The 57,671-nt window shown below is 59.2% G+C and carries 55 protein-coding genes and 2 tRNA genes (1 of these 57 running past the window's edge); 30 read left to right on the top strand and 27 right to left on the bottom strand.

Annotation, left to right across the window (positions count from 1 at the left end):
* The 4 genes from CJF39_RS13755 to CJF39_RS13740 form a co-directional block, all read left to right on the top strand.
* On the top strand, positions 1-664 hold the 3' portion of the coding sequence (locus tag CJF39_RS13755; protein ID WP_094993929.1) for an MFS transporter. It extends 836 nt beyond the left edge of the window; the window shows 664 of its 1,500 coding nt (coding positions 837-1,500); the start codon falls outside the window, past its left edge; its stop codon occupies positions 662-664.
* A 19-nt stretch (positions 665-683) separates the two neighbouring features.
* Positions 684-1,748 carry an HlyD family secretion protein gene (locus tag CJF39_RS13750; RefSeq protein ID WP_094993902.1) on the top strand — a complete coding sequence of 355 codons (1,065 nt, stop codon included), beginning with the start codon at positions 684-686 and terminating at the stop codon, positions 1,746-1,748.
* Positions 1,745-3,193, top strand: a complete 1,449-nt coding sequence (locus CJF39_RS13745) for an efflux transporter outer membrane subunit (RefSeq protein ID WP_094993901.1) — start codon at positions 1,745-1,747, stop codon at positions 3,191-3,193. Before CJF39_RS13750 ends, CJF39_RS13745 begins: the two co-directional genes overlap by 4 nt.
* Before the next feature lie 90 nt (positions 3,194-3,283).
* On the top strand, positions 3,284-4,603 hold the full coding sequence (locus CJF39_RS13740) for an MFS transporter (RefSeq protein WP_094993900.1): 1,320 nt from the start codon (positions 3,284-3,286) through the stop codon (positions 4,601-4,603).
* Positions 4,604-4,615: 12 nt separating this feature from the next.
* Here CJF39_RS13740 and CJF39_RS13735 read toward each other — a convergent pair whose 3' ends face one another.
* Both CJF39_RS13735 and uvrB read right to left on the bottom strand, forming a co-directional pair.
* Positions 4,616-5,767 (bottom strand): MFS transporter, encoded by a 1,152-nt coding sequence (locus tag CJF39_RS13735; RefSeq protein WP_094993928.1) that lies wholly within the window; start codon positions 5,765-5,767, stop codon positions 4,616-4,618.
* A 144-nt stretch (positions 5,768-5,911) separates the two neighbouring features.
* A complete protein-coding gene (gene uvrB / locus CJF39_RS13730) occupies positions 5,912-7,927 on the bottom strand; it encodes an excinuclease ABC subunit UvrB (protein WP_094993899.1) in 2,016 nt (671 codons plus the stop codon).
* Positions 7,928-8,262: 335 nt separating this feature from the next.
* Here uvrB and CJF39_RS13725 point away from each other — a divergent pair, with 335 nt between their 5' ends.
* The 16 genes from CJF39_RS13725 (at position 8,263) to CJF39_RS13650 (ending at position 23,426) form a co-directional block, all read left to right on the top strand.
* Complete coding sequence (locus tag CJF39_RS13725; RefSeq protein ID WP_094993898.1) at positions 8,263-9,459, top strand: amino acid aminotransferase; 1,197 nt, start codon at positions 8,263-8,265, stop codon at positions 9,457-9,459.
* A gap of 65 nt (positions 9,460-9,524) precedes the next feature.
* Positions 9,525-9,600, top strand: a tRNA-Asn gene (locus CJF39_RS13720).
* Between the two features lie 151 nt (positions 9,601-9,751).
* Entirely contained in the window at positions 9,752-10,594 is an 843-nt protein-coding gene (locus tag CJF39_RS13715; protein WP_094993873.1) for an IclR family transcriptional regulator domain-containing protein, read from the top strand.
* Positions 10,595-10,802: 208 nt separating this feature from the next.
* Positions 10,803-11,774, top strand: a complete 972-nt coding sequence (locus CJF39_RS13710) for an AraC family transcriptional regulator (protein ID WP_094993874.1) — start codon at positions 10,803-10,805, stop codon at positions 11,772-11,774.
* A gap of 180 nt (positions 11,775-11,954) precedes the next feature.
* The gene (gene benA, locus CJF39_RS13705) at positions 11,955-13,316 is read left to right on the top strand and encodes a benzoate 1,2-dioxygenase large subunit (protein WP_094993875.1); all 1,362 of its coding nucleotides are present in this window, start codon (positions 11,955-11,957) and stop codon (positions 13,314-13,316) included.
* Entirely contained in the window at positions 13,317-13,805 is a 489-nt protein-coding gene (gene benB / locus CJF39_RS13700; protein WP_094993876.1) for a benzoate 1,2-dioxygenase small subunit, read from the top strand.
* Between the two features lie 133 nt (positions 13,806-13,938).
* On the top strand, positions 13,939-14,949 hold the full coding sequence (benC, locus tag CJF39_RS13695) for a benzoate 1,2-dioxygenase electron transfer component BenC (RefSeq protein ID WP_094993877.1): 1,011 nt from the start codon (positions 13,939-13,941) through the stop codon (positions 14,947-14,949).
* Positions 14,950-15,056: 107 nt separating this feature from the next.
* Positions 15,057-15,833 carry a 1,6-dihydroxycyclohexa-2,4-diene-1-carboxylate dehydrogenase gene (locus tag CJF39_RS13690; RefSeq protein WP_094993878.1) on the top strand — a complete coding sequence of 259 codons (777 nt, stop codon included), beginning with the start codon at positions 15,057-15,059 and terminating at the stop codon, positions 15,831-15,833.
* Positions 15,834-15,940: 107 nt separating this feature from the next.
* Positions 15,941-17,062 carry a muconate cycloisomerase family protein gene (locus CJF39_RS13685; RefSeq protein ID WP_094993897.1) on the top strand — a complete coding sequence of 374 codons (1,122 nt, stop codon included), beginning with the start codon at positions 15,941-15,943 and terminating at the stop codon, positions 17,060-17,062.
* A 16-nt stretch (positions 17,063-17,078) separates the two neighbouring features.
* Positions 17,079-17,369 carry a muconolactone Delta-isomerase gene (gene catC, locus CJF39_RS13680; protein ID WP_094993880.1) on the top strand — a complete coding sequence of 97 codons (291 nt, stop codon included), beginning with the start codon at positions 17,079-17,081 and terminating at the stop codon, positions 17,367-17,369.
* A 33-nt stretch (positions 17,370-17,402) separates the two neighbouring features.
* Entirely contained in the window at positions 17,403-18,344 is a 942-nt protein-coding gene (gene catA, locus CJF39_RS13675) for a catechol 1,2-dioxygenase (protein WP_094993881.1), read from the top strand.
* Positions 18,345-18,609: 265 nt separating this feature from the next.
* Positions 18,610-19,461, top strand: coding sequence for a CoA transferase subunit A (locus tag CJF39_RS13670; protein WP_094993882.1), 852 nt, complete (start codon positions 18,610-18,612; stop codon positions 19,459-19,461).
* Positions 19,461-20,243, top strand: a complete 783-nt coding sequence (locus CJF39_RS13665) for a CoA-transferase subunit beta (protein ID WP_094993883.1) — start codon at positions 19,461-19,463, stop codon at positions 20,241-20,243. Before CJF39_RS13670 ends, CJF39_RS13665 begins: the two co-directional genes overlap by 1 nt.
* Positions 20,240-21,445, top strand: a complete 1,206-nt coding sequence (gene pcaF, locus CJF39_RS13660) for a 3-oxoadipyl-CoA thiolase (protein WP_094993884.1) — start codon at positions 20,240-20,242, stop codon at positions 21,443-21,445. The genes CJF39_RS13665 and pcaF (CJF39_RS13660) overlap by 4 nt, the downstream gene beginning before the upstream one ends.
* Before the next feature lie 64 nt (positions 21,446-21,509).
* Entirely contained in the window at positions 21,510-22,298 is a 789-nt protein-coding gene (gene pcaD / locus CJF39_RS13655) for a 3-oxoadipate enol-lactonase (RefSeq protein ID WP_094993885.1), read from the top strand.
* A gap of 207 nt (positions 22,299-22,505) precedes the next feature.
* Entirely contained in the window at positions 22,506-23,426 is a 921-nt protein-coding gene (locus CJF39_RS13650; RefSeq protein WP_094993896.1) for a hypothetical protein, read from the top strand.
* A gap of 72 nt (positions 23,427-23,498) precedes the next feature.
* On the opposite strand, the gene CJF39_RS13645 is transcribed toward CJF39_RS13650, so the two are convergent.
* Positions 23,499-23,969, bottom strand: a complete 471-nt coding sequence (locus CJF39_RS13645) for an FAD/FMN-containing dehydrogenase (RefSeq protein WP_094993887.1) — start codon at positions 23,967-23,969, stop codon at positions 23,499-23,501.
* Positions 23,970-24,208: 239 nt separating this feature from the next.
* Here CJF39_RS13645 and CJF39_RS13640 point away from each other — a divergent pair, with 239 nt between their 5' ends.
* Together CJF39_RS13640 and CJF39_RS13635 are read left to right on the top strand one after the other, a co-directional pair.
* Positions 24,209-26,401, top strand: a complete 2,193-nt coding sequence (locus CJF39_RS13640; RefSeq protein WP_094993927.1) for a GAF domain-containing protein — start codon at positions 24,209-24,211, stop codon at positions 26,399-26,401.
* A 414-nt stretch (positions 26,402-26,815) separates the two neighbouring features.
* Entirely contained in the window at positions 26,816-28,195 is a 1,380-nt protein-coding gene (locus CJF39_RS13635) for an NAD(P)-binding domain-containing protein (RefSeq protein WP_094993888.1), read from the top strand.
* Positions 28,196-28,233: 38 nt separating this feature from the next.
* Here the strand turns inward: CJF39_RS13635 and CJF39_RS13630 are convergent, their stop codons facing one another.
* Positions 28,234-28,416: a DUF1289 domain-containing protein gene (locus CJF39_RS13630; protein WP_094993889.1), complete on the bottom strand. Its 183-nt coding sequence runs from the start codon at positions 28,414-28,416 to the stop codon at positions 28,234-28,236.
* Positions 28,417-28,419: 3 nt separating this feature from the next.
* On the bottom strand, positions 28,420-28,791 hold the full coding sequence (locus CJF39_RS13625; RefSeq protein WP_094993890.1) for a hypothetical protein: 372 nt from the start codon (positions 28,789-28,791) through the stop codon (positions 28,420-28,422).
* Positions 28,792-29,363: 572 nt separating this feature from the next.
* On the opposite strand from CJF39_RS13625, the gene mqo (CJF39_RS13620) reads away from it, so the two are divergent.
* Positions 29,364-31,013, top strand: coding sequence for a malate dehydrogenase (quinone) (gene mqo, locus CJF39_RS13620; protein ID WP_094993895.1), 1,650 nt, complete (start codon positions 29,364-29,366; stop codon positions 31,011-31,013).
* A gap of 97 nt (positions 31,014-31,110) precedes the next feature.
* Here the strand turns inward: mqo (CJF39_RS13620) and CJF39_RS13615 are convergent, their stop codons facing one another.
* The 4 genes from CJF39_RS13615 to CJF39_RS13600 form a co-directional block, all read right to left on the bottom strand.
* Positions 31,111-31,962 carry a CAP domain-containing protein gene (locus CJF39_RS13615; protein WP_094993892.1) on the bottom strand — a complete coding sequence of 284 codons (852 nt, stop codon included), beginning with the start codon at positions 31,960-31,962 and terminating at the stop codon, positions 31,111-31,113.
* Positions 31,963-32,028: 66 nt separating this feature from the next.
* Entirely contained in the window at positions 32,029-32,697 is a 669-nt protein-coding gene (locus tag CJF39_RS13610; protein WP_094993893.1) for a GNAT family N-acetyltransferase, read from the bottom strand.
* Positions 32,698-32,748: 51 nt separating this feature from the next.
* The gene (locus CJF39_RS13605) at positions 32,749-33,303 is read right to left on the bottom strand and encodes a UPF0149 family protein (RefSeq protein ID WP_094993894.1); all 555 of its coding nucleotides are present in this window, start codon (positions 33,301-33,303) and stop codon (positions 32,749-32,751) included.
* 98 nt (positions 33,304-33,401) lie between these two features.
* On the bottom strand, positions 33,402-33,590 hold the full coding sequence (locus tag CJF39_RS13600; RefSeq protein ID WP_230683706.1) for a hypothetical protein: 189 nt from the start codon (positions 33,588-33,590) through the stop codon (positions 33,402-33,404).
* Between the two features lie 14 nt (positions 33,591-33,604).
* On the opposite strand from CJF39_RS13600, the gene CJF39_RS13595 reads away from it, so the two are divergent.
* The 4 genes from CJF39_RS13595 (at position 33,605) to CJF39_RS13580 (ending at position 36,084) form a co-directional block, all read left to right on the top strand.
* Entirely contained in the window at positions 33,605-33,793 is a 189-nt protein-coding gene (locus tag CJF39_RS13595) for a hypothetical protein (RefSeq protein ID WP_230683706.1), read from the top strand.
* A gap of 98 nt (positions 33,794-33,891) precedes the next feature.
* On the top strand, positions 33,892-34,446 hold the full coding sequence (locus tag CJF39_RS13590) for a UPF0149 family protein (RefSeq protein WP_094993894.1): 555 nt from the start codon (positions 33,892-33,894) through the stop codon (positions 34,444-34,446).
* Between the two features lie 51 nt (positions 34,447-34,497).
* Positions 34,498-35,166: a GNAT family N-acetyltransferase gene (locus tag CJF39_RS13585; protein WP_094993893.1), complete on the top strand. Its 669-nt coding sequence runs from the start codon at positions 34,498-34,500 to the stop codon at positions 35,164-35,166.
* 66 nt (positions 35,167-35,232) lie between these two features.
* Entirely contained in the window at positions 35,233-36,084 is an 852-nt protein-coding gene (locus CJF39_RS13580) for a CAP domain-containing protein (RefSeq protein WP_094993892.1), read from the top strand.
* A 97-nt stretch (positions 36,085-36,181) separates the two neighbouring features.
* Here CJF39_RS13580 and mqo (CJF39_RS13575) read toward each other — a convergent pair whose 3' ends face one another.
* On the bottom strand, positions 36,182-37,831 hold the full coding sequence (gene mqo, locus CJF39_RS13575; RefSeq protein WP_094993891.1) for a malate dehydrogenase (quinone): 1,650 nt from the start codon (positions 37,829-37,831) through the stop codon (positions 36,182-36,184).
* 572 nt (positions 37,832-38,403) lie between these two features.
* On the opposite strand from mqo (CJF39_RS13575), the gene CJF39_RS13570 reads away from it, so the two are divergent.
* Positions 38,404-38,775 carry a hypothetical protein gene (locus CJF39_RS13570; RefSeq protein ID WP_094993890.1) on the top strand — a complete coding sequence of 124 codons (372 nt, stop codon included), beginning with the start codon at positions 38,404-38,406 and terminating at the stop codon, positions 38,773-38,775.
* A 3-nt stretch (positions 38,776-38,778) separates the two neighbouring features.
* Complete coding sequence (locus CJF39_RS13565) at positions 38,779-38,961, top strand: DUF1289 domain-containing protein (RefSeq protein ID WP_094993889.1); 183 nt, start codon at positions 38,779-38,781, stop codon at positions 38,959-38,961.
* A 38-nt stretch (positions 38,962-38,999) separates the two neighbouring features.
* Here CJF39_RS13565 and CJF39_RS13560 read toward each other — a convergent pair whose 3' ends face one another.
* On the bottom strand, positions 39,000-40,379 hold the full coding sequence (locus CJF39_RS13560) for an NAD(P)-binding domain-containing protein (RefSeq protein WP_094993888.1): 1,380 nt from the start codon (positions 40,377-40,379) through the stop codon (positions 39,000-39,002).
* Between the two features lie 414 nt (positions 40,380-40,793).
* The gene (locus CJF39_RS13555) at positions 40,794-42,986 is read right to left on the bottom strand and encodes a GAF domain-containing protein (RefSeq protein WP_094993927.1); all 2,193 of its coding nucleotides are present in this window, start codon (positions 42,984-42,986) and stop codon (positions 40,794-40,796) included.
* 239 nt (positions 42,987-43,225) lie between these two features.
* Here CJF39_RS13555 and CJF39_RS13550 point away from each other — a divergent pair, with 239 nt between their 5' ends.
* Positions 43,226-43,696: an FAD/FMN-containing dehydrogenase gene (locus CJF39_RS13550; RefSeq protein ID WP_094993887.1), complete on the top strand. Its 471-nt coding sequence runs from the start codon at positions 43,226-43,228 to the stop codon at positions 43,694-43,696.
* A 72-nt stretch (positions 43,697-43,768) separates the two neighbouring features.
* Here CJF39_RS13550 and CJF39_RS13545 read toward each other — a convergent pair whose 3' ends face one another.
* The 15 genes from CJF39_RS13545 to CJF39_RS13475 form a co-directional block, all read right to left on the bottom strand.
* Positions 43,769-44,689: a hypothetical protein gene (locus CJF39_RS13545; protein WP_094993896.1), complete on the bottom strand. Its 921-nt coding sequence runs from the start codon at positions 44,687-44,689 to the stop codon at positions 43,769-43,771.
* Between the two features lie 207 nt (positions 44,690-44,896).
* Positions 44,897-45,685, bottom strand: a complete 789-nt coding sequence (gene pcaD / locus CJF39_RS13540; RefSeq protein WP_094993885.1) for a 3-oxoadipate enol-lactonase — start codon at positions 45,683-45,685, stop codon at positions 44,897-44,899.
* A 64-nt stretch (positions 45,686-45,749) separates the two neighbouring features.
* Positions 45,750-46,955: a 3-oxoadipyl-CoA thiolase gene (gene pcaF / locus CJF39_RS13535; RefSeq protein WP_094993884.1), complete on the bottom strand. Its 1,206-nt coding sequence runs from the start codon at positions 46,953-46,955 to the stop codon at positions 45,750-45,752.
* A complete protein-coding gene (locus CJF39_RS13530) occupies positions 46,952-47,734 on the bottom strand; it encodes a CoA-transferase subunit beta (RefSeq protein WP_094993883.1) in 783 nt (260 codons plus the stop codon). Before CJF39_RS13530 ends, pcaF (CJF39_RS13535) begins: the two co-directional genes overlap by 4 nt.
* Complete coding sequence (locus tag CJF39_RS13525; RefSeq protein ID WP_094993882.1) at positions 47,734-48,585, bottom strand: CoA transferase subunit A; 852 nt, start codon at positions 48,583-48,585, stop codon at positions 47,734-47,736. Before CJF39_RS13525 ends, CJF39_RS13530 begins: the two co-directional genes overlap by 1 nt.
* Positions 48,586-48,850: 265 nt before the next feature.
* Positions 48,851-49,792 (bottom strand): catechol 1,2-dioxygenase, encoded by a 942-nt coding sequence (gene catA / locus CJF39_RS13520; RefSeq protein ID WP_094993881.1) that lies wholly within the window; start codon positions 49,790-49,792, stop codon positions 48,851-48,853.
* Positions 49,793-49,825: 33 nt separating this feature from the next.
* Entirely contained in the window at positions 49,826-50,116 is a 291-nt protein-coding gene (catC, locus tag CJF39_RS13515) for a muconolactone Delta-isomerase (protein ID WP_094993880.1), read from the bottom strand.
* Positions 50,117-50,132: 16 nt separating this feature from the next.
* Complete coding sequence (locus CJF39_RS13510) at positions 50,133-51,254, bottom strand: muconate cycloisomerase family protein (RefSeq protein ID WP_094993879.1); 1,122 nt, start codon at positions 51,252-51,254, stop codon at positions 50,133-50,135.
* A gap of 107 nt (positions 51,255-51,361) precedes the next feature.
* The gene (locus CJF39_RS13505) at positions 51,362-52,138 is read right to left on the bottom strand and encodes a 1,6-dihydroxycyclohexa-2,4-diene-1-carboxylate dehydrogenase (RefSeq protein WP_094993878.1); all 777 of its coding nucleotides are present in this window, start codon (positions 52,136-52,138) and stop codon (positions 51,362-51,364) included.
* A 107-nt stretch (positions 52,139-52,245) separates the two neighbouring features.
* Positions 52,246-53,256, bottom strand: a complete 1,011-nt coding sequence (benC, locus tag CJF39_RS13500) for a benzoate 1,2-dioxygenase electron transfer component BenC (protein ID WP_094993877.1) — start codon at positions 53,254-53,256, stop codon at positions 52,246-52,248.
* Positions 53,257-53,389: 133 nt separating this feature from the next.
* Positions 53,390-53,878: a benzoate 1,2-dioxygenase small subunit gene (benB, locus tag CJF39_RS13495; protein ID WP_094993876.1), complete on the bottom strand. Its 489-nt coding sequence runs from the start codon at positions 53,876-53,878 to the stop codon at positions 53,390-53,392.
* Positions 53,879-55,240, bottom strand: coding sequence for a benzoate 1,2-dioxygenase large subunit (benA, locus tag CJF39_RS13490; protein WP_094993875.1), 1,362 nt, complete (start codon positions 55,238-55,240; stop codon positions 53,879-53,881). It lies immediately after the preceding gene.
* Positions 55,241-55,420: 180 nt separating this feature from the next.
* A complete protein-coding gene (locus CJF39_RS13485) occupies positions 55,421-56,392 on the bottom strand; it encodes an AraC family transcriptional regulator (protein ID WP_094993874.1) in 972 nt (323 codons plus the stop codon).
* Positions 56,393-56,600: 208 nt separating this feature from the next.
* A complete protein-coding gene (locus CJF39_RS13480; RefSeq protein ID WP_094993873.1) occupies positions 56,601-57,443 on the bottom strand; it encodes an IclR family transcriptional regulator domain-containing protein in 843 nt (280 codons plus the stop codon).
* 151 nt (positions 57,444-57,594) lie between these two features.
* A tRNA-Asn gene (locus tag CJF39_RS13475) sits at positions 57,595-57,670 on the bottom strand.
* Position 57,671 lies beyond the last annotated feature (1 nt).

The following is a 57,671-nucleotide window of genomic DNA, read 5'->3' as shown; positions in this document are numbered from 1 at the left end:
GATCACCTTGGGTGGGGTGCTGTTTGTGCTACTGGCGCTGATCAAGATCCCGTCCAGTTATCTGGCACAGATTCAGGGCTACCGGCCTTTGGAAACCGCGCCGGTGATGCTGCTGGTGGCGGTGCCGCAGCTGATCGCACTGCCGTTGGTGGTCGCACTGTGCAACGTGCGTTGGGTGGATTGCCGCTGGGTGCTGGCCATCGGATTGGCCTTGTTGGCGCTGGCCTGTGTTATTGGCTCGCAAGTGACCTCAGCGTGGAACCGCGACAACTTCTACGCGCTGCAAGCGATTCAAATCATTGCCCAGCCCATGGCGGTGATTCCGCTGCTGATGCTGGCCACAGGCAGCCTGAACCCGGCCGACGGGCCGTTTGCGTCGGCCTGGTTCAACACGGTCAAAGGGTTCGCGGCCATGGCCGCGGGCAGTTTGCTGCAAGTGATCACCCTCAACCGCGAACACTTTCACTCGATGATGCTGGTGGACCGGATCGGCAATTGGCCACTCGTCAGCGACGGCGCAGATCTGGCACGCCGTGTTCACCAGCAGGCGATAGTGCTGACCTCGTCTGACCTTTATCTGTGCATGGCCGGTCTGGCCCTGCTGCTGATTGTTTTAATCCCTTTCGGCCCGACGCGGATCTATCCGCCACGGGCTGCTGGCTGAATCTGTGCGGAGTAATGACATGAACACAACACGCGGGCGCACGCCTTGGGTGGCGGCGGGGCTGGGACTGCTGGCGGTGGTGCTGTTGTATGGCCTGTGGCGGCTGGTGTTTGGCGCTAGCGCGGTGCAAAGCACCAATGACGCGTTTGTCAGTGCCGATTTCACCCTGGTGGCGCCGAAGGTAGCGGGCTTTATTGAGGCGGTGCTGGTGCAGGATAACCAGCCGGTCAAGGCGGGCCAGTTACTGGCGCGCATCGATCCGCAAGACTACGAGGCTGAGGTACAGGCGGCAAAGGCCAGTGTGGCCATGGCTCAGGCGCAACAGGCGAATGCGCTGGCAAGGATGGAACGCCAGCGTTCGTTGATCGAACAGGCCAATGCCACGGTGGACGCAGACCTGGCGCAAGTGGAGTTTGCGGCCCATGAATTGAAGCGCTACGAGCATCTGGCAGGCCAGGGCGCCGGGACGCTGCAAAATTCGCAGCAGGCAAAAAACCGCTCGCAAACCGCCCGCGCATTATTGGCTCAGCACAAGGCAGCGCTGGAAGCGGCCCGCCAGCAAACCCGCGTGCTGGTTGCCGAGCACACCGCCGCTCAAGCCTCGGTGCAACATGCGCAAGCATTGCTGGCACGCGCCGAGCTGGACCTGTCGCACACCCGCGTGGTCGCTCCCTTTGATGGCGTGATCGGGCGCCGCAGCCTGCGACTTGGGGCCTACGTAAAGCCCGGCGACACGATTATGGCCGTGGTGCCTTTGGCGCAGGCCTATGTCGTGGCCAACTTTCTGGAAAATCAATTGACCCACATGCGGCCTGGCCAGCGGGTCAGCATCAAGGTCGATACCTTCCCCGGAGAACTCTTGCTCGGCACGGTTCACAGCATTGCCCCGGCCACGGGCGTGACGTTTTCGGCCATCGCCCCGGACAACGCCACTGGCAATTTCACCAAAGTGGTGCAACGCGTGCCGGTAAAAATCACCCTGGATCAAGGTCAGCCTATGGCCAGCGAGCTGCGTCTGGGCATGTCGGTGGACGCGGCCATCGACATCGCCTCGACCCGACCCGAACGGGTGATTGCGCGATGAAACTCAACGCATTGGCCTGCGCCGTAGCCTTGAACCTGACCGGTTGCGTGATGGGCCCGGACTTTCGCACCCCGACCTCACCGTTGCCCGCACATTGGGCGCCCACGGCCAGTGAAACCGGTCATAGCCGGGCGGTCGAAGGTGAGGTCGATTGGCGTTGGTGGGACAGTTTTGGCGATGCGCAACTGGCGGACCTGGTGCGTGAGGCGCTTCTCAGTAATCTCGATCTGCAACAAGCCGCCAGCCGACTTGAGCAAAGTCGTGCCCTACGTCGCCAGATCGCGGCCGACACCTTGCCGGCGGTGAGTGGTGGGCTGGATTACAGCCGCAGCCGCAATAGTCAGCGCGGGTTGAACGACCCGTCGGGTCGCAGCGGTAAACAGGCGTTCAGCCTGTGGAATGGTGGCCTTAGGTTCAGTTGGGAAGCTGACGTGTGGGGGCGGGTCAAGCGCTCCGTGGAAGCGGCCGACGCCACGGTGCGCATGGCGGAGGAAGACCGCCACGGCGTGCAATTGCTGGTCATGCGGCAAACGGCGCAACAGTACATCCAGTTGCGCGGCACCCAGCAGGTGCTGACGGTGGTGGAGCAAAACCTGAAGATTGCACAGCGCACGCTGGAGTTGACGCGCTTGCAAGTCCAGGAGGGCGTGGCCACGGACCTGCAAGTGTCTGAAGCTGCCTCGCAAGTGGCGGAGATGCAAGCGCGACTGGCGCCGTTGCAGCAAAGCAGCGCTCAGTTGATCAATGCCTTGAGCCTGTTGCTGGGTAAGGCGCCGCGTGCGTTGCACCGGCAATTGGCGACCCTTGCCCCCGTGCCTGCGTACCGAGGGGATGTGCCCATCGGTTTGCCGAGTGAACTGGCCCAGCGCCGCCCGGACATTCGCAGCGCCGACGCGAGGTTGCACGCCGCAACGGCCGCCATCGGCGTGGCGCGAGCAGACTTCTATCCGCGCATCACGTTGTCCGGCAACCTTGAGTTTCAAGCCCTGCAGTTGTCGGATTTGGGCAGTTGGGGCTCGCGCCGCTTTGCTCTCGGGCCGGGCTTGAGCGTGCCGTTGTTTGAAGGCGCACGTTTGCAGGGCGCATTGCAATTGCAGGAAGGTCGTCAGCAGGAAGCGGGGGTCCATTATCAGCAAACCGTGCTGCGGGCCTGGCATGAGGTGGATGATGCGCTGGTGGCCTATCAGGCCAACCAGCAACGCCGGGACAGCCTGCAGCAGGCGGTGCGTCACAGCGAGCGGGCGCTCGACAGCGTGCATCAGCAGTACGCGCAGGGCACGGTGGATTTTCTCAACGTCATGACGGTGCAAAACGCGCTGCTGGCCAATCAGGCGGCGTGGGTGCAGAGCACGGCAGCGGTGTCGCTAGCGCTGGTGGACGTCTATGTCTCGCTGGGTGGGGGCTGGGAGGTGAGTCAGTGCAGGCGTGAGCCCTGCCTCAAGTAGAGGTTGAAGACCCAGGATGCAGATTTGCTATGCTCGCGCCCTTGGTCGCAGCGTCTGCTTAGGCGTGTTCCTTTCACATTGAGCGTATTTATGCCTGCTGATACTCAAGCCTCTTCGGTGCATTTTTCCCGGTCTGACTACCGAACCCTCGGCCTGGCGGCCCTGGGCGGGGCGCTGGAAATCTACGATTTCATCATTTTCGTTTTTTTCGCCTTGACCCTGAGCCAGCTGTTTTTCCCGCCGGACATGCCTGAATGGCTGCGCTTGCTGCAAAGCTTCGGCATTTTCGTGACCGGCTACCTGGCACGCCCGCTGGGCGGCATTCTGATGGCGCACTTTGCCGACCATTTGGGCCGCAAACGGGTGTTCAGCCTCAGTATTTTAATGATGGCTCTGCCGTGCCTGCTGATCGGGGTTATGCCCACTTACGCCGACATTGGTTACTTCGCCCCCTTGATTCTGCTGGCGTTGCGCATCCTGCAAGGCGCAGCGGTAGGGGGCGAGGTGCCCAGCGCCTGGGTGTTCGTGGCCGAGCACGCCCCGGCCGGGCGACGCGGGTATGCACTGGGCTTTTTGCAGGCCGGCTTGACCTTCGGCTATTTGCTGGGAGCCCTGACGGCGACGTTGCTGGCGCAGCTCCTCACCCCCGCCGAAATCCTTGATTACGCATGGCGGTTTCCGTTCCTGCTGGGCGGGGTATTCGGGGTGATCGGTGTATGGCTGCGCCGCTGGCTGAGCGAGACCCCGGTCTTTCTGGCCCTGCGCGAACGCAACGAGGGCAGGGCGCAGTTCCCGCTGCGCACCGTGTTGCGCGACCATCGCAGTGCCTTGCTGCCTGCGGCGTTACTGACCTGCGTATTGACCAGCGCGGTGGTGGTGTTTGTGGTGATAACCCCCACCGTCATGCAACAGCGCTTTGGTATGGACGCCAGCCATACCTTTGCGTTGAGCAGTCTGGGGATCGTGTGTTTAAACCTGGGCTGCGTGCTGGCCGGGTTGATGGTGGACCGCATCGGCGTATGGCGCAGCATCGTGCTTTACAGTCTGCTGCTGCCGCTGGGGATTGGCCTGCTTTACGCCAGTCTGGTCGGTCAATGGGCCATGCCGGGGCTGGCGTATGCGTTTGCCGGCCTGACCTGCGGCATCGTCGGCGTGGTGCCGTCGGTGATGGTGGGGTTGTTCCCTGCTCCGATTCGGGTATCGGGTATTTCCTTCACCTACAACATCGCGTACGCCCTGTGGGCCAGTACCACGCCCCTGTTGCTGATTGCGCTGATGCCCTGGAGCCCGTGGGTTTGCGTGGGATTCTGCGCAATGATGGGGCTGGTCGGTGTGCTCACGGCACGCGTGTTCGGTTTTGCACGGGGGGTGCAGGTGGAGCAACGGCTGTTGGCGAATGTGCCAGGGTAGGGGCAGCCAGGTTTAAACCCGCAAGATCCGCCCGCTGATGGCCACGACCAGCAGCAGGGCGGCGATCATCAGGAAGGCCACGCTCAAACTGCTGGCGTGTGCGACAAATCCGATTGCCGCAGGGCCTGCGAGAATACCGGCGTAGCCCAGCGTGGTGATGGCCGGTACGGCGATGTGTTCAGGCATCACGGTTTGCTTGCCCACGGCGGAGTACAGCACCGGCACAATGTTGGAACATCCCGCGCCTACCAGCGCGTAGCCGAGCAATGCCACTTGCCAACCCGGTGCCAGGGTAGCCAGTGCCAGGCCCAACGCCGCGAGCGCCCCTCCCAGCACGATCACCCGGGTGGGGCCCAACCGCCGGACGAGGGTGTCGCCCAGCAAGCGCCCGGCGGTCATGGTCACGGCGAAGGCGGCATAGCCCAAGCCCGCATAGGCTTCGCCGATGTGTTTTTCAGCGCTGAGGAACACGGCGCTCCAGTCAAGCATGGCCCCTTCGGCCAAAAATACGATGAAGCACAGCACACCGATGAACAGCACCACGCCGTGAGGGATGGCAAATGCCGGGCCACTGCTTTCACTGCCATACGGCAGCAGGTGCGGTGCGGCTTTGGCCAGCGCAGCCAGTAACAGCACAATCACCACGGCAATCGCCCACAGCGGTGTAAGCCCCAGCGCCAGCAAGGCGCTGACCCCCGCCGCACCGGCAATCCCGCCCACGCTGAACAGGCCGTGGAAGCCCGACATCATATTGCGGCCGCTGGCGCGTTCGACGATCACGGCTTGCAGGTTGACCGTGGAATCCACGACCCCCAAACCGGCCCCAAACACAAACAGCGTGGCAATCAGCAGTGCGACGGTGCTGGCGGTGGCCAGTAGAGGCAGTGCCAGACAAATCAATAGCGTACCGGCGATGGTGACGTTGCGGCAGCCATAACGGGTCGCCAGCATGCCCGCGATGGGCATCGCCAGAATCGAACCGGCCCCCAAACATAACAACAGCAAGCCCAAGGTGGCCTCGTCCAGCCCCGCCCGGGCTTTGGCATAGGGCACCAACGGCGCCCAGGCCGCCACGCCGAACCCGGCAATAAAGAACGCCATGCGGGTCGACATCTGCTCGAGGCGTCCCGGAACAACGGGCTTTTGCGTAACGGCGGCGGTCATGATCATCCTTGTCTATCGAGTCGGTGCGACGCGGCGAAACATCCTGACATATTCGCGGCGGGCGGTGCGAGGCTGCGCTGTGAAAACGCAGCCTGCGTGCGCCTACAGGCTTTGCATGGCCCTCTGGACCTGCTGGTGCACGGTTTACACCTGCAGCAAACGTTCGCGCAATTTGCCGATTTCGTCGCGCATCTGCGCCGCGGCTTCGAATTCCAGGTCGCGGGCCAGTGCGTACATTTTTTCTTCCAGCTGACGAATACGCTTGCTGATTTCGCTCGGTGAACGCAGTTCGTTTTCGTACTTGGCGTTTTCTTCGGCGGCTTTGGCCATGCCTTTGCGTTTTTTGCTGCGCGAGCCGGGCACGGTTGCGCCTTCCATGATGTCGGCCACGTCCTTGAACACGCCTTTGGGGGTGATGCCGTTGGCAAGGTTGAAGGCGATTTGTTTCTCCCGGCGCCGTTCCGTTTCACCGATCGCCCGCTCCATGGAGCCGGTGATACGGTCTGCGTACAGGATTGCCCGGCCGTTGAGGTTACGGGCTGCCCGGCCAATGGTCTGGATCAACGAGCGCTCGGAGCGCAGGAAGCCTTCCTTGTCAGCGTCGAGAATCGCCACCAATGACACTTCCGGCATGTCCAGGCCTTCACGCAGCAAGTTGATGCCCACCAGCACGTCAAACACGCCCAAGCGTAAGTCGCGGATGATCTCGACCCGTTCCACCGTGTCGATGTCCGAGTGCAGATAACGCACACGCACACCGTGGTCAGCCAGGTAGTCGGTCAAGTCTTCGGACATACGCTTGGTCAGCGTGGTCACCAGGACGCGCTCTTGCAGCGCCACACGCTTGGTGATTTCCGACAGCAAGTCGTCGACCTGGGTCAGTGCCGGGCGGATCTCGATTTGCGGGTCCACCAGACCGGTCGGACGCACCACCTGTTCGATCACCCGGCCCGCATGCTCGGCTTCGTAGTTGCCGGGTGTGGCCGAGACAAAAATGGTTTGCGGGCTGATGCGCTCCCACTCGTCAAAACGCATGGGCCGGTTGTCCAGCGCCGACGGCAGGCGGAAACCGTACTCAACAAGGGTTTCCTTGCGCGAGCGGTCGCCCTTATACATCGCGCCGACCTGCGGCACACTGACGTGGGATTCATCAATCACCAGCAGTGCGTCAGCCGGTAGGTAATCAAACAGCGTGGGCGGCGGAGCCCCGGATTCGCGTCCCGACAGGTAGCGTGAGTAGTTTTCGATGCCGTTGCAGTAACCCAGCTCCATGATCATTTCCAGGTCGAAGCGGGTGCGCTGTTCAAGGCGCTGGGCTTCCACCAGCTTATTGTTGGCGCGCAGGTAATCGAGGCGCTCTTTGAGCTCTTCCTTGATGCCCTCTACGGCGTCGAGCAGGGTTTCGCGCGGGGTCACGTAGTGGCTTTTCGGGTAGAAGGTGAAGCGCGGCATCTTGCGGATCACTTCACCGGTCAAGGGGTCGAATGCGCTGATGCTCTCGACCTCATCATCAAACAGCTCGATGCGGATGGCTTCGAGGTCGGATTCGGCCGGGTAGATGTCGATGACGTCGCCACGCACGCGGAACGTGGCACGCGCGAAGTCCATGTCGTTGCGGGTGTATTGCAGGTCGGCCAGGCGACGCAGCAGTTCGCGCTGATCGAGTTTGTCGCCGCGGTCGATGTGCAACACCATTTTCAAATAGGTTTCGGGGCTGCCCAAGCCGTAGATGCACGACACCGTGGTCACGATAATCGCGTCCTTGCGTTCCAGCAGCGCTTTGGTCGCTGACAGACGCATTTGTTCGATGTGGTCGTTGATCGAGGCATCTTTCTCAATGAAGGTGTCAGAGGAGGGTACGTAGGCTTCGGGCTGGTAATAGTCGTAGTACGAAACGAAGTATTCCACCGCATTGTTCGGGAAGAACGACTTGAACTCGCCATACAACTGCGCCGCCAGGGTCTTGTTGGGCGCGAGCACCAGGGTCGGGCGGTTCACGTGGGCAATCACGTTAGCGATGCTGAAGGTCTTGCCCGAACCGGTCACCCCGAGCAGGGTCTGGTGGGACAGGCCGGCTTCAATGCCTTCGATCATCTGGCGAATGGCTTCGGGTTGATCGCCTGCGGGCTCAAAGCGGGTAACGAGCTGAAAATCGGACATATCTGACCTCTGGATTCGCATCTATAAAGGCATGGACCTTTCAAATGCGCGAAAGACTGCATACGACGCATGCCGCAGGAAAAAAACAGGATACGGCTAAATATGGTGTTGGTGACTGACTGTTTCAAGGCGCGTGTCTGACAGGGCCATTCAGGCCCGGAATGCAATTAGACCAGTGGCCTGAAAATAAACTGAAATACTTGACCAAATCCGGGAATCGCCTGTTGCCCCAATCGTGTACGGGCTTATACTTGCTCCCCGTTTGTGCACCGCTCTAGTGCAATCGGCTGGAGCGTTGTCACCCCCTCCATTCCCTATTCAGAGCCGCCGTAATAATGAGCCTGTTCTCCGCTGTCGAAATGGCACCACGCGATCCTATCCTGGGCCTCAACGAAGCATTCAACGCCGATACCCGTACCAGCAAAGTGAATTTGGGGGTCGGTGTTTACTGCAACGAAGAGGGAAGAATTCCGCTCTTGCGTGCCGTTGTCGAAGCCGAGACCCAACGCGTCGCTCAACACGCGTCGCGCGGTTACTTGCCAATCGACGGTATTGCCGCCTACGACCAAGCCGTTCAAAAACTGCTGTTCGGTGCCGAGTCGCCGTTGCTGGCCGCTGGCCGTGTCATCACCACCCAGGCAGTCGGCGGGACGGGCGCTCTGAAAATCGGCGCAGACTTCCTCAAGCAGCTGCAGCCCGATGCGGTGGTCGCCATCAGCGATCCAAGCTGGGAAAACCACCGCGCACTGTTTGAAACCGCAGGTTTCCCGGTGCAGAACTACCGCTACTACGATGCCGCCACCCACGATGTGAACCGTGCCGGGATGCTGGAAGACCTGAACGCGCTGCCGTCGGGTTCCATCGTGGTGCTGCACGCCTGCTGCCATAACCCGACCGGTGTCGACCTGACCCCTGCTGACTGGCAGAACGTGCTGGACGTGGTCAAGGCCAACCAACTGATTCCGTTCCTCGACATGGCCTATCAGGGTTTTGGTGACGGCATCGCCGAAGACGCCGCAGCCGTGCGCCTGTTTGCTGACTCGGGCCTGAGCTTCTTTGTGTCCAGTTCGTTCTCCAAGTCGTTCTCGCTCTACGGCGAACGTGTTGGCGCACTGTCGATCATCACCGAATCCAGGGACGAGAGCGCGCGCGTTCTGTCTCAGGTCAAGCGTGTGATCCGCACCAACTACTCGAACCCGCCAACCCACGGCGCAAGCATTGTGGCGGCTGTGCTCAACAGCCCTGAGCTGCGGGCCATGTGGGAAGACGAGCTGGCCGAAATGCGCCTGCGCATTCGTGGCATGCGCCTGCAAATGGTCGAGTTGCTGGCCAAGAAGGCACCTGAGCACGATTTCAGCTTCGTGGCCCGCCAGCGCGGCATGTTCTCTTACTCGGGCCTGACCGTGGAGCAAGTGGCGCGCCTGCGGTCCGAGTTCGGCATTTACGCGCTCGACACGGGTCGCATCTGCGTGGCTTCTTTGAACCAGCGCAACATTGAGGTGGTTACCGACGCCATTGTTCAGGTCATCTGAATAATGCAAAGAGAAGTCTTCACGAGTGTTGACTTCTCTTTTTATATCAGTAAGATAGTCGCCATTCCGCGATAGCTCAGTTGGTAGAGCAAATGACTGTTAATCATTGGGTCCCTGGTTCGAGTCCAGGTCGTGGAGCCAGATAAAAGAAAAGCCGCTAGCGATAGCGGCTTTTTTTATGCCTGTCGATAAGGTTTCCTGCCTGTTAGCTGTGCCGCGTCCGTTTGCGATTATCAAGTGGCGGTTCGATAATCGCCCCGGCCTTTGTTGGCATCAGGACAGGAAAACAATAATGAGCGAAGAACGCCCGTTGCCACTCTCTACCGTGGCGCCGCCAATTGTGGCGTCACCCGCCAAGCGCATCGACGCCTTGACCGGCGACCCGAATTTCATGACGTCACTGGCCCGAGGCCTCGCCGTGGTGCATGCCTTCCAGGAGCGAAAACGGCAACTGACGATTGCGCAGATCAGCCATCGCACCGAAATTCCCCGTGCCGCCGTACGCCGTTGCTTGCATACCCTGATCAAACTCGGCTATGCCACCACCGATGGGCGCACGTATTCCTTGCTGCCCAAAGTGCTGACCCTGGGTCACGCTTACGTGTCTTCGACCCCCTTGGCGGTGACGGCCCAGCCCATTCTGGATCGCCTCAGCGAACACGTGCATGAGGCGTGCTCAATGGCCACGCTGGAGGGCGATGAAATCCTCTACATCGCCCGCTCGGCAATCCCTCAACGCTTGATCTCGGTTGATTTGAGTGTGGGCAGTCGTTTACCGGCCTATTGCACGTCCATGGGACGAATTCTGCTCGCCGGGCTGGATGATCTGGCGCTGGACGATTATCTGGAGCGTGCCGAACTTCACGTCAAAACCAGCCGTACGGTCCATACCGTGGACGGTTTGCGCGCAAGCATCGGACACGTCCGCGAGCAGGGGTGGGTACTTGTCGATCAAGAGTTGGAAATCGGTTTGCGTTCGATTGCCGTCCCATTGAAAGACGCGGCGGGACAAGTCCTGGCAGCCCTCAATGTGGGGACTCACGTCAGCCGCGTATCTAGCCAGGAGCTGGAGTCGCGCTACCTGCCCATACTGCTGCAAGCCAGCCGGGAACTCAGCACCCGGCTCTATAGCTGAAACAGTGTGCGTTAATCGAACGCTTGGCAGAAGGTTCAATTGAGTCCTTCTTCGTCGTGCGGCTTAATGCGACAGGCGCCATGCGCCGAGAACCGTTCCTCCGGTCAGCGTATTTATCTGTGCACACAGGCATAGAATCGGTGGCAGCTTGATCAAACACTGCGTTTAGGCAAAGCGCAGTGCATAAAAACAACGTGAGTGCCTTGCCATGAACAGTTGCCTGCTCAGTAACACCAGTAGTGTGTTCGACCGTGCGGACCCCCATGCCGTCTCCAGCTACGTGAATGAACACATGGGAATGCACGACATCCGTATGCCGCGGCTCGGTCAGCCCGCGGCTTCGTTAAACCATCGCAAGTTCGCCAGCCTTGACCTGTGTCGCATCAGCTACGGCGGCAGTGTGCAGGTGACTTCGCCTGCGCTGGAGACCATTTACCACTTGCAGGTGTTGTTGCGTGGCCATTGCCTCTGGCGCGGGGGCGGTGAGAAGCACCACTTCAGCCCCGGCGAGTTGTTGCTGATTAACCCGGATGATCCGGTCGACCTCACGTATTCCGCTGACTGCGAGAAATTCATCATCAAATTGCCTTCGTCGCTGTTGGATAAAACGTGCCGCGATCATCACTGGCAGCCCCCTGATGACGGAATTCGTTTCAAACCCAGGCACAACCTGCATCAGTTAGAGGGTTTTTACGGTCTGTTGCAGTTGGTGTGCGTGGAAGCGGAGAGCGCTCACACGTTGCAGCAAGTGCAAGAGCACTTTACGCGGATCATCTGCGCCAAATTGCTGACACTGCTGGACAACAACGTCAGCCGCTTGCCGCTCGCACAAGGCGCCGCCAGTTTTGAGCGCATTCTGCAATTTATTGAAACCAACCTGAAACACGACATCAGTGTTGAGCAATTGGCCCGTCTGGCGCACAGCAGCCCACGCTCGTTGTATGCCTTGTTTGAGCGACACACGGGCACGACGCCTAAGAGTTTTATCCGTCAGAAGAAGCTCGAACAGATCCGCTCAAGCCTTTGCGACCCGGCCGCACGGGTGCGCAACGTGACGCAAGTCGCCCTGGAGTATGGGTTCCTGCATTTGGGACGGTTTTCGGAAAGCTACAGAAGTGCTTTTGGCGAATTGCCCTCCGAAACCCTGCGTCGCCACAAGGCACCTAACCCTCAGGGGTAGCTGCACCGTCGGCCTGATCCGGGCCGATGACCTTTTGCTGTGCCGCCCATCCGCTGCCGTTTACCTGCCGACTGCGGGTATGCAGTAAACGGATAGAGGTCGTGCACAAAGCGGATATTGCCGCGTCACCGGGGAACGTAGCCTTGATTCCGTTGAAACAATAATAACGGAGCCATGGCCATGAACCTGGGACTCGACTACCTGAACAGCCTGCTGCAAGACGATAAAAAGAACGGCATCTTCCGCTGCAAACGCGAAATGTTCACCGACCCGCGGTTGTTTGATCTGGAGATGGAACACATCTTCGAAGGCAACTGGTTGTACTTGGCACATGAAAGCCAGATCCCGCAGAACAACGACTACTACACCACCCACATGGGGCGTCAGCCGATTTTTATCGCACGCAACAAGGCGGGTGAACTCAATGCGTTTATCAACGCTTGCAGCCATCGCGGGGCAATGCTCTGTCGTTTCAAAAGCGGCAACAAGGCAACCTACACCTGCCCGTTCCACGGCTGGACGTTCAATAACTCGGGCAAGCTGCTCAAAGTCAAAGATCCCAAGCACGCCGGTTACCCGGAAAGCTTCGACTGCGACGGCTCCCATGACCTGAAGAAAATTGCTCGGTTTGAGTCGTACCGGGGGTTTCTGTTCGGCAGCCTGCGCGATGACGTTGCGCCGCTTGAAACCTTCCTTGGCGAATCGAAAAAAATCATCGACATGGTGGTCGATCAATCTGCCGATGGCCTGGAAGTGCTGCGCGGTTCATCGACCTATGTGTACGAAGGTAACTGGAAGTTGCAGGCCGAGAACGGCGCCGACGGCTACCACGTATCGGCCGTGCACTGGAACTACGCCGCGACCCAGCAGCAGCGCAAGCTCAAAGAGGCAGGGGATGATATTCGCGCCATGAGCGCGGGCGGCTGGGGCAAAAAGGGCGGGGGGTTCTACGCCTTCGAAAACGGCCATTTGTTGCTCTGGACCCGTTGGGACAACCCTGAAGACCGGCCAATGTTTGCCGAGCGCGATCGCCTTGCCAGTGAGTTCGGTGACGCGCGGGCTGACTGGATGATCGGTAATTCACGCAACCTGTGCCTGTACCCCAACTTGTACCTGATGGACCAGTTCGGCTCACAGCTGCGCATTGCCCGGCCGTTGGCAGTCGACAAGACCGAAGTCACCATCTATTGCATCGCCCCCAAAGGCGAGGGCGCTGAATCGCGTGCCAAACGGATTCGTCAGTACGAAGACTTCTTCAACGTCAGTGGCATGGCCACGCCGGACGATCTGGAAGAGTTTCGCGCCTGTCAACAAGGCTTCGCCGGTCGCGCCATGGAATGGAATGACATGTCCCGGGGCAGTAAGCATTGGGTCGATGGCGCCGACGAATCGGCCAGGGAGATCGACCTGCAGCCGTTGATGAGCGGTGTGCGCACCGAAGACGAGGGCTTGTTCGTGTTGCAGCATACGTATTGGCAGTCGCAAATGGTGGCAGCGCTTACACACCGTCAGGATCAGATGATTTACGTGGAGGGCGCGTAAATGAGCCTGACCTACGAAGCCGCGCGAGACTTTCTTTACCGTGAAGCGCGTTACCTGGACGACAAGCAGTGGGACGATTGGCTGGAAATGTACGCCCGCGACGCAAGTTTCTGGATGCCCGCCTGGGACGATCGCGACCAATTAGTGGAAAACCCCCAGACCGAGATCTCGTTGATCTGGTACGCCAACCGCAGCGGTCTGGAAGACCGCGTGTTTCGCATCCGCACCGAACGCTCCAGCGCGACAGTGCCTGACACACGCACCTCGCACAACATCAGCAACATAGAACTGATCGAGCAAGCGGAGGGCCTGTGCAAGCTGCGTTTCAACTGGCACACCCTGAGCTTTCGCTACAAGGTCGTCGATCATTTCTACGGCACCAGCTTTTACACCCTGGACACCCGCGGGCCTAACCCGCTGATCAAGGCTAAAAAGGTAGTCCTGAAGAACGACTACGTGCGTCAGATTATCGACGTGTACCACCTCTAAACCCGATGCGGAGCCTGCGCTGGCCCGTATCAGGGGCGAGCAGAACCCCGGTTCTTGCCGCCACCTTGGGTGCCGTGCGTGCATGAAGCTCCGCCTGCGGTTTGACCTCTTTCTGTGTTAAGCGAGGCGTGCCATGAGCCATAAGATCGCACTGAATTTTGAAGACGGGGTGACCCGTTTTATTGATGCCGCTGTGGGCGAAACGGTTGCGGATGCGGCCTACCGTCAGGGCATCAACATCCCGCTCGATTGCCGCGACGGCGCTTGCGGTGCTTGTAAATGCTTCGCGGAGTCCGGTCAGTACGACCTCGGCGAAGAATACGTTGAAGACGCCTTGAGTGAAGAAGAAGCGCAACGCGGCTTCGTATTGACCTGCCAGATGCGCGCCGAAAGCGACTGCGTGGTGCGCGTGCCAGCTTCCAGCGAGGTGTGTAAAACCCGGCAGGCCAGTTATGAGGTGCACATCAGCGCAGTGCACCCGCTTTCCGAAAGCACCATCGGCCTGTCGCTCAAGGGCGAGGCCCTGAGCAACCTGGCATTTCTGCCGGGCCAATACGTCAATCTCAAGGTGCCTGGCAGCGAGCACTCACGTGCCTATTCGTTCAGCTCGCTGCAAAAGGACGCAGAGGTCAGCTTTCTGATCCGCAATGTGCCCGGCGGGTTGATGAGCCGTTATTTGGTCGGCCAGGCAGCGGTCGGCGACACCATGACCCTGACTGGCCCCATGGGCAGTTTTTACCTGCGGGATATCAAGCGGCCGCTGTTGCTGTTGGCGGGTGGCACGGGGCTGGCGCCACTCACCGCCATGCTGGAAAAAATCGCCGAGCAGGGCAGTGCCTACCCCCTGCACTTGATCTATGGCGTGACCCATGACGTCGATGTGGTGCAAGTGGACAAATTGCAGGCCATGGCCGCATGCATCGCCAACTTCACCTACAGCGTGTGCGTCGCCAACCCGGACAGCACGCACCCGCTCAAGGGGTATGTCACCCAGCACATTGCGCCCGCGCACCTGAACGATGGGGATGTGGACGTTTACCTGTGCGGCCCGCCGCCGATGGTGGAAGCGGTTAGCAGCTACCTGCGCGAACACGGCATTGAGCCTGCGAATTTCTATTACGAGAAATTTGCCGCCAGCGCCTGAGTGTTGCTCTTGTCGGCCCGTTGCTGGCTCAACGGGCGTGTTTATTCGCAGTGCGGTGCGGGATTCGCTGGCCGGATCGCCCACCTGCTTATAGCGAGGTCGGAACCATGAATATGCGTTTTCAAAAGAAGGTTGCAGTTGTCACGGGTGCCGCTCAAGGCATTGGGCGGCGTGTGGCCGAGCGCTTGGGGCAAGAGGGTGCGCAATTGGTGTTGGTTGACCGTTCGGAGCTGGTGCATGAGCTGGCCGCTGAATGGGCGCATGTGACCGACGTGTTGACCCTGACCGCTGACCTTGAACATATCGCGCAATGCCAGCGGGTGATGGCGGCAGCAGTCGAACGTTTCGGGCGACTGGACATCCTGATCAACAACGTCGGCGGCACCATCTGGGCCAAACCCTTTGAGCATTACCAGGCATCTGAAATCGAGGCCGAAGTGCGCCGGTCCTTGTTTCCGACCTTGTGGTGCTGCCATGCCGCATTGCCACACATGCTCGAACAAGGGGCAGGCGCCATCGTCAACGTGTCTTCAATTGCCACTCGCAGCATTAACCGCGTCCCCTACGGCGCGGCCAAGGGGGGGGTGAATGCCCTCACGGCGTGCCTGGCGTTTGAGACGGCCGAGCGCGGGATTCGGGTCAACGCCACAGCGCCGGGCGGGACCGAAGCGCCGCCACGGCGCATCCCGCGAAATGCCGCCGGGCAGACCGAACAGGAAAAAGCCTGGTACCAGCAAATCGTCGACCAAACCGTTAGCAGCAGCCACATGAAGCGTTACGGGACGATTGACGAACAAGCGGGCGCAATTTTGTTCCTTGCCAGCGATGACGCCGCGTACATCACCGGCGTGACGCTGCCCGTCGGGGGGGGCGATCAGGGCTAGGCGGGTTTGTGCCAGTTAGCCATCTGTGTCAGGCACCGACAACGCTGCTCCTGTGCCGGGCGCAGCCAGTCCCTGACATCTTTATTAATGCAACAGAGAACCCTGAAATGAGCCAAGTCCTGATCGAACGTGTGTCGGCCGTTATCGTCGACCTGCCCACCATCCGCCCCCACAAGCTGGCCATGCACACCCTGCATAAACAGACACTGGTCGTGATCCGCGTGCAGTGCAGCGATGGCATAGAAGGTATCGGTGAGTCGACCACCATTGGTGGGCTGGCTTACGGCAATGAAAGCCCGGAAAGCATCAAGCAGAACATCGACAGCCATTTGGGACCGCTGTGGGTGGGCCAGGACGCTGCCAACATCAATGCAGCGATGTTGCGGCTGGAAATAGCGGCTAAAGGCAACACGTTTGCCAAATCCGGGCTGGAAAGTGCGCTGCTCAATGCTCAGGGCAAGCGCATGGGGGTGCCAGTGAGTGAGTTACTGGGCGGGCGTGTGCGCGACAGCCTTGAGGTGGCCTGGACCTTGGCCAGTGGAGATACCGCCCGCGATATCAGCGAAGCGCAACAGATGCTGGACCTGCGTCGTCACCGGATTTTCAAGCTGAAGATCGGGGCCAACCCGGTTGCCCAGGACCTCAAGCACGTGATTGCCATCAAGCAGGCCTTGGGTGAGCGCGCCAGCGTGCGGGTGGACGTCAATCAGTCGTGGGACGAGTCGCAGGCCATTCGCGCTTGCGAAGTGTTGGGCAATAACGGCATCGACCTGATCGAGCAGCCGATTGCGCGTATCAACCGCGCCGGGCAAGTGCGCCTGAACCAGCGCAGTCCGGCACCGATCATGGCGGACGAATCCATTGAAAGCGTCGAAGACGCCTTTGGCCTCGCCGCAGACGGCGCAGCGAGCATCTTCGCCCTGAAAATAGCCAAAAACGGCGGCCCGCGAGCGGTGCTGCGCACGGCGGCCATTGCCGAAGCGGCAGGCATCGCGCTGTACGGCGGCACCATGCTCGAAGGGGCCATCGGCACCCTGGCCTCGGCCCATGCCTTTGTGACCCTGCGTCAACTGAGCTGGGGAACGGAGTTGTTTGGCCCCTTGTTGCTCACTGAAGACATCGTCACTGAACCACCGGTTTATCGCGATTTTGCGTTGCACGTACCGCATACGCCGGGCCTTGGCCTGACCCTCGATGAAGAGCGCCTGGCGTTCTTTGCCCGTAACTGACCCGGAGGACCCGCACATGTTGTTCCACGTAAAGATGACCGTAAAACTGCCGGCGGACATGGACCCGGCCAAGGCCACAACACTGAAGGCCGATGAGAAAGAACTGGCCCGGCGCCTGATGAGCGAAGGCACCTGGCGGCACTTGTGGCGCATCGCCGGGCAGTACGCCAACTACAGCGTATTTGACGTGGAGAGTGTGCAAGCGCTGCACGACACCTTGATGCGTTTGCCGTTGTTTCCCTACATGGATATTGAGGTTACGCCGCTGTGTCGGCACCCGTCCTCCCTTCGCGAAGACGACCGTTGATTACGCCCATAACAAAAAAATGAGGTAACACCCATGACCGTTAACGTTAGCCACACTGCCGAAATACAGCACCTGTTTAAAGAGGCGGCCGGTTTTAACAACGACCAGGGCAACCCGCGGGTTAAAGCCATCATGCTGCGCTTGATCAACGACGTCGCCACGCTTATTGAAGACCTGGAGATCACCGACAACGAGTTCTGGTTCGCGGTGGACTACCTCAACCGTCTGGGCGGGCGCAATGAGGCGGGTCTGCTGGTGCCGGGGCTGGGGCTGGAGCACTTTCTTGATGTGCTACAAGATGCCAAAGACGCGCAAGCAGGCCTGAGCGGCGGCACGCCTCGCACCATTGAAGGCCCGTTGTATGTGGCGGGCGCGCCCATTGGCGAAGGCGAAGTGCGCATGGACGACGGCAGTGAACTGGATCACGCCACCGTGATGTTTTTGGAAGGGGTGGTACGAGACAGCGAAGGCCGCGCGGTTGCGGGGGCGGTGGTCGACGTGTGGCACGCCAATACCCAGGGGAGCTACTCCTACTTCGACACGCGTCAGACGCCGTACAACTTGCGCAGGCGCATCGTCACCGATGCCAAGGGCCAGTACCGCGCCCGCAGCATCGTGCCCAGTGGATACGGCTGCTCACCCGACGGCCCGACTCAAGAATGCCTGAACATGTTGGGGCGTCACGGTCAGCGCCCGGCGCATATTCATTTTTTCATCTCGGCGCCGGGCCATCGGCACTTGACCACACAGATCAATCTCTCAGGTGAAGAGTACCTGTGGGATGACTTTGCCTATGCCACCAGAGAGGGGCTGGTGGGGGACATTACCTTCGTCGAAGACCCAGCAGTGGCCCGTGAGCGGGGGGTTCAGGGTGAGCGCTTTGCTGAATTGAAATTCGATTTCCAGTTGCAAAAGACACCACGGGTTGAAGCCGAACAGCGCAGCCAGCGCCCTCGCGCGATGCAAGACGGCTGAACCGGCAAGTGGCGGCCGCGGCGCGGTTGCCCACCCCTCGCATTAACCTGGGCAATGCGCGCGGCGCGTCACGGATGGCCTGATGCGCCTGTTGCGAGGCGTCATGAAAGCTTGATTAACGAATGCGCCCCGTCCGCTGCCTGATCGGGTGCCTGTGTTCGATTATCGAACCACCAAGCGTTTAGCGCATGGGGTGGCATGCCTGCCGAGCGTACTTCTTCTCTACCCGACGCCTTGCTGCGTCCTGAACATTATTGAGATCACCATGGCTGAGATTCTTTCCCTGCGCGAAGCCGTCGAGCGCTTTGTGAATGACGGCGACTCCCTGGCGCTTGAGGGGTTTACCCACCTGATTCCGACGGCAGCGGCACACGAGATTATTCGTCAGAAAAAGAAAGATCTGACACTGATTCGTATGACGCCTGACTTGGTATACGACTTGATGATTGGTGCCGGGTGCGCCAGGAAGCTGATTTTTTCGTGGGGCGGAAACCCGGGCGTCGGCTCGTTGCATCGCCTGCGCGACGCCGTTGAAAAGGGCTGGCCGCAGCCATTGGCAATCAGCGAGCACAGCCATGCGGCCATGGCCAATGCGTATGTGGCCGGCGCCTCAAACCTGCCGTTCGCGGTGCTACGCGGGTATCAGGGCTCGGATTTGGTGAAGGTCAATCCCGACATCAAGTTCATCGAATGCCCCTACACCGGCGAGCAATTGGCCGCTGTACCGAGCGTGCGCCCGGATGTGAGCGTGATCCACGCGCAGAAAGCTGACCGCAAAGGCAATGTGTTGATTCAGGGCATCCTCGGCGTACAAAAAGAAGCTGCGCTGGCGGCCAGGCACTGCATCGTGACCGTCGAAGAAGTGGTGGATGACTTACAGGCGCCGATGAATGCCTGTGTGCTGCCCGGCTGGGCGCTGAGCGCGGTGTGCGTTGTCCCCGGCGGCGCACATCCGTCTTATGCCCATGGTTACTACGAGCGTGATAACCGCTTCTACCAGGCGTGGGATTCCATCGCTCGCGACCGTGAGACTTTTACTGCCTGGATCGATGAACACATCCGTGGCACTGAGGATTTTGAGCAGTTTCAGGCGAAACTGAACGCAGGGACCAAGTGATGAACGACTTCAATACCAACGAAATGATGACCGTGGCGGCTGCCCGAAATCTGGGCAACGGCAGTGTCTGCTTTGTCGGCATTGGCCTGCCTTCCAAAGCGGCCAATCTGGCGCGTTTGACCCATGCGCCCGAGGTGGTGCTGATTTATGAGTCCGGCCCGATCGGTGCAAAACCGAGCGTGTTGCCGCTGTCCATCGGTGACGGCGAACTGGCTGAAACCGCCGACACGGTGGTCCCCACCGGCGAAATCTTTCGCTACTGGCTGCAAGGCGGGCGCATCGATGTGGGCTTCCTCGGTGCCGCGCAGGTCGACAAGTTTGGCAATATCAATACCACGGTGATTGGCGACTACCACCAGCCCAGGGTACGCCTGCCGGGTGCGGGGGGCGCGCCGGAAATCGCGGGCAGTGCGAAGAACGTCTTGATCATTCTCAAGCAGGGGCACCGCACGTTCGTCGAAAAACTGGCCTTCATCACTTCAGTCGGGCATGGCGAGGGCGGCGATCACCGCAAGCGTCTCGGGTTGCCGGGTGAGGGGCCGGTGGCGATCATCACCGACTTGTGCATCATGGAGCCGGAAGCGCACAGCCGCGAATTTATCGTCACTTCGCTGCACCCGGGCGTGACCCGTGAACAGGTCATTGACAACACGGGCTGGCCGATTCGCTTTGCCCCCCACGTGGCCACCACCCTGGCGCCTACCGTGGAAGAGTTGGCCGCGCTGCGGGCCCTTGAAGCCCGTACCGCCATTGCCCACGGGCAGACGGGAGGTGAGGAATGAGCCGCGAGGTCTTCATCTGCGATGCCGTGCGCACGCCAATTGGCCGGTTGAATGGAGGGCTGGCGCCGGTACGCGCCGACGATCTGGCGGCGATCCCGTTGCGCGCCCTGATGCAACGCAACCCGCAGGTGGACTGGACGGCCGTGGACGAAGTGTTCATGGGCTGTGCCAATCAGTCGGGCGAAGACAACCGCAACGTGGCACGCATGGCACTGTTGCTCGCCGGTCTGCCAGCCAGCGTGCCGGGGGTCACCCTCAACCGTCTGTGCGCGTCGGGCATGGAAGCGGTGGGCGCTGCGTTTCGGGCCATTGCCAGCGGCGAAATGGCGTTGGCCATCGCGGCCGGGGTCGAATCCATGACCCGTGCGCCGTATGTGATGGGCAAGGCCGAGAGCGCTTTTGGGCGCGCCCAACAACTCGAAGACACCACGTTGGGCTGGCGTTTCATCAACCCGGCGCTGCGGGCCGCCTACGGTGTGGACAGCATGCCGGTCACCGGTGACAACGTAGCCCACGAGTACGCGATCAGCCGCGCCGATCAGGATGCCTTCGCACTGCGCAGCCAGCAAAAGGCCGCCGAGGCCAAAGCGGCGGGCTATTTTGCCGAAGAAATTGTGCCGGTGGTCATCCACAGCAAGCACGCAACGTCGGTTATTGACACGGATGAGCACCCGCGCGCCGGTTCATCGCTTGCAGCCCTGGAACAGCTCAAGCCGGTCAACGGCGACGGTCAGACCGTTACGGCAGGCAATGCATCGGGCCTCAACGATGGCGCGTCGGCCATGGTGCTGGCCTCGGCTGACGCGGTGGCCAAGTATGGTTTGACGCCTCGGGCCAAAGTGCTGGGCATGGCCAGTGGCGCGGTATTGCCACGGGTGATGGGGGTAGGCCCGCTGCCCGCTGTGCGCACCCTGTTGGCGCGCCTTGACTTGAGTCTTCATGACTTCGATGTGATTGAGCTCAACGAAGCGTTTGCTGCGCAAAGTTTGGCAGTCACCCGTGCATGGGGGCTGGCTGACGACGATGCGCGGGTCAATCCGCAGGGGGGCGCGATTGCCCTTGGGCATCCGCTGGGCATGAGTGGTAATCGGCTGGTACTGACGGCGGTCCACCATCTGCATAAGTACGGCGGCCAGTATGGGCTGGCGACGATGTGTGTGGGGGTCGGCCAGGGGTTGGCATTGGCCATAGCGCGCGTCTGACCTGGTGGTTCGCCGTTCATTGACGGCGATCTGGCCCGAAAATCTCTTCCCCTTGGAGTGTTGTATGTCTGGAATAAAACGGGTCGATGGCCCACTCAATTACCTCCTTGAAGGTCCGGCAGATGCCCCGGTACTGATGTTGTCCAATTCGCTGGGCACTGACTTGCGCATGTGGGATGAACAGATGGCTGCATTCACCGAGCATTTTCGTGTGTTGCGCTATGACACCCGTGGGCATGGCCAATCCTGTGTGACCCCCGGCCCGTACAGCATCGAACAGCATGGCCGTGATGCCGTGGCATTGCTGGACGCCTTGCAGATAGATCGCGCCAGTTTTTGTGGCCTCAGCATGGGTGGCTTGATTGGTCAGTGGCTGGCGATCCATGCGCCTGAGCGCTTGCAGCGTCTAGTGCTGTGCAACACCGCCGCGAAAATCGGCAACCCGGCTGTCTGGAACCCGCGCATTGACACGGTGTTGCTTGACGGTGCAGCAGCCCTGCGCGGGCTGCGTGATGGCGCAGTTGCACGGTGGTTTACCCCTGAATTCGCCATCGCCTGCCCCGACCGGGTTGAGCGGATTGTCGACATGCTGGCGCACACCGCGCCCCAGGGGTATGCCGCCAACTGTGCTGCCGTGCGCGATGCCGATTTTCGGGAAAACCTGGGCCGTATCGACGTCCCTGTGTTGATCGTGTGCGGCACGCAAGATGCGGTTACCACCGTCGAGGATGGGCGTTATATGGCTGAGCGCATTCGCGAGGCACAACGGGTCATGCTGCACGCGGCGCACTTGTCCAACGTGGAAGCTGGGGCGCAGTTCACTCGCCGCGTGCTGGATTTTTTGCGGGCATAAGCGGTTCTGCAAGGCCCGGCCTGCCTTGAACGGACACGCACATCACAGGGCCGGTGAATGCCATACGTTCCTGTTGTGTCGCGGCTCAAGCCCTTTGCCTGCTACTCAAGCCCTTTTGGCACCTGCCGATAACGAAGGCGATGGCCCTGTGCCCGATCACATAAATGGAGTGTCGCCTGGAGGTCTCCAGGCGTTAAGGAGAGCACCTTGAAACGCATGGGTTCTACGATTGGCTTGATCGTTCTGTTGTCAGGCTGTGGGGTTTACAGCGATGTGAAAGTTGCGATGGCGCGTGATGCATTGCGTCAGGAGTGCATGGGCACATTCACCAACACCTGTGTCAGCAAAACCATTGATTACAACATCCTGTTACTGGAGCAAGCCAAGTCAGCCTGGTTGGCGCAAGAGGGAGAGTTGGTCGAGTCATTGGGCAAGGAGGCAGGCTCACTGTGGACCGGTCTGGTTGAACAGCGCACTGATCAGTTGGTCGATAAGCTGGAATCGGTGCGTCCCGGATTCTTTTCGCGCTGGTTCCTCGGGGATGCGCAGCCTTTGAGTGGCAAAGGGATGATGGAGTTCTCCGGCCAGGACCTGAAAGAGATGCAAGGCGCGCTGATGGCCGAATTTATCGCCAAGGGTAAGAAACAAGGGCTGACCCTGACTGAAAAAGGCGCTGAAAAATATGCCCCAAGTCCTGCGCAACCTGTCGCTGAGCCTGTGGCCGGGCAAGCCGAGGCCGCCCTTGAAGCGGCGATAAACAATTTGATTGCGTCAGAAATAGCCAAAGAGGGTGGCGCGGAATACACCGATAGCCGTCAGGTCATTTACATGGACCTGAATGAAGATAGTCAGCCAGATGCCGTGGTGCTGTTCACGGTTGAAGGGCAGGGTGGTGGTAACGGTTCTTACCAGAGTCTGGCCGGTTTTTACCGCTCGGGCGCAGGCTGGATGTACCAGGGGCACTCAGTGGTGTCCGGAGCCGTAACAGACATCAAGGCCGCCCCGGGTCAGCAGGTTGCTGTCAGTACCCTGACCAGTGGCCCGGATGACCCGCGATGCTGCCCGAGTGTGCAGGGCGTCGACATCTATACATGGACCGGACGTGGCTTTGACGTGAAGCAAGGCTGAAAGCCAAGCACCTGCGCCGCGGTCCCCGTCGGGGGCGGTGGCGCAAGTAAAAGGCGGGGGGCGCGGCGCGGATCAGTCAGTCGGCGCTTTATCCAGCGCTTCGCGCAATGCCGTGGCTGTTGTAAAGGCCTGCTGTGAAACCAGGGTGCCATTGTCCAGCTGCAGAAACAGGATTTGCTTTTTGTCACCGGGGTATCGACTGGCAATCGAGCCGTCGCGGTCCAGCGCGACGCGGTAGTTGTATCCCTTCATGGATGGAATGGCGAACAGCTTTCCGATCAGCGAAGGCATGCCGTGGACATCGGCGAGAAACACAACATGGCGTGCTTCCAGGTAGCCCTTGGGCTGGTCTTCTATCGCCGCCTTGACCAATTGAGCCCCCTTCATGTCGCGCGCCACCAACAGAATGCGGGTGTTTTTATCGAGGGCCTGCGTCTGGTCGAACTGGTCTTTAAGCGCCCAGGGCTGCAACGCATCGCCGATGTTGGCTGCCTGAGCCAGCAGGGATACCGCACTCAATAACAGCGCAAGTACAATTTTCAACGTTCAATCCTTCTGTTCATGACGGTTGATTCAGATCGCTAACAGCGTATGGCCATTAGTCGTAGCGCGGCATGTTAGCCCGCAAGCCCTGTGAGTAGAACCTGTACTGTCGTGCTGCTGTCCAAAAGTATGACAAAGGGTGTCTGGTGACACGACGGCGAGTGGAGCACAATTTGTGCGACTGGCTTATCATCGTCGGCGTTTCACCGATCAATGGCAGTAATCAGAGTAGCGGCGTAATGACTGACTGGCTTCAACACGATGGCGCGATGGCTGAGCGAATCAGAGCGCATGATTGGGCCAGCACGCCGCTCGGGCCTTTAACCGAATGGCCGGATGTGTTGAAAACCAGCGTGGCGTTGATGCTGGATTCGCATTTTCCGCAGTGCATCGTGTGGGGCGAGTCCCTGACCACGCTGTATAACGACGCCTTTGTGCCCATTCTGGGGAGCAAGCCACAAGCGTTGGGTCGTGCGTTTAGCGATATCTGGAGCGAGGCCTGGCATGAGATCAGTCCGATTGCCGACCTGGCCTTCGCGGGCAAAGCGACGTACATCGAAAATTTCCCGGTAGTGATTCATCGCAGTGAGCGTCCGGAGCTCGCGTACTTCACCTTTTGCTACAGCCCGATTCGCGACTCCGCCGGCCAGGTGGTCGGCATGATTGATACCGTGACCGAAACCACAGCGACGGTGTACATGACCCAGCGTCTGTCGGTGCTGGACGCGATCGGCCGTGCAGTGGTCAATGCCAGTGACCCGCAGGAAATCCTCGCAATCACCATGCGCAAGCTTGCCGATCACCTGCGCGTTACGCATTGCGCCTACGCCGACCTGGAGGCGGACGAAGATACCTTCTTTATTCGTGACAACTGGCTGGCGAAGGGCGCCACCCGCCTTGTGGGCCAATACAGTCTGGAGGATTTCGGTCAGGAAGCAGCGTCCCGGTTGAAAGCCGGACAGCCGCTGGTCATCAACGACGCGCAGGCCGAACTGCCTGCACGAGATGCCGCCAGTTTCACCGCGTTGGGTGTCAAGGCCACTGTTTGCCTGCCCTTGATCAAAGGCGGACGGCTGACAGCGTTAATGTCAGTGCACGATCAATCGCCGCGACAATGGTCGTCCCATGAAGTGGCATTGTTGCGTGAAGTGACAGAACGCTCATGGGCGCACATTGAGCGTGCGCGCGCCGATGCCGCCGTGCGCGCCGGTCTGGCTGAGCTTGCGCAGCTCAACACCACGCTGGAACAGCGCGTACAGGAGCGCAGTGCACGTTTGCTGCACATTGAAGCGGCGTTGCATCAATCGCAAAAGCTTGAGGCCATCGGCCAGCTCACGGGCGGTGTAGCCCATGATTTCAACAACCTGCTGACAATTATTCGTTCGTCGGTGGATTTTCTGCGCATGCCGAACCTGTCGGATGCGCGCCGGGAGCGTTACGTCAACGCGGTGTCAGACACCGTCGAGCGTGCGAGCAAATTGACCGGCCAGCTCCTGGCCTTCGCCCGGCGCCAGCCGCTCAACCCGCAGGTATTCGAGATCGGCCAACGCATCCGTGATATCGGCGACATGTTGGAGACCATCACTGGGGCCAGAATCAATGTGGCGGTCGAATTACCGCCCGAAGCCTGCTATGTGCGCGCCGATGCCAGCCAATTCGAGACAGCGCTAATCAATATGGCGCTCAATGCACGGGATGCCATGGAAGGGCAGGGCACGCTCCTGCTGCGGCTCAATGACACCACCACCTTGCCTGCCATTCGGGGGCATGCAGGTTCCGACGAACCTTTTGTTGCCATCTCGTTGGTCGACACGGGCATCGGTATTTCCACGCGCATGCTGACGCAGATTTTCGAACCCTTTTTCACCACCAAGGAAGTGGGCAAAGGCACGGGACTCGGGTTGTCGCAAGTGTTCGGGTTTGCCAAGCAGTCCGGGGGTAATGTGGACGTCTCAAGTGTCCTCGATCAGGGGTCGGTATTCACCCTGTACCTTCCGCGAGCCAGCGTTGATGCGCTTGCGGAGGTTGAATCCAGCGTGTGCGTGCCTGCACCTTCAGACCCTGAAGCCGAGAAACCTCGCGTCCTGATTGTGGAAGACAACCTGGAAGTGGGGCGTTTTGCACAACAGATCATGCAGGACCTGGGCTATGAGACGGCTTGGGCCACCCATGCCGAAGCGGCACTGCAAATGATCGGGCCGCAAGCCATGGCTTTTGACGCGGTTTTTTCGGATGTGGTCATGCCAGGCATGACGGGGGTGGTAATGGCCAAGGAGATGCGCAAACGGCGGTCAGATTTGCCGATCATACTGGCCTCCGGCTACAGCGAAGAGCTGGCGTTCGACGGTTACGATGGCTTCGAGTTTCTGCCTAAACCCTACTCAGTCGAGCAGATTTCGCAGATGTTAGAGAAAATAACCCTCAAGCGCTGACGGCTTTATTTCTAGTGAGCAAAGCGTCTGAAATACGCCTCAAACTTGTAATCCCTGTCTCCATCCGTTATAGCTAGAAAGGCATTCATAACCAAAAGAGGCTCAACAAGCCCGATGCATGAGACCACACGTATCTTTGACACTTGCGGCCTTACGCCTGCGCAACGCAGTGACGTAACCAGGCCGATCCAGCTGCACACCCTTCCTGTTTTAGTGGCTACGTTCTGCCAGACACTGGCGACGCGTTTTCATTTGCCACCCACTTCGCTGCGGGACGCTCTGGTCACCCGCAAGCGCAGCCGCGCGGTACCTCCCCCTTCAGTTTGATGCCTGATTGTCCTCTCGCCGCGCTCATCGAGTGTGTTCACGCGAGGGTTTCCAATGATTCAGCGTTCAACCTGTTGAGGGAATTCGATGTCTATTCGTGTAGCAATTATTGGCGCAGGCCCGTCCGGCCTGGCGCAACTGCGTGCCTTTCAGTCAGCCCATGCAAAGGGTGCGGCCATGCCGGATGTGGTGTGTTTCGAGAAGCAAGCCGACTGGGGCGGCATGTGGAACTACACCTGGCGCACCAGCCTGGACGAGCACGGCGAACCGGTGCACGGCAGCATGTACCGTTACCTTTGGTCCAATGGTCCCAAAGAGTGCCTGGAGTTCGCGGATTACAGTTTTGATGAACACTTCGGTCGACCAATTTCTTCGTATCCGCCCCGTGAAGTGCTGTGGGATTACATCCAGGGCCGGGTCAAGAAGGCCGGCGTGCGTGATTACATTCGTTTCAATACGGCGGTCAAACACGTCACGTTCGACCCGGTATCGCGGCAATTCACCGTGACTGCTCACGATTACGCCAACGGGCGAAGCACGACGGACACGTTTGATTTCGTGATCGTGGCCAGTGGGCATTTCTCCACGCCGCACGTGCCGGAGTTTGCCGGGTTCGAACGTTTTTCCGGGCGAATTCTGCATGCCCATGACTTTCGTGAAGCCACCGAATTTCAGGGCAAGGACTTGCTGATCGTGGGCAGTAGCTATTCGGCCGAGGACATCGGCTCGCAGTGCTACAAGTACGGCGCACGTTCGATCACCAGCACCTACCGCACGCAACCGATGGGTTACGCATGGCCCAAGGGATGGGAAGAGCGTGCGCTGCTGAACAGGGTCGAGGGAGACATCGCGTATTTTGCCGATGGGTCCAGCAAGCGCGTGGATGCCATCATTCTGTGCACCGGCTATCAACATCACTTCGCGTTTCTGCCGGATGAATTGACCCTCACTACAGGTAATCGCCTGTGGCCGCTGGGCCTGTACAAAGGCGTGATCTGGGAGCAGAACCCGCAGTTGATCTACCTCGGCATGCAAGACCTGTGGTACAGCTTCAACCTATTTGATGCTCAGGCCTGGTTTGTGCGCGATTACATTCTGGGTCGCATCAACCTGCCTGAAATATCCGAAATGCAGGCCGACAGTGCCTCGTGGCGCGAGCAGGAAGAACGTCTGCACTCCACCGCCTCGATGTACGAGTTCCAGGGCCGTTACATCAAGCACCTGATCGAGCATACGGATTACCCGGCCTTTGATATCGACGCTGTGAATCAGATCTTCCTCAAATGGAAGACTGACAAGAAGCGCGACATCATGGGCTATCGCGACAAATCCTACCGTTCAGTCATGACTGGCACGTTAGCGGTGCCTCATCACACCCGCTGGTTGCAGGCGCTGGATGATTCGATGGAAGAATATTTGCGCGAAACGGCGGGCAAGGGTGACGTCAATACACTGCGTCAACGTTGACGGCGCAGCCTCTGGCTCCTGATGTGGCCAGAGGCAACTTAGCCTTTCTTTTTTTGCAGGCTTTTCAAGCGGGCGCTGGCGCGTTGCACGGCCGCCATTTTTTCCGGGCGTTTCATGCGCCGCCACTTTCTGATGTCTTCTTTGTTGCGCCCGCAGCTCACGCATACGTCCCCGCTGAGCTGGCAGGTGGCTACACACGGGTTTTCGATATCTTTGGCCACGTCTTACTTGCGACCCGCGCCTTTGCGCGCCAGGCGTTGTGGCCACTGACCGGCGTCTGTGCGCTGGCATTCTTCTTCGGAGTCGAAATACACATGGGAGGCTACGTTGCGCACGTTGACATTGGCTTTGTCGAACGCCTTTTCTGTCAGCTCAACCATGTAGCCTGCTTCTCCGTCGGCCAGGGCAAAGTCCTTGTTGTTTTGCGTATCGAACACCCACACCACTTTGAGACTGGTCGCAAACGCCTCATGGTCGACGGCGTGGGTCAGCCAGACAAACCCGTCGATTTGATGTTTGGCGGTTTCGCAGGCCTCGGTCAGGGCTTTAACCAGGCGGCGTTCAATTTGCGCCTGATTACGTTTGTTGAGTGACATGAATCATCCTGTTGGCTGGCGGTGCTGAAAAGCCGGCCATCATACGCCAAGCCTTGTACTGGCGGATCGTTGATTGTGCGCTTGTGTTGGGGCGGGGTTGCAAACCGTGGGCAAACCCACGTCGCAAACGATTCAGCTGCCTGAAAAAACCGCAAAAGATGCATTTTCGCCCAAAGGGCCACCTGAGGTAGAATGTCGCGGTTTTGAGGCTGGCCACCCCGGATACTCATGTTCACGCAGTTCCCCGGAAGGAACCGCGAGGCGGTCGGATGCAAGGGAATAGCGAAACGGTTGGTGGTTGCGAAGGAGCTGGGCGGAGGCAATCCGATTAGGCCGTGGCCATCAATAGCTGACACATATCATAAATGTCACCCAAGTCGCTGAAGCCAATAATTAATAAGAGATCAGCACCCAAGGTACATAAACGTGGGGTCTATAGTTGTGCATAGGCCTTTATCCATCTACCCGTTCAAGGCCTGAGGGCTCGACTGCAGGCGATCAGCCTGTGGTGAGTTGATAGTGCTCATGAACCGCGTGCCGGGTAGATGATGTTTTATCTTAGGTACTACAAAATGTTAAAAAAAATGAACAAGGGGCTACTGGGCCTCGCGCTGAGCATGGGGTTGACCTCCGTGCAGGCAGCCGAGCCCAAACAGGTTGATGTTTTGCTGATTGGCGGCGGCATCATGAGCACCACATTGGGCGTTTGGCTCAATGAGCTGGAACCGAACACCTCGATGCAGATGATCGAGCGTCTGGACGGTGTGGCGCTGGAAAGCTCCAATGGCTGGAACAACGCGGGTACGGGTCACTCGGCACTGGCTGAACTGAACTACACCCCGGAAGACAAAAACGGCAACGTTGAAATCCCGAAAGCCATTGAAATCAATGAAGCGTTTCAGATTTCCCGTCAATTCTGGTCCTGGCAGGTCAAGAACGGCGTTCTGAAGAACCCGCGTTCATTCATCAATTCCACGCCGCACATGAGCTTTGTGTGGGGCGATGACAACATCAAGTTCCTGAAAAAGCGCTACGAGGCACTGCAGGCGAGCCCGCTGTTCGCCGGCATGCAGTACTCCGAAGACCCGGACCAGATCAAAAAATGGGTCCCGCTCATGATGGAAGGCCGTGATCCGAACCAGAAGATCGCAGCCACCTGGTCGCCGATCGGTACGGACGTTAACTTCGGTGAAATCACGCGTCAGTTCGCTGCTCACCTGCAAGCCCAACCGAACTTCTCGCTGAGCCTGTCGAGCGAAGTCAAAGACATCAAGCGCAACGAAGATGGCACCTGGCGCGTGGTGTACAAAAACCTGAAGGACGGCACCGAATCTCAGACCGATGCCAAGTTTGTGTTCATCGGCGCGGGCGGCGGTGCACTGCACTTGCTGCAGAAGTCCGGTATTCCTGAAGCTCAGGAATACGCGGGCTTCCCGGTAGGCGGCTCGTTCCTGGTGACCGAGAACCCGACAGTTGCCGAACAACACTTGGCCAAGGCCTACGGCAAAGCATCGGTCGGCGCGCCACCCATGTCGGTTCCTCACCTGGACACCCGCGTGCTGGACGGCAAGCGCGTGATTCTGTTTGGCCCATTCGCGACGTTCTCGACCAAGTTCCTGAAAGAAGGTTCTTACTTCGACCTGTTGACCAGCACCACGACCCACAACTTCTGGCCAATGACCAAAGTCGGTATCGAACAATACCCATTGGTTGAATACTTGGCCGGTCAGTTGATGCTGTCGGACGAAGACCGTTTCAACGCGTTGAAAGAGTACTTCCCGAATGCCAAGTCTGAAGACTGGCGTCTGTGGCAAGCCGGCCAGCGCGTGCAGATCATCAAGCGAGACGAAGAGAAGGGCGGTGTGCTGAAACTGGGCACCGAAATCGTCAGCGCCAAAGATGGCAGCATTGCAGGCCTGCTGGGCGCTTCGCCCGGCGCCTCCACTGCGGCACCGATCATGCTGACCGTGCTGGAAACCGTGTTCAAGGACAAGGTGGCTTCGCCGCAGTGGCAAGCCAAGCTGCACCAGATCGTGCCAAGCTATGGCACCAAGCTGAACGGTTCGCCAGAGCGCGTTGCGCAGGAATGGGCCTACACGGCTGAGACGCTGCAATTGACGCCTCCACCGGCAATTCCGGCAGCCACCGCTGCTGAGCAAGCGCCAGCTGAAGCGCCGGCCAAGCCAGCACCAAGCAACCCAGCGGCTGATATGGCCCTGTAAAAAGCAGCCCCACCCAACGATGTTGGGTGGGGCCACTTTCAGTTGTAACGTTTGACTCCCCCTCGATACAACGCCCGCTGAATGAGCGGACGCCGATTCACGGCGTACCGAACAGGGCCGTCCAGTAAATCCCCGCATCACTTTTCGGATCGACCGCATAGGCCGCGCCCAGTTCGCGGAACTGCGGGTTCATTATGTTGGCGCAATGCCCGGGGCTGGCCAGCCATCCATCGACCACCTTGGTCGGCGTGTCTTGCCCGGCGGCGATGTTTTCGCCAACGCTTTGCGCACTGTAGCCAGCCAGCTCTGCACGATCTCCTGGCGTTCTGCCGTCACGGTTCATGTGATCAAAGTAATTGGTATTGGCCATGTCTCGCGTGTGGCTTTCGGCCGCAATGGCCAGCGTAGCGTTCCAGGTCAACGGGGCGGCTGCGGCAAACGCCTGTGTTGCGCATTGACGCGGTTGGTTGCGGGCAGTGTTGATCAGCGCCAGCAGCTGCTGGCCCTCAACTTGCCAATCCCCTAGACGTCCGGTCAACAAGGGGCGTGCCAGCACGATGCGCCACTCGCGCTGGTTGCGGCTGACGCCGATGTCGACGAATTGCGGGTCGAGTACCACGTTACAGAAGCTTTCTTGCACCGCTTTCATCGCCGCCTGTGCATCACGCGGGCCGGACAGGCTAATGGCCTGCACATTGACCAGTGGATAAGCATTGCTGGCGAGCACTTGTTGCAGGTCGCCAAAGCGGTTGGCGGGCAATATCAGGCGCGGATCAGCGGCCAGAGGCGGCAGTTCCTGTGACACTTGCCCGCCGCACTTCTGAAGGTGGCTGCGATAGGTATTGATCGACTCGACGAGTTGCGATTCTTCACTGGCCATGACCGAGCAGGCCACGAGCACGCTGGAGGTAAAAGTGGCCAGGCGGGTGAGGGTGACGGGAACGCGCATGCAGGTTTCCTCTGAACGGGGTGCGCCCATGATGCGTTATTTCACCCGTTGTTTGGCAACCGCATTTCAGCGCGTGTGTTCGGTCACGAAGGCGCGTGCCTTGGCGGTGAGTTGGTCGATCTGGCGGTCACGCTTTTTTTCGGCGTCGATCATGGCTTTTTTGCCGTGCCGGTTGAGCAGGTAAGTGTGAATCTGCCGCACTTCGGTGGAGCGGTAGACCGCCGACACATCCAGCAGGGCCATCAGCCCGTCGGTGCCGTGGTCGCGTGTATTCATCACAATCTGCGGCCCGCGGGCACCCAGCACCTGAAAGCCCAAGGCCTCGAATTGCGCCACGTTGCGCACGCTGCACGTGAGCTCGGTGTGGGGGTAGCGGCGGGTGACTTCCTGCACCATTGCCCGGGTGACAGCCGGGGTGCTGGCGGCCATGTAGGCGATGCCACAGGCCTGAGGGTCGTCCTTCACGGGCAGGTACAAGGCAAAGCCGGTCACGGTGGCCGGGTTCTGTTCGTCCGTGGCCACGATCAGCTCTACGGTAATCCCTTTGCTCCCCTCCAGTGCCTCCAGGTACAAATGTACTTCGAAGCCGATGGTGTATTGATAGATGTTGTAGAGCAGGTTGCTGGGCGTGATTTCCATCATGCTCAGCTCGGTAAGCTGGTCCACCACGCGTTGCAAAATCTGGCTGCTGATGGGTTCGCTGACCGGTGTATCAAAATGAGTAAAAAGCGTCATGGGGCCTTTATCTGCAGGTCTCTGCGTGAGTGGAGGTCGGGGGCCGCGGGATCAGCGCTGGCTCAGCCAGTAGTCATGCAACGCGCGGGCGGCAGGCGCCAGATCGCTGACCTGTTGCTGATGCGCTGCGACGTCCAGATCGGCCGGCAGTTCAAAGTTGTCCTGTTCGGCGCAGTCTGAAATAGCCTGCAGTAAACCCGCCTGAATGGCAGGCAAGGGCGCCCAGTTGGCGACGGCAACGCCGCGCAGGTAACCGAAACACCATTCTTCTGCCAGCGTCACGGCCTGCCCGAGATGCTCCGTCTGTTCGAAGCGCGGCACAAATGCCTGACTGCCTTGTGCCAGTTGGACAGCCAGCGTGTTGAGGTGCCGCACGCACAGGTCAATGAATGTCCGGGCCTCTTGCGGGGTTTCCCATTCAGGGTTTTGACCGCCCCAAATGGCGGGGAACCACTCAGCAATGTCCACCTGCGCCGGGCCAGAAACCAGTGCTGTGAAGTAGCCGTCGAGTTCGCTCGGGTTAAGGACCGAATGGTCGTCGCCGTACTTCAACAACGTGTCTTCAAGCGAGGCAAAGTCGGCAGCATTCAAGGGGTGGGTGTTCATGGACGAGTTCCTGTACCGGGCGCTTTGAGCTGGGCGCTGAAAAAAAAGCGCAGAATGCCGTGAGACGCGGTGTTTGACCCGCGCGCGGGCTCAATAAATCAATCGACTTTAACGATCGACGCCAATTCGTAGTATTTAAATTTGGCTTTGGCCAAGGCTTTTTTGGCTTCTTGCTCGGCATCAAACCGGCTCAAGGATTTTGAGTCATGAATGAATTGGGTCACTTCGCCGTCGTATTCCTTGCTGACGTTCATGGTGACGCGCAACACCGGGCCTCTGCGTTTCACCGGAGCGCGCTCCGGTGAAACGCAGAGGCCCGGTGTTGCGCGTCACCATGAACGTCAGCAAGGAATACGACGGCGAAGTGACCCAATTCATTCATGACTCAAAATCCTTGAGCCGGTTTGATGCCGAGCAAGAAGCCAAAAAAGCCTTGGCCAAAGCCAAATTTAAATACTACGAATTGGCGTCGATCGTTAAAGTCGATTGATTTATTGAGCCCGCGCGCGGGTCAAACACCGCGTCTCACGGCATTCTGCGCTTTTTTTTCAGCGCCCAGCTCAAAGCGCCCGGTACAGGAACTCGTCCATGAACACCCACCCCTTGAATGCTGCCGACTTTGCCTCGCTTGAAGACACGTTGTTGAAGTACGGCGACGACCATTCGGTCCTTAACCCGAGCGAACTCGACGGCTACTTCACAGCACTGGTTTCTGGCCCGGCGCAGGTGGACATTGCTGAGTGGTTCCCCGCCATTTGGGGCGGTCAAAACCCTGAATGGGAAACCCCGCAAGAGGCCCGGACATTCATTGACCTGTGCGTGCGGCACCTCAACACGCTGGCTGTCCAACTGGCACAAGGCAGTCAGGCATTTGTGCCGCGCTTCGAACAGACGGAGCATCTCGGGCAGGCCGTGACGCTGGCAGAAGAATGGTGTTTCGGTTACCTGCGCGGCGTTGCCGTCGCCAACTGGGCGCCCTTGCCTGCCATTCAGGCGGGTTTACTGCAGGCTATTTCAGACTGCGCCGAACAGGACAACTTTGAACTGCCGGCCGATCTGGACGTCGCAGCGCATCAGCAACAGGTCAGCGATCTGGCGCCTGCCGCCCGCGCGTTGCATGACTACTGGCTGAGCCAGCGCTGATCCCGCGGCCCCCGACCTCCACTCACGCAGAGACCTGCAGATAAAGGCCCCATGACGCTTTTTACTCATTTTGATACACCGGTCAGCGAACCCATCAGCAGCCAGATTTTGCAACGCGTGGTGGACCAGCTTACCGAGCTGAGCATGATGGAAATCACGCCCAGCAACCTGCTCTACAACATCTATCAATACACCATCGGCTTCGAAGTACATTTGTACCTGGAGGCACTGGAGGGGAGCAAAGGGATTACCGTAGAGCTGATCGTGGCCACGGACGAACAGAACCCGGCCACCGTGACCGGCTTTGCCTTGTACCTGCCCGTGAAGGACGACCCTCAGGCCTGTGGCATCGCCTACATGGCCGCCAGCACCCCGGCTGTCACCCGGGCAATGGTGCAGGAAGTCACCCGCCGCTACCCCCACACCGAGCTCACGTGCAGCGTGCGCAACGTGGCGCAATTCGAGGCCTTGGGCTTTCAGGTGCTGGGTGCCCGCGGGCCGCAGATTGTGATGAATACACGCGACCACGGCACCGACGGGCTGATGGCCCTGCTGGATGTGTCGGCGGTCTACCGCTCCACCGAAGTGCGGCAGATTCACACTTACCTGCTCAACCGGCACGGCAAAAAAGCCATGATCGACGCCGAAAAAAAGCGTGACCGCCAGATCGACCAACTCACCGCCAAGGCACGCGCCTTCGTGACCGAACACACGCGCTGAAATGCGGTTGCCAAACAACGGGTGAAATAACGCATCATGGGCGCACCCCGTTCAGAGGAAACCTGCATGCGCGTTCCCGTCACCCTCACCCGCCTGGCCACTTTTACCTCCAGCGTGCTCGTGGCCTGCTCGGTCATGGCCAGTGAAGAATCGCAACTCGTCGAGTCGATCAATACCTATCGCAGCCACCTTCAGAAGTGCGGCGGGCAAGTGTCACAGGAACTGCCGCCTCTGGCCGCTGATCCGCGCCTGATATTGCCCGCCAACCGCTTTGGCGACCTGCAACAAGTGCTCGCCAGCAATGCTTATCCACTGGTCAATGTGCAGGCCATTAGCCTGTCCGGCCCGCGTGATGCACAGGCGGCGATGAAAGCGGTGCAAGAAAGCTTCTGTAACGTGGTACTCGACCCGCAATTCGTCGACATCGGCGTCAGCCGCAACCAGCGCGAGTGGCGCATCGTGCTGGCACGCCCCTTGTTGACCGGACGTCTAGGGGATTGGCAAGTTGAGGGCCAGCAGCTGCTGGCGCTGATCAACACTGCCCGCAACCAACCGCGTCAATGCGCAACACAGGCGTTTGCCGCAGCCGCCCCGTTGACCTGGAACGCTACGCTGGCCATTGCGGCCGAAAGCCACACGCGAGACATGGCCAATACCAATTACTTTGATCACATGAACCGTGACGGCAGAACGCCAGGAGATCGTGCAGAGCTGGCTGGCTACAGTGCGCAAAGCGTTGGCGAAAACATCGCCGCCGGGCAAGACACGCCGACCAAGGTGGTCGATGGATGGCTGGCCAGCCCCGGGCATTGCGCCAACATAATGAACCCGCAGTTCCGCGAACTGGGCGCGGCCTATGCGGTCGATCCGAAAAGTGATGCGGGGATTTACTGGACGGCCCTGTTCGGTACGCCGTGAATCGGCGTCCGCTCATTCAGCGGGCGTTGTATCGAGGGGGAGTCAAACGTTACAACTGAAAGTGGCCCCACCCAACATCGTTGGGTGGGGCTGCTTTTTACAGGGCCATATCAGCCGCTGGGTTGCTTGGTGCTGGCTTGGCCGGCGCTTCAGCTGGCGCTTGCTCAGCAGCGGTGGCTGCCGGAATTGCCGGTGGAGGCGTCAATTGCAGCGTCTCAGCCGTGTAGGCCCATTCCTGCGCAACGCGCTCTGGCGAACCGTTCAGCTTGGTGCCATAGCTTGGCACGATCTGGTGCAGCTTGGCTTGCCACTGCGGCGAAGCCACCTTGTCCTTGAACACGGTTTCCAGCACGGTCAGCATGATCGGTGCCGCAGTGGCAGCGCCGGGCGAAGCGCCCAGCAGGCCTGCAATGCTGCCATCTTTGGCGCTGACGATTTCGGTGCCCAGTTTCAGCACACCGCCCTTCTCTTCGTCTCGCTTGATGATCTGCACGCGCTGGCCGGCTTGCCACAGACGCCAGTCTTCAGACTTGGCATTCGGGAAGTACTCTTTCAACGCGTTGAAACGGTCTTCGTCCGACAGCATCAACTGACCGGCCAAGTATTCAACCAATGGGTATTGTTCGATACCGACTTTGGTCATTGGCCAGAAGTTGTGGGTCGTGGTGCTGGTCAACAGGTCGAAGTAAGAACCTTCTTTCAGGAACTTGGTCGAGAACGTCGCGAATGGGCCAAACAGAATCACGCGCTTGCCGTCCAGCACGCGGGTGTCCAGGTGAGGAACCGACATGGGTGGCGCGCCGACCGATGCTTTGCCGTAGGCCTTGGCCAAGTGTTGTTCGGCAACTGTCGGGTTCTCGGTCACCAGGAACGAGCCGCCTACCGGGAAGCCCGCGTATTCCTGAGCTTCAGGAATACCGGACTTCTGCAGCAAGTGCAGTGCACCGCCGCCCGCGCCGATGAACACAAACTTGGCATCGGTCTGAGATTCGGTGCCGTCCTTCAGGTTTTTGTACACCACGCGCCAGGTGCCATCTTCGTTGCGCTTGATGTCTTTGACTTCGCTCGACAGGCTCAGCGAGAAGTTCGGTTGGGCTTGCAGGTGAGCAGCGAACTGACGCGTGATTTCACCGAAGTTAACGTCCGTACCGATCGGCGACCAGGTGGCTGCGATCTTCTGGTTCGGATCACGGCCTTCCATCATGAGCGGGACCCATTTTTTGATCTGGTCCGGGTCTTCGGAGTACTGCATGCCGGCGAACAGCGGGCTCGCCTGCAGTGCCTCGTAGCGCTTTTTCAGGAACTTGATGTTGTCATCGCCCCACACAAAGCTCATGTGCGGCGTGGAATTGATGAATGAACGCGGGTTCTTCAGAACGCCGTTCTTGACCTGCCAGGACCAGAATTGACGGGAAATCTGAAACGCTTCATTGATTTCAATGGCTTTCGGGATTTCAACGTTGCCGTTTTTGTCTTCCGGGGTGTAGTTCAGTTCAGCCAGTGCCGAGTGACCCGTACCCGCGTTGTTCCAGCCATTGGAGCTTTCCAGCGCCACACCGTCCAGACGCTCGATCATCTGCATCGAGGTGTTCGGTTCCAGCTCATTGAGCCAAACGCCCAATGTGGTGCTCATGATGCCGCCGCCAATCAGCAAAACATCAACCTGTTTGGGCTCGGCTGCCTGCACGGAGGTCAACCCCATGCTCAGCGCGAGGCCCAGTAGCCCCTTGTTCATTTTTTTTAACATTTTGTAGTACCTAAGATAAAACATCATCTACCCGGCACGCGGTTCATGAGCACTATCAACTCACCACAGGCTGATCGCCTGCAGTCGAGCCCTCAGGCCTTGAACGGGTAGATGGATAAAGGCCTATGCACAACTATAGACCCCACGTTTATGTACCTTGGGTGCTGATCTCTTATTAATTATTGGCTTCAGCGACTTGGGTGACATTTATGATATGTGTCAGCTATTGATGGCCACGGCCTAATCGGATTGCCTCCGCCCAGCTCCTTCGCAACCACCAACCGTTTCGCTATTCCCTTGCATCCGACCGCCTCGCGGTTCCTTCCGGGGAACTGCGTGAACATGAGTATCCGGGGTGGCCAGCCTCAAAACCGCGACATTCTACCTCAGGTGGCCCTTTGGGCGAAAATGCATCTTTTGCGGTTTTTTCAGGCAGCTGAATCGTTTGCGACGTGGGTTTGCCCACGGTTTGCAACCCCGCCCCAACACAAGCGCACAATCAACGATCCGCCAGTACAAGGCTTGGCGTATGATGGCCGGCTTTTCAGCACCGCCAGCCAACAGGATGATTCATGTCACTCAACAAACGTAATCAGGCGCAAATTGAACGCCGCCTGGTTAAAGCCCTGACCGAGGCCTGCGAAACCGCCAAACATCAAATCGACGGGTTTGTCTGGCTGACCCACGCCGTCGACCATGAGGCGTTTGCGACCAGTCTCAAAGTGGTGTGGGTGTTCGATACGCAAAACAACAAGGACTTTGCCCTGGCCGACGGAGAAGCAGGCTACATGGTTGAGCTGACAGAAAAGGCGTTCGACAAAGCCAATGTCAACGTGCGCAACGTAGCCTCCCATGTGTATTTCGACTCCGAAGAAGAATGCCAGCGCACAGACGCCGGTCAGTGGCCACAACGCCTGGCGCGCAAAGGCGCGGGTCGCAAGTAAGACGTGGCCAAAGATATCGAAAACCCGTGTGTAGCCACCTGCCAGCTCAGCGGGGACGTATGCGTGAGCTGCGGGCGCAACAAAGAAGACATCAGAAAGTGGCGGCGCATGAAACGCCCGGAAAAAATGGCGGCCGTGCAACGCGCCAGCGCCCGCTTGAAAAGCCTGCAAAAAAAGAAAGGCTAAGTTGCCTCTGGCCACATCAGGAGCCAGAGGCTGCGCCGTCAACGTTGACGCAGTGTATTGACGTCACCCTTGCCCGCCGTTTCGCGCAAATATTCTTCCATCGAATCATCCAGCGCCTGCAACCAGCGGGTGTGATGAGGCACCGCTAACGTGCCAGTCATGACTGAACGGTAGGATTTGTCGCGATAGCCCATGATGTCGCGCTTCTTGTCAGTCTTCCATTTGAGGAAGATCTGATTCACAGCGTCGATATCAAAGGCCGGGTAATCCGTATGCTCGATCAGGTGCTTGATGTAACGGCCCTGGAACTCGTACATCGAGGCGGTGGAGTGCAGACGTTCTTCCTGCTCGCGCCACGAGGCACTGTCGGCCTGCATTTCGGATATTTCAGGCAGGTTGATGCGACCCAGAATGTAATCGCGCACAAACCAGGCCTGAGCATCAAATAGGTTGAAGCTGTACCACAGGTCTTGCATGCCGAGGTAGATCAACTGCGGGTTCTGCTCCCAGATCACGCCTTTGTACAGGCCCAGCGGCCACAGGCGATTACCTGTAGTGAGGGTCAATTCATCCGGCAGAAACGCGAAGTGATGTTGATAGCCGGTGCACAGAATGATGGCATCCACGCGCTTGCTGGACCCATCGGCAAAATACGCGATGTCTCCCTCGACCCTGTTCAGCAGCGCACGCTCTTCCCATCCCTTGGGCCATGCGTAACCCATCGGTTGCGTGCGGTAGGTGCTGGTGATCGAACGTGCGCCGTACTTGTAGCACTGCGAGCCGATGTCCTCGGCCGAATAGCTACTGCCCACGATCAGCAAGTCCTTGCCCTGAAATTCGGTGGCTTCACGAAAGTCATGGGCATGCAGAATTCGCCCGGAAAAACGTTCGAACCCGGCAAACTCCGGCACGTGCGGCGTGGAGAAATGCCCACTGGCCACGATCACGAAATCAAACGTGTCCGTCGTGCTTCGCCCGTTGGCGTAATCGTGAGCAGTCACGGTGAATTGCCGCGATACCGGGTCGAACGTGACGTGTTTGACCGCCGTATTGAAACGAATGTAATCACGCACGCCGGCCTTCTTGACCCGGCCCTGGATGTAATCCCACAGCACTTCACGGGGCGGATACGAAGAAATTGGTCGACCGAAGTGTTCATCAAAACTGTAATCCGCGAACTCCAGGCACTCTTTGGGACCATTGGACCAAAGGTAACGGTACATGCTGCCGTGCACCGGTTCGCCGTGCTCGTCCAGGCTGGTGCGCCAGGTGTAGTTCCACATGCCGCCCCAGTCGGCTTGCTTCTCGAAACACACCACATCCGGCATGGCCGCACCCTTTGCATGGGCTGACTGAAAGGCACGCAGTTGCGCCAGGCCGGACGGGCCTGCGCCAATAATTGCTACACGAATAGACATCGAATTCCCTCAACAGGTTGAACGCTGAATCATTGGAAACCCTCGCGTGAACACACTCGATGAGCGCGGCGAGAGGACAATCAGGCATCAAACTGAAGGGGGAGGTACCGCGCGGCTGCGCTTGCGGGTGACCAGAGCGTCCCGCAGCGAAGTGGGTGGCAAATGAAAACGCGTCGCCAGTGTCTGGCAGAACGTAGCCACTAAAACAGGAAGGGTGTGCAGCTGGATCGGCCTGGTTACGTCACTGCGTTGCGCAGGCGTAAGGCCGCAAGTGTCAAAGATACGTGTGGTCTCATGCATCGGGCTTGTTGAGCCTCTTTTGGTTATGAATGCCTTTCTAGCTGTAACGGATGGAGACAGGGATTACAAGTTTGAGGCGTATTTCAGACGCTTTGCTCACTAGAAATAAAGCCGTCAGCGCTTGAGGGTTATTTTCTCTAACATCTGCGAAATCTGCTCGACTGAGTAGGGTTTAGGCAGAAACTCGAAGCCATCGTAACCGTCGAACGCCAGCTCTTCGCTGTAGCCGGAGGCCAGTATGATCGGCAAATCTGACCGCCGTTTGCGCATCTCCTTGGCCATTACCACCCCCGTCATGCCTGGCATGACCACATCCGAAAAAACCGCGTCAAAAGCCATGGCTTGCGGCCCGATCATTTGCAGTGCCGCTTCGGCATGGGTGGCCCAAGCCGTCTCATAGCCCAGGTCCTGCATGATCTGTTGTGCAAAACGCCCCACTTCCAGGTTGTCTTCCACAATCAGGACGCGAGGTTTCTCGGCTTCAGGGTCTGAAGGTGCAGGCACGCACACGCTGGATTCAACCTCCGCAAGCGCATCAACGCTGGCTCGCGGAAGGTACAGGGTGAATACCGACCCCTGATCGAGGACACTTGAGACGTCCACATTACCCCCGGACTGCTTGGCAAACCCGAACACTTGCGACAACCCGAGTCCCGTGCCTTTGCCCACTTCCTTGGTGGTGAAAAAGGGTTCGAAAATCTGCGTCAGCATGCGCGTGGAAATACCGATGCCCGTGTCGACCAACGAGATGGCAACAAAAGGTTCGTCGGAACCTGCATGCCCCCGAATGGCAGGCAAGGTGGTGGTGTCATTGAGCCGCAGCAGGAGCGTGCCCTGCCCTTCCATGGCATCCCGTGCATTGAGCGCCATATTGATTAGCGCTGTCTCGAATTGGCTGGCATCGGCGCGCACATAGCAGGCTTCGGGCGGTAATTCGACCGCCACATTGATTCTGGCCCCAGTGATGGTCTCCAACATGTCGCCGATATCACGGATGCGTTGGCCGATCTCGAATACCTGCGGGTTGAGCGGCTGGCGCCGGGCGAAGGCCAGGAGCTGGCCGGTCAATTTGCTCGCACGCTCGACGGTGTCTGACACCGCGTTGACGTAACGCTCCCGGCGCGCATCCGACAGGTTCGGCATGCGCAGAAAATCCACCGACGAACGAATAATTGTCAGCAGGTTGTTGAAATCATGGGCTACACCGCCCGTGAGCTGGCCGATGGCCTCAAGCTTTTGCGATTGATGCAACGCCGCTTCAATGTGCAGCAAACGTGCACTGCGCTCCTGTACGCGCTGTTCCAGCGTGGTGTTGAGCTGCGCAAGCTCAGCCAGACCGGCGCGCACGGCGGCATCGGCGCGCGCACGCTCAATGTGCGCCCATGAGCGTTCTGTCACTTCACGCAACAATGCCACTTCATGGGACGACCATTGTCGCGGCGATTGATCGTGCACTGACATTAACGCTGTCAGCCGTCCGCCTTTGATCAAGGGCAGGCAAACAGTGGCCTTGACACCCAACGCGGTGAAACTGGCGGCATCTCGTGCAGGCAGTTCGGCCTGCGCGTCGTTGATGACCAGCGGCTGTCCGGCTTTCAACCGGGACGCTGCTTCCTGACCGAAATCCTCCAGACTGTATTGGCCCACAAGGCGGGTGGCGCCCTTCGCCAGCCAGTTGTCACGAATAAAGAAGGTATCTTCGTCCGCCTCCAGGTCGGCGTAGGCGCAATGCGTAACGCGCAGGTGATCGGCAAGCTTGCGCATGGTGATTGCGAGGATTTCCTGCGGGTCACTGGCATTGACCACTGCACGGCCGATCGCGTCCAGCACCGACAGACGCTGGGTCATGTACACCGTCGCTGTGGTTTCGGTCACGGTATCAATCATGCCGACCACCTGGCCGGCGGAGTCGCGAATCGGGCTGTAGCAAAAGGTGAAGTACGCGAGCTCCGGACGCTCACTGCGATGAATCACTACCGGGAAATTTTCGATGTACGTCGCTTTGCCCGCGAAGGCCAGGTCGGCAATCGGACTGATCTCATGCCAGGCCTCGCTCCAGATATCGCTAAACGCACGACCCAACGCTTGTGGCTTGCTCCCCAGAATGGGCACAAAGGCGTCGTTATACAGCGTGGTCAGGGACTCGCCCCACACGATGCACTGCGGAAAATGCGAATCCAGCATCAACGCCACGCTGGTTTTCAACACATCCGGCCATTCGGTTAAAGGCCCGAGCGGCGTGCTGGCCCAATCATGCGCTCTGATTCGCTCAGCCATCGCGCCATCGTGTTGAAGCCAGTCAGTCATTACGCCGCTACTCTGATTACTGCCATTGATCGGTGAAACGCCGACGATGATAAGCCAGTCGCACAAATTGTGCTCCACTCGCCGTCGTGTCACCAGACACCCTTTGTCATACTTTTGGACAGCAGCACGACAGTACAGGTTCTACTCACAGGGCTTGCGGGCTAACATGCCGCGCTACGACTAATGGCCATACGCTGTTAGCGATCTGAATCAACCGTCATGAACAGAAGGATTGAACGTTGAAAATTGTACTTGCGCTGTTATTGAGTGCGGTATCCCTGCTGGCTCAGGCAGCCAACATCGGCGATGCGTTGCAGCCCTGGGCGCTTAAAGACCAGTTCGACCAGACGCAGGCCCTCGATAAAAACACCCGCATTCTGTTGGTGGCGCGCGACATGAAGGGGGCTCAATTGGTCAAGGCGGCGATAGAAGACCAGCCCAAGGGCTACCTGGAAGCACGCCATGTTGTGTTTCTCGCCGATGTCCACGGCATGCCTTCGCTGATCGGAAAGCTGTTCGCCATTCCATCCATGAAGGGATACAACTACCGCGTCGCGCTGGACCGCGACGGCTCGATTGCCAGTCGATACCCCGGTGACAAAAAGCAAATCCTGTTTCTGCAGCTGGACAATGGCACCCTGGTTTCACAGCAGGCCTTTACAACAGCCACGGCATTGCGCGAAGCGCTGGATAAAGCGCCGACTGACTGATCCGCGCCGCGCCCCCCGCCTTTTACTTGCGCCACCGCCCCCGACGGGGACCGCGGCGCAGGTGCTTGGCTTTCAGCCTTGCTTCACGTCAAAGCCACGTCCGGTCCATGTATAGATGTCGACGCCCTGCACACTCGGGCAGCATCGCGGGTCATCCGGGCCACTGGTCAGGGTACTGACAGCAACCTGCTGACCCGGGGCGGCCTTGATGTCTGTTACGGCTCCGGACACCACTGAGTGCCCCTGGTACATCCAGCCTGCGCCCGAGCGGTAAAAACCGGCCAGACTCTGGTAAGAACCGTTACCACCACCCTGCCCTTCAACCGTGAACAGCACCACGGCATCTGGCTGACTATCTTCATTCAGGTCCATGTAAATGACCTGACGGCTATCGGTGTATTCCGCGCCACCCTCTTTGGCTATTTCTGACGCAATCAAATTGTTTATCGCCGCTTCAAGGGCGGCCTCGGCTTGCCCGGCCACAGGCTCAGCGACAGGTTGCGCAGGACTTGGGGCATATTTTTCAGCGCCTTTTTCAGTCAGGGTCAGCCCTTGTTTCTTACCCTTGGCGATAAATTCGGCCATCAGCGCGCCTTGCATCTCTTTCAGGTCCTGGCCGGAGAACTCCATCATCCCTTTGCCACTCAAAGGCTGCGCATCCCCGAGGAACCAGCGCGAAAAGAATCCGGGACGCACCGATTCCAGCTTATCGACCAACTGATCAGTGCGCTGTTCAACCAGACCGGTCCACAGTGAGCCTGCCTCCTTGCCCAATGACTCGACCAACTCTCCCTCTTGCGCCAACCAGGCTGACTTGGCTTGCTCCAGTAACAGGATGTTGTAATCAATGGTTTTGCTGACACAGGTGTTGGTGAATGTGCCCATGCACTCCTGACGCAATGCATCACGCGCCATCGCAACTTTCACATCGCTGTAAACCCCACAGCCTGACAACAGAACGATCAAGCCAATCGTAGAACCCATGCGTTTCAAGGTGCTCTCCTTAACGCCTGGAGACCTCCAGGCGACACTCCATTTATGTGATCGGGCACAGGGCCATCGCCTTCGTTATCGGCAGGTGCCAAAAGGGCTTGAGTAGCAGGCAAAGGGCTTGAGCCGCGACACAACAGGAACGTATGGCATTCACCGGCCCTGTGATGTGCGTGTCCGTTCAAGGCAGGCCGGGCCTTGCAGAACCGCTTATGCCCGCAAAAAATCCAGCACGCGGCGAGTGAACTGCGCCCCAGCTTCCACGTTGGACAAGTGCGCCGCGTGCAGCATGACCCGTTGTGCCTCGCGAATGCGCTCAGCCATATAACGCCCATCCTCGACGGTGGTAACCGCATCTTGCGTGCCGCACACGATCAACACAGGGACGTCGATACGGCCCAGGTTTTCCCGAAAATCGGCATCGCGCACGGCAGCACAGTTGGCGGCATACCCCTGGGGCGCGGTGTGCGCCAGCATGTCGACAATCCGCTCAACCCGGTCGGGGCAGGCGATGGCGAATTCAGGGGTAAACCACCGTGCAACTGCGCCATCACGCAGCCCGCGCAGGGCTGCTGCACCGTCAAGCAACACCGTGTCAATGCGCGGGTTCCAGACAGCCGGGTTGCCGATTTTCGCGGCGGTGTTGCACAGCACTAGACGCTGCAAGCGCTCAGGCGCATGGATCGCCAGCCACTGACCAATCAAGCCACCCATGCTGAGGCCACAAAAACTGGCGCGATCTATCTGCAAGGCGTCCAGCAATGCCACGGCATCACGGCCATGCTGTTCGATGCTGTACGGGCCGGGGGTCACACAGGATTGGCCATGCCCACGGGTGTCATAGCGCAACACACGAAAATGCTCGGTGAATGCAGCCATCTGTTCATCCCACATGCGCAAGTCAGTGCCCAGCGAATTGGACAACATCAGTACCGGGGCATCTGCCGGACCTTCAAGGAGGTAATTGAGTGGGCCATCGACCCGTTTTATTCCAGACATACAACACTCCAAGGGGAAGAGATTTTCGGGCCAGATCGCCGTCAATGAACGGCGAACCACCAGGTCAGACGCGCGCTATGGCCAATGCCAACCCCTGGCCGACCCCCACACACATCGTCGCCAGCCCATACTGGCCGCCGTACTTATGCAGATGGTGGACCGCCGTCAGTACCAGCCGATTACCACTCATGCCCAGCGGATGCCCAAGGGCAATCGCGCCCCCCTGCGGATTGACCCGCGCATCGTCGTCAGCCAGCCCCCATGCACGGGTGACTGCCAAACTTTGCGCAGCAAACGCTTCGTTGAGCTCAATCACATCGAAGTCATGAAGACTCAAGTCAAGGCGCGCCAACAGGGTGCGCACAGCGGGCAGCGGGCCTACCCCCATCACCCGTGGCAATACCGCGCCACTGGCCATGCCCAGCACTTTGGCCCGAGGCGTCAAACCATACTTGGCCACCGCGTCAGCCGAGGCCAGCACCATGGCCGACGCGCCATCGTTGAGGCCCGATGCATTGCCTGCCGTAACGGTCTGACCGTCGCCGTTGACCGGCTTGAGCTGTTCCAGGGCTGCAAGCGATGAACCGGCGCGCGGGTGCTCATCCGTGTCAATAACCGACGTTGCGTGCTTGCTGTGGATGACCACCGGCACAATTTCTTCGGCAAAATAGCCCGCCGCTTTGGCCTCGGCGGCCTTTTGCTGGCTGCGCAGTGCGAAGGCATCCTGATCGGCGCGGCTGATCGCGTACTCGTGGGCTACGTTGTCACCGGTGACCGGCATGCTGTCCACACCGTAGGCGGCCCGCAGCGCCGGGTTGATGAAACGCCAGCCCAACGTGGTGTCTTCGAGTTGTTGGGCGCGCCCAAAAGCGCTCTCGGCCTTGCCCATCACATACGGCGCACGGGTCATGGATTCGACCCCGGCCGCGATGGCCAACGCCATTTCGCCGCTGGCAATGGCCCGAAACGCAGCGCCCACCGCTTCCATGCCCGACGCGCACAGACGGTTGAGGGTGACCCCCGGCACGCTGGCTGGCAGACCGGCGAGCAACAGTGCCATGCGTGCCACGTTGCGGTTGTCTTCGCCCGACTGATTGGCACAGCCCATGAACACTTCGTCCACGGCCGTCCAGTCCACCTGCGGGTTGCGTTGCATCAGGGCGCGCAACGGGATCGCCGCCAGATCGTCGGCGCGTACCGGCGCCAGCCCTCCATTCAACCGGCCAATTGGCGTGCGCACGGCATCGCAGATGAAGACCTCGCGGCTCATTCCTCACCTCCCGTCTGCCCGTGGGCAATGGCGGTACGGGCTTCAAGGGCCCGCAGCGCGGCCAACTCTTCCACGGTAGGCGCCAGGGTGGTGGCCACGTGGGGGGCAAAGCGAATCGGCCAGCCCGTGTTGTCAATGACCTGTTCACGGGTCACGCCCGGGTGCAGCGAAGTGACGATAAATTCGCGGCTGTGCGCTTCCGGCTCCATGATGCACAAGTCGGTGATGATCGCCACCGGCCCCTCACCCGGCAACCCGAGACGCTTGCGGTGATCGCCGCCCTCGCCATGCCCGACTGAAGTGATGAAGGCCAGTTTTTCGACGAACGTGCGGTGCCCCTGCTTGAGAATGATCAAGACGTTCTTCGCACTGCCCGCGATTTCCGGCGCGCCCCCCGCACCCGGCAGGCGTACCCTGGGCTGGTGGTAGTCGCCAATCACCGTGGTATTGATATTGCCAAACTTGTCGACCTGCGCGGCACCGAGGAAGCCCACATCGATGCGCCCGCCTTGCAGCCAGTAGCGAAAGATTTCGCCGGTGGGGACCACCGTGTCGGCGGTTTCAGCCAGTTCGCCGTCACCGATGGACAGCGGCAACACGCTCGGTTTTGCACCGATCGGGCCGGACTCATAAATCAGCACCACCTCGGGCGCATGGGTCAAACGCGCCAGATTGGCCGCTTTGGAAGGCAGGCCAATGCCGACAAAGCAGACACTGCCGTTGCCCAGATTTCGGGCAGCCGCCACGGTCATCATTTCGTTGGTATTGAAGTCGTTCATCACTTGGTCCCTGCGTTCAGTTTCGCCTGAAACTGCTCAAAATCCTCAGTGCCACGGATGTGTTCATCGATCCAGGCAGTAAAAGTCTCACGGTCGCGAGCGATGGAATCCCACGCCTGGTAGAAGCGGTTATCACGCTCGTAGTAACCATGGGCATAAGACGGATGTGCGCCGCCGGGGACAACGCACACCGCGCTCAGCGCCCAGCCGGGCAGCACACAGGCATTCATCGGCGCCTGTAAGTCATCCACCACTTCTTCGACGGTCACGATGCAGTGCCTGGCCGCCAGCGCAGCTTCTTTTTGTACGCCGAGGATGCCCTGAATCAACACATTGCCTTTGCGGTCAGCTTTCTGCGCGTGGATCACGCTCACATCCGGGCGCACGCTCGGTACAGCGGCCAATTGCTCGCCGGTGTAGGGGCATTCGATGAACTTGATGTCGGGATTGACCTTCACCAAATCCGAGCCCTGATACCCGCGTAGCACCGCGAACGGCAGGTTTGAGGCGCCGGCCACATACGCATTGGCCATGGCCGCATGGCTGTGCTCGCTGATTGCCAATGGCTGCGGCCAGCCCTTTTCAACGGCGTCGCGCAGGCGATGCAACGAGCCGACGCCCGGGTTTCCGCCCCACGAAAAAATCAGCTTCCTGGCGCACCCGGCACCAATCATCAAGTCGTATACCAAGTCAGGCGTCATACGAATCAGTGTCAGATCTTTCTTTTTCTGACGAATAATCTCGTGTGCCGCTGCCGTCGGAATCAGGTGGGTAAACCCCTCAAGCGCCAGGGAGTCGCCGTCATTCACAAAGCGCTCGACGGCTTCGCGCAGGGAAAGAATCTCAGCCATGGTGATCTCAATAATGTTCAGGACGCAGCAAGGCGTCGGGTAGAGAAGAAGTACGCTCGGCAGGCATGCCACCCCATGCGCTAAACGCTTGGTGGTTCGATAATCGAACACAGGCACCCGATCAGGCAGCGGACGGGGCGCATTCGTTAATCAAGCTTTCATGACGCCTCGCAACAGGCGCATCAGGCCATCCGTGACGCGCCGCGCGCATTGCCCAGGTTAATGCGAGGGGTGGGCAACCGCGCCGCGGCCGCCACTTGCCGGTTCAGCCGTCTTGCATCGCGCGAGGGCGCTGGCTGCGCTGTTCGGCTTCAACCCGTGGTGTCTTTTGCAACTGGAAATCGAATTTCAATTCAGCAAAGCGCTCACCCTGAACCCCCCGCTCACGGGCCACTGCTGGGTCTTCGACGAAGGTAATGTCCCCCACCAGCCCCTCTCTGGTGGCATAGGCAAAGTCATCCCACAGGTACTCTTCACCTGAGAGATTGATCTGTGTGGTCAAGTGCCGATGGCCCGGCGCCGAGATGAAAAAATGAATATGCGCCGGGCGCTGACCGTGACGCCCCAACATGTTCAGGCATTCTTGAGTCGGGCCGTCGGGTGAGCAGCCGTATCCACTGGGCACGATGCTGCGGGCGCGGTACTGGCCCTTGGCATCGGTGACGATGCGCCTGCGCAAGTTGTACGGCGTCTGACGCGTGTCGAAGTAGGAGTAGCTCCCCTGGGTATTGGCGTGCCACACGTCGACCACCGCCCCCGCAACCGCGCGGCCTTCGCTGTCTCGTACCACCCCTTCCAAAAACATCACGGTGGCGTGATCCAGTTCACTGCCGTCGTCCATGCGCACTTCGCCTTCGCCAATGGGCGCGCCCGCCACATACAACGGGCCTTCAATGGTGCGAGGCGTGCCGCCGCTCAGGCCTGCTTGCGCGTCTTTGGCATCTTGTAGCACATCAAGAAAGTGCTCCAGCCCCAGCCCCGGCACCAGCAGACCCGCCTCATTGCGCCCGCCCAGACGGTTGAGGTAGTCCACCGCGAACCAGAACTCGTTGTCGGTGATCTCCAGGTCTTCAATAAGCGTGGCGACGTCGTTGATCAAGCGCAGCATGATGGCTTTAACCCGCGGGTTGCCCTGGTCGTTGTTAAAACCGGCCGCCTCTTTAAACAGGTGCTGTATTTCGGCAGTGTGGCTAACGTTAACGGTCATGGGTGTTACCTCATTTTTTTGTTATGGGCGTAATCAACGGTCGTCTTCGCGAAGGGAGGACGGGTGCCGACACAGCGGCGTAACCTCAATATCCATGTAGGGAAACAACGGCAAACGCATCAAGGTGTCGTGCAGCGCTTGCACACTCTCCACGTCAAATACGCTGTAGTTGGCGTACTGCCCGGCGATGCGCCACAAGTGCCGCCAGGTGCCTTCGCTCATCAGGCGCCGGGCCAGTTCTTTCTCATCGGCCTTCAGTGTTGTGGCCTTGGCCGGGTCCATGTCCGCCGGCAGTTTTACGGTCATCTTTACGTGGAACAACATGTGCGGGTCCTCCGGGTCAGTTACGGGCAAAGAACGCCAGGCGCTCTTCATCGAGGGTCAGGCCAAGGCCCGGCGTATGCGGTACGTGCAACGCAAAATCGCGATAAACCGGTGGTTCAGTGACGATGTCTTCAGTGAGCAACAAGGGGCCAAACAACTCCGTTCCCCAGCTCAGTTGACGCAGGGTCACAAAGGCATGGGCCGAGGCCAGGGTGCCGATGGCCCCTTCGAGCATGGTGCCGCCGTACAGCGCGATGCCTGCCGCTTCGGCAATGGCCGCCGTGCGCAGCACCGCTCGCGGGCCGCCGTTTTTGGCTATTTTCAGGGCGAAGATGCTCGCTGCGCCGTCTGCGGCGAGGCCAAAGGCGTCTTCGACGCTTTCAATGGATTCGTCCGCCATGATCGGTGCCGGACTGCGCTGGTTCAGGCGCACTTGCCCGGCGCGGTTGATACGCGCAATCGGCTGCTCGATCAGGTCGATGCCGTTATTGCCCAACACTTCGCAAGCGCGAATGGCCTGCGACTCGTCCCACGACTGATTGACGTCCACCCGCACGCTGGCGCGCTCACCCAAGGCCTGCTTGATGGCAATCACGTGCTTGAGGTCCTGGGCAACCGGGTTGGCCCCGATCTTCAGCTTGAAAATCCGGTGACGACGCAGGTCCAGCATCTGTTGCGCTTCGCTGATATCGCGGGCGGTATCTCCACTGGCCAAGGTCCAGGCCACCTCAAGGCTGTCGCGCACACGCCCGCCCAGTAACTCACTCACTGGCACCCCCATGCGCTTGCCCTGAGCATCGAGCAGCGCACTTTCCAGCCCGGATTTGGCAAACGTGTTGCCTTTAGCCGCTATTTCCAGCCGCAACATCGCTGCATTGATGTTGGCAGCGTCCTGGCCCACCCACAGCGGTCCCAAATGGCTGTCGATGTTCTGCTTGATGCTTTCCGGGCTTTCATTGCCGTAAGCCAGCCCACCAATGGTGGTCGACTCACCGATACCTTCTATGCCATCGCTGCACTGCACGCGGATCACGACCAGTGTCTGTTTATGCAGGGTGTGCATGGCCAGCTTGTGGGGGCGGATGGTGGGCAGGTCGACGATAACGGCCGACACACGTTCGATCAGGACTTGGCTCATTTCAGGGTTCTCTGTTGCATTAATAAAGATGTCAGGGACTGGCTGCGCCCGGCACAGGAGCAGCGTTGTCGGTGCCTGACACAGATGGCTAACTGGCACAAACCCGCCTAGCCCTGATCGCCCCCCCCGACGGGCAGCGTCACGCCGGTGATGTACGCGGCGTCATCGCTGGCAAGGAACAAAATTGCGCCCGCTTGTTCGTCAATCGTCCCGTAACGCTTCATGTGGCTGCTGCTAACGGTTTGGTCGACGATTTGCTGGTACCAGGCTTTTTCCTGTTCGGTCTGCCCGGCGGCATTTCGCGGGATGCGCCGTGGCGGCGCTTCGGTCCCGCCCGGCGCTGTGGCGTTGACCCGAATCCCGCGCTCGGCCGTCTCAAACGCCAGGCACGCCGTGAGGGCATTCACCCCCCCCTTGGCCGCGCCGTAGGGGACGCGGTTAATGCTGCGAGTGGCAATTGAAGACACGTTGACGATGGCGCCTGCCCCTTGTTCGAGCATGTGTGGCAATGCGGCATGGCAGCACCACAAGGTCGGAAACAAGGACCGGCGCACTTCGGCCTCGATTTCAGATGCCTGGTAATGCTCAAAGGGTTTGGCCCAGATGGTGCCGCCGACGTTGTTGATCAGGATGTCCAGTCGCCCGAAACGTTCGACTGCTGCCGCCATCACCCGCTGGCATTGCGCGATATGTTCAAGGTCAGCGGTCAGGGTCAACACGTCGGTCACATGCGCCCATTCAGCGGCCAGCTCATGCACCAGCTCCGAACGGTCAACCAACACCAATTGCGCACCCTCTTGCCCCAAGCGCTCGGCCACACGCCGCCCAATGCCTTGAGCGGCACCCGTGACAACTGCAACCTTCTTTTGAAAACGCATATTCATGGTTCCGACCTCGCTATAAGCAGGTGGGCGATCCGGCCAGCGAATCCCGCACCGCACTGCGAATAAACACGCCCGTTGAGCCAGCAACGGGCCGACAAGAGCAACACTCAGGCGCTGGCGGCAAATTTCTCGTAATAGAAATTCGCAGGCTCAATGCCGTGTTCGCGCAGGTAGCTGCTAACCGCTTCCACCATCGGCGGCGGGCCGCACAGGTAAACGTCCACATCCCCATCGTTCAGGTGCGCGGGCGCAATGTGCTGGGTGACATACCCCTTGAGCGGGTGCGTGCTGTCCGGGTTGGCGACGCACACGCTGTAGGTGAAGTTGGCGATGCATGCGGCCATGGCCTGCAATTTGTCCACTTGCACCACATCGACGTCATGGGTCACGCCATAGATCAAGTGCAGGGGGTAGGCACTGCCCTGCTCGGCGATTTTTTCCAGCATGGCGGTGAGTGGCGCCAGCCCCGTGCCACCCGCCAACAGCAACAGCGGCCGCTTGATATCCCGCAGGTAAAAACTGCCCATGGGGCCAGTCAGGGTCATGGTGTCGCCGACCGCTGCCTGGCCGACCAAATAACGGCTCATCAACCCGCCGGGCACATTGCGGATCAGAAAGCTGACCTCTGCGTCCTTTTGCAGCGAGCTGAACGAATAGGCACGTGAGTGCTCGCTGCCAGGCACCTTGAGATTGACGTATTGGCCCGGCAGAAATGCCAGGTTGCTCAGGGCCTCGCCCTTGAGCGACAGGCCGATGGTGCTTTCGGAAAGCGGGTGCACTGCGCTGATGTGCACCTCATAACTGGCCTGCCGGGTTTTACACACCTCGCTGGAAGCTGGCACGCGCACCACGCAGTCGCTTTCGGCGCGCATCTGGCAGGTCAATACGAAGCCGCGTTGCGCTTCTTCTTCACTCAAGGCGTCTTCAACGTATTCTTCGCCGAGGTCGTACTGACCGGACTCCGCGAAGCATTTACAAGCACCGCAAGCGCCGTCGCGGCAATCGAGCGGGATGTTGATGCCCTGACGGTAGGCCGCATCCGCAACCGTTTCGCCCACAGCGGCATCAATAAAACGGGTCACCCCGTCTTCAAAATTCAGTGCGATCTTATGGCTCATGGCACGCCTCGCTTAACACAGAAAGAGGTCAAACCGCAGGCGGAGCTTCATGCACGCACGGCACCCAAGGTGGCGGCAAGAACCGGGGTTCTGCTCGCCCCTGATACGGGCCAGCGCAGGCTCCGCATCGGGTTTAGAGGTGGTACACGTCGATAATCTGACGCACGTAGTCGTTCTTCAGGACTACCTTTTTAGCCTTGATCAGCGGGTTAGGCCCGCGGGTGTCCAGGGTGTAAAAGCTGGTGCCGTAGAAATGATCGACGACCTTGTAGCGAAAGCTCAGGGTGTGCCAGTTGAAACGCAGCTTGCACAGGCCCTCCGCTTGCTCGATCAGTTCTATGTTGCTGATGTTGTGCGAGGTGCGTGTGTCAGGCACTGTCGCGCTGGAGCGTTCGGTGCGGATGCGAAACACGCGGTCTTCCAGACCGCTGCGGTTGGCGTACCAGATCAACGAGATCTCGGTCTGGGGGTTTTCCACTAATTGGTCGCGATCGTCCCAGGCGGGCATCCAGAAACTTGCGTCGCGGGCGTACATTTCCAGCCAATCGTCCCACTGCTTGTCGTCCAGGTAACGCGCTTCACGGTAAAGAAAGTCTCGCGCGGCTTCGTAGGTCAGGCTCATTTACGCGCCCTCCACGTAAATCATCTGATCCTGACGGTGTGTAAGCGCTGCCACCATTTGCGACTGCCAATACGTATGCTGCAACACGAACAAGCCCTCGTCTTCGGTGCGCACACCGCTCATCAACGGCTGCAGGTCGATCTCCCTGGCCGATTCGTCGGCGCCATCGACCCAATGCTTACTGCCCCGGGACATGTCATTCCATTCCATGGCGCGACCGGCGAAGCCTTGTTGACAGGCGCGAAACTCTTCCAGATCGTCCGGCGTGGCCATGCCACTGACGTTGAAGAAGTCTTCGTACTGACGAATCCGTTTGGCACGCGATTCAGCGCCCTCGCCTTTGGGGGCGATGCAATAGATGGTGACTTCGGTCTTGTCGACTGCCAACGGCCGGGCAATGCGCAGCTGTGAGCCGAACTGGTCCATCAGGTACAAGTTGGGGTACAGGCACAGGTTGCGTGAATTACCGATCATCCAGTCAGCCCGCGCGTCACCGAACTCACTGGCAAGGCGATCGCGCTCGGCAAACATTGGCCGGTCTTCAGGGTTGTCCCAACGGGTCCAGAGCAACAAATGGCCGTTTTCGAAGGCGTAGAACCCCCCGCCCTTTTTGCCCCAGCCGCCCGCGCTCATGGCGCGAATATCATCCCCTGCCTCTTTGAGCTTGCGCTGCTGCTGGGTCGCGGCGTAGTTCCAGTGCACGGCCGATACGTGGTAGCCGTCGGCGCCGTTCTCGGCCTGCAACTTCCAGTTACCTTCGTACACATAGGTCGATGAACCGCGCAGCACTTCCAGGCCATCGGCAGATTGATCGACCACCATGTCGATGATTTTTTTCGATTCGCCAAGGAAGGTTTCAAGCGGCGCAACGTCATCGCGCAGGCTGCCGAACAGAAACCCCCGGTACGACTCAAACCGAGCAATTTTCTTCAGGTCATGGGAGCCGTCGCAGTCGAAGCTTTCCGGGTAACCGGCGTGCTTGGGATCTTTGACTTTGAGCAGCTTGCCCGAGTTATTGAACGTCCAGCCGTGGAACGGGCAGGTGTAGGTTGCCTTGTTGCCGCTTTTGAAACGACAGAGCATTGCCCCGCGATGGCTGCAAGCGTTGATAAACGCATTGAGTTCACCCGCCTTGTTGCGTGCGATAAAAATCGGCTGACGCCCCATGTGGGTGGTGTAGTAGTCGTTGTTCTGCGGGATCTGGCTTTCATGTGCCAAGTACAACCAGTTGCCTTCGAAGATGTGTTCCATCTCCAGATCAAACAACCGCGGGTCGGTGAACATTTCGCGTTTGCAGCGGAAGATGCCGTTCTTTTTATCGTCTTGCAGCAGGCTGTTCAGGTAGTCGAGTCCCAGGTTCATGGCCATGGCTCCGTTATTATTGTTTCAACGGAATCAAGGCTACGTTCCCCGGTGACGCGGCAATATCCGCTTTGTGCACGACCTCTATCCGTTTACTGCATACCCGCAGTCGGCAGGTAAACGGCAGCGGATGGGCGGCACAGCAAAAGGTCATCGGCCCGGATCAGGCCGACGGTGCAGCTACCCCTGAGGGTTAGGTGCCTTGTGGCGACGCAGGGTTTCGGAGGGCAATTCGCCAAAAGCACTTCTGTAGCTTTCCGAAAACCGTCCCAAATGCAGGAACCCATACTCCAGGGCGACTTGCGTCACGTTGCGCACCCGTGCGGCCGGGTCGCAAAGGCTTGAGCGGATCTGTTCGAGCTTCTTCTGACGGATAAAACTCTTAGGCGTCGTGCCCGTGTGTCGCTCAAACAAGGCATACAACGAGCGTGGGCTGCTGTGCGCCAGACGGGCCAATTGCTCAACACTGATGTCGTGTTTCAGGTTGGTTTCAATAAATTGCAGAATGCGCTCAAAACTGGCGGCGCCTTGTGCGAGCGGCAAGCGGCTGACGTTGTTGTCCAGCAGTGTCAGCAATTTGGCGCAGATGATCCGCGTAAAGTGCTCTTGCACTTGCTGCAACGTGTGAGCGCTCTCCGCTTCCACGCACACCAACTGCAACAGACCGTAAAAACCCTCTAACTGATGCAGGTTGTGCCTGGGTTTGAAACGAATTCCGTCATCAGGGGGCTGCCAGTGATGATCGCGGCACGTTTTATCCAACAGCGACGAAGGCAATTTGATGATGAATTTCTCGCAGTCAGCGGAATACGTGAGGTCGACCGGATCATCCGGGTTAATCAGCAACAACTCGCCGGGGCTGAAGTGGTGCTTCTCACCGCCCCCGCGCCAGAGGCAATGGCCACGCAACAACACCTGCAAGTGGTAAATGGTCTCCAGCGCAGGCGAAGTCACCTGCACACTGCCGCCGTAGCTGATGCGACACAGGTCAAGGCTGGCGAACTTGCGATGGTTTAACGAAGCCGCGGGCTGACCGAGCCGCGGCATACGGATGTCGTGCATTCCCATGTGTTCATTCACGTAGCTGGAGACGGCATGGGGGTCCGCACGGTCGAACACACTACTGGTGTTACTGAGCAGGCAACTGTTCATGGCAAGGCACTCACGTTGTTTTTATGCACTGCGCTTTGCCTAAACGCAGTGTTTGATCAAGCTGCCACCGATTCTATGCCTGTGTGCACAGATAAATACGCTGACCGGAGGAACGGTTCTCGGCGCATGGCGCCTGTCGCATTAAGCCGCACGACGAAGAAGGACTCAATTGAACCTTCTGCCAAGCGTTCGATTAACGCACACTGTTTCAGCTATAGAGCCGGGTGCTGAGTTCCCGGCTGGCTTGCAGCAGTATGGGCAGGTAGCGCGACTCCAGCTCCTGGCTAGATACGCGGCTGACGTGAGTCCCCACATTGAGGGCTGCCAGGACTTGTCCCGCCGCGTCTTTCAATGGGACGGCAATCGAACGCAAACCGATTTCCAACTCTTGATCGACAAGTACCCACCCCTGCTCGCGGACGTGTCCGATGCTTGCGCGCAAACCGTCCACGGTATGGACCGTACGGCTGGTTTTGACGTGAAGTTCGGCACGCTCCAGATAATCGTCCAGCGCCAGATCATCCAGCCCGGCGAGCAGAATTCGTCCCATGGACGTGCAATAGGCCGGTAAACGACTGCCCACACTCAAATCAACCGAGATCAAGCGTTGAGGGATTGCCGAGCGGGCGATGTAGAGGATTTCATCGCCCTCCAGCGTGGCCATTGAGCACGCCTCATGCACGTGTTCGCTGAGGCGATCCAGAATGGGCTGGGCCGTCACCGCCAAGGGGGTCGAAGACACGTAAGCGTGACCCAGGGTCAGCACTTTGGGCAGCAAGGAATACGTGCGCCCATCGGTGGTGGCATAGCCGAGTTTGATCAGGGTATGCAAGCAACGGCGTACGGCGGCACGGGGAATTTCGGTGCGATGGCTGATCTGCGCAATCGTCAGTTGCCGTTTTCGCTCCTGGAAGGCATGCACCACGGCGAGGCCTCGGGCCAGTGACGTCATGAAATTCGGGTCGCCGGTCAAGGCGTCGATGCGCTTGGCGGGTGACGCCACAATTGGCGGCGCCACGGTAGAGAGTGGCAACGGGCGTTCTTCGCTCATTATTGTTTTCCTGTCCTGATGCCAACAAAGGCCGGGGCGATTATCGAACCGCCACTTGATAATCGCAAACGGACGCGGCACAGCTAACAGGCAGGAAACCTTATCGACAGGCATAAAAAAAGCCGCTATCGCTAGCGGCTTTTCTTTTATCTGGCTCCACGACCTGGACTCGAACCAGGGACCCAATGATTAACAGTCATTTGCTCTACCAACTGAGCTATCGCGGAA

This window comes from Pseudomonas lundensis (genome assembly GCF_002269125.1).
GTDB classification, from domain to species: domain Bacteria; phylum Pseudomonadota; class Gammaproteobacteria; order Pseudomonadales; family Pseudomonadaceae; genus Aquipseudomonas; species Aquipseudomonas lundensis_A.
The sequence above is the reverse complement of the archived record's forward strand: the minus strand, read 5'-3'. Positions and strand labels throughout refer to the sequence as shown.

Coding starts and splice junctions, on each gene's coding strand:
- CJF39_RS13530 (WP_094993883.1), bottom strand. CDS start 47,734: ATGAACGACTTCAATACCAACGAAATGATGACCGTGGCGGCTGCCCGA.
- pcaD (WP_094993885.1), top strand. CDS start 21,510: ATGTCTGGAATAAAACGGGTCGATGGCCCACTCAATTACCTCCTTGAA.
- catA (WP_094993881.1), bottom strand. CDS start 49,792: ATGACCGTTAACGTTAGCCACACTGCCGAAATACAGCACCTGTTTAAA.
- mqo (WP_094993895.1), top strand. CDS start 29,364: ATGTTAAAAAAAATGAACAAGGGGCTACTGGGCCTCGCGCTGAGCATG.
- benB (WP_094993876.1), top strand. CDS start 13,317: ATGAGCCTGACCTACGAAGCCGCGCGAGACTTTCTTTACCGTGAAGCG.
- CJF39_RS13670 (WP_094993882.1), top strand. CDS start 18,610: ATGGCTGAGATTCTTTCCCTGCGCGAAGCCGTCGAGCGCTTTGTGAAT.
- CJF39_RS13510 (WP_094993879.1), bottom strand. CDS start 51,254: ATGAGCCAAGTCCTGATCGAACGTGTGTCGGCCGTTATCGTCGACCTG.
- pcaD (WP_094993885.1), bottom strand. CDS start 45,685: ATGTCTGGAATAAAACGGGTCGATGGCCCACTCAATTACCTCCTTGAA.
- benA (WP_094993875.1), bottom strand. CDS start 55,240: ATGAACCTGGGACTCGACTACCTGAACAGCCTGCTGCAAGACGATAAA.
- catC (WP_094993880.1), bottom strand. CDS start 50,116: ATGTTGTTCCACGTAAAGATGACCGTAAAACTGCCGGCGGACATGGAC.
- CJF39_RS13750 (WP_094993902.1), top strand. CDS start 684: ATGAACACAACACGCGGGCGCACGCCTTGGGTGGCGGCGGGGCTGGGA.
- CJF39_RS13610 (WP_094993893.1), bottom strand. CDS start 32,697: ATGACGCTTTTTACTCATTTTGATACACCGGTCAGCGAACCCATCAGC.
- CJF39_RS13570 (WP_094993890.1), top strand. CDS start 38,404: ATGTCACTCAACAAACGTAATCAGGCGCAAATTGAACGCCGCCTGGTT.
- CJF39_RS13710 (WP_094993874.1), top strand. CDS start 10,803: ATGAACAGTTGCCTGCTCAGTAACACCAGTAGTGTGTTCGACCGTGCG.
- CJF39_RS13685 (WP_094993897.1), top strand. CDS start 15,941: ATGAGCCAAGTCCTGATCGAACGTGTGTCGGCCGTTATCGTCGACCTG.
- CJF39_RS13725 (WP_094993898.1), top strand. CDS start 8,263: ATGAGCCTGTTCTCCGCTGTCGAAATGGCACCACGCGATCCTATCCTG.
- mqo (WP_094993891.1), bottom strand. CDS start 37,831: ATGTTAAAAAAAATGAACAAGGGGCTACTGGGCCTCGCGCTGAGCATG.
- benA (WP_094993875.1), top strand. CDS start 11,955: ATGAACCTGGGACTCGACTACCTGAACAGCCTGCTGCAAGACGATAAA.
- CJF39_RS13555 (WP_094993927.1), bottom strand. CDS start 42,986: ATGACTGACTGGCTTCAACACGATGGCGCGATGGCTGAGCGAATCAGA.
- CJF39_RS13590 (WP_094993894.1), top strand. CDS start 33,892: ATGAACACCCACCCCTTGAATGCTGCCGACTTTGCCTCGCTTGAAGAC.
- CJF39_RS13745 (WP_094993901.1), top strand. CDS start 1,745: ATGAAACTCAACGCATTGGCCTGCGCCGTAGCCTTGAACCTGACCGGT.
- CJF39_RS13615 (WP_094993892.1), bottom strand. CDS start 31,962: ATGCGCGTTCCCGTCACCCTCACCCGCCTGGCCACTTTTACCTCCAGC.
- CJF39_RS13505 (WP_094993878.1), bottom strand. CDS start 52,138: ATGAATATGCGTTTTCAAAAGAAGGTTGCAGTTGTCACGGGTGCCGCT.
- benC (WP_094993877.1), bottom strand. CDS start 53,256: ATGAGCCATAAGATCGCACTGAATTTTGAAGACGGGGTGACCCGTTTT.
- CJF39_RS13665 (WP_094993883.1), top strand. CDS start 19,461: ATGAACGACTTCAATACCAACGAAATGATGACCGTGGCGGCTGCCCGA.
- CJF39_RS13690 (WP_094993878.1), top strand. CDS start 15,057: ATGAATATGCGTTTTCAAAAGAAGGTTGCAGTTGTCACGGGTGCCGCT.
- uvrB (WP_094993899.1), bottom strand. CDS start 7,927: ATGTCCGATTTTCAGCTCGTTACCCGCTTTGAGCCCGCAGGCGATCAA.
- catC (WP_094993880.1), top strand. CDS start 17,079: ATGTTGTTCCACGTAAAGATGACCGTAAAACTGCCGGCGGACATGGAC.
- CJF39_RS13605 (WP_094993894.1), bottom strand. CDS start 33,303: ATGAACACCCACCCCTTGAATGCTGCCGACTTTGCCTCGCTTGAAGAC.
- benB (WP_094993876.1), bottom strand. CDS start 53,878: ATGAGCCTGACCTACGAAGCCGCGCGAGACTTTCTTTACCGTGAAGCG.
- pcaF (WP_094993884.1), top strand. CDS start 20,240: ATGAGCCGCGAGGTCTTCATCTGCGATGCCGTGCGCACGCCAATTGGC.
- CJF39_RS13625 (WP_094993890.1), bottom strand. CDS start 28,791: ATGTCACTCAACAAACGTAATCAGGCGCAAATTGAACGCCGCCTGGTT.
- CJF39_RS13485 (WP_094993874.1), bottom strand. CDS start 56,392: ATGAACAGTTGCCTGCTCAGTAACACCAGTAGTGTGTTCGACCGTGCG.
- CJF39_RS13740 (WP_094993900.1), top strand. CDS start 3,284: ATGCCTGCTGATACTCAAGCCTCTTCGGTGCATTTTTCCCGGTCTGAC.
- CJF39_RS13735 (WP_094993928.1), bottom strand. CDS start 5,767: ATGACCGCCGCCGTTACGCAAAAGCCCGTTGTTCCGGGACGCCTCGAG.
- pcaF (WP_094993884.1), bottom strand. CDS start 46,955: ATGAGCCGCGAGGTCTTCATCTGCGATGCCGTGCGCACGCCAATTGGC.
- benC (WP_094993877.1), top strand. CDS start 13,939: ATGAGCCATAAGATCGCACTGAATTTTGAAGACGGGGTGACCCGTTTT.
- CJF39_RS13525 (WP_094993882.1), bottom strand. CDS start 48,585: ATGGCTGAGATTCTTTCCCTGCGCGAAGCCGTCGAGCGCTTTGTGAAT.
- CJF39_RS13635 (WP_094993888.1), top strand. CDS start 26,816: ATGTCTATTCGTGTAGCAATTATTGGCGCAGGCCCGTCCGGCCTGGCG.
- CJF39_RS13640 (WP_094993927.1), top strand. CDS start 24,209: ATGACTGACTGGCTTCAACACGATGGCGCGATGGCTGAGCGAATCAGA.
- CJF39_RS13580 (WP_094993892.1), top strand. CDS start 35,233: ATGCGCGTTCCCGTCACCCTCACCCGCCTGGCCACTTTTACCTCCAGC.
- CJF39_RS13715 (WP_094993873.1), top strand. CDS start 9,752: ATGAGCGAAGAACGCCCGTTGCCACTCTCTACCGTGGCGCCGCCAATT.
- CJF39_RS13560 (WP_094993888.1), bottom strand. CDS start 40,379: ATGTCTATTCGTGTAGCAATTATTGGCGCAGGCCCGTCCGGCCTGGCG.
- catA (WP_094993881.1), top strand. CDS start 17,403: ATGACCGTTAACGTTAGCCACACTGCCGAAATACAGCACCTGTTTAAA.
- CJF39_RS13585 (WP_094993893.1), top strand. CDS start 34,498: ATGACGCTTTTTACTCATTTTGATACACCGGTCAGCGAACCCATCAGC.
- CJF39_RS13480 (WP_094993873.1), bottom strand. CDS start 57,443: ATGAGCGAAGAACGCCCGTTGCCACTCTCTACCGTGGCGCCGCCAATT.